This is a genomic window from Candidatus Zixiibacteriota bacterium (assembly GCA_019038695.1).
Lineage (GTDB): Bacteria > Zixibacteria > MSB-5A5 > GN15 > FEB-12 > B120-G9.
Genome location: JAHOYZ010000001.1, coordinates 1 through 57,671, shown reverse-complemented (window position 1 = coordinate 57,671; position 57,671 = coordinate 1). Strand labels below are relative to the sequence as shown.

General features: G+C 49.9%; 50 protein-coding genes and 1 riboswitch (1 of these 51 running past the window's edge). Of the genes, 37 read left to right on the top strand and 13 right to left on the bottom strand.

Annotated features, from left to right (window positions below; translation table 11 throughout):
• From dnaK to KOO62_00110, 29 genes are all read left to right on the top strand, one after another.
• Positions 1 to 251: the 3' end of a molecular chaperone DnaK gene (gene dnaK, locus KOO62_00250; GenBank protein ID MBU8932413.1), read on the top strand. Its footprint begins 1,693 nt before the window's first position; the window shows 251 of its 1,944 coding nt (coding positions 1,694-1,944); its start codon lies beyond the left edge, outside the window; the stop codon is at positions 249 to 251.
• Positions 252 to 258: 7 nt separating this feature from the next.
• Complete coding sequence (dnaJ, locus tag KOO62_00245) at positions 259 to 1,425, top strand: molecular chaperone DnaJ (GenBank protein ID MBU8932412.1); 1,167 nt, start codon at positions 259 to 261, stop codon at positions 1,423 to 1,425.
• Between the two features lie 49 nt (positions 1,426 to 1,474).
• A complete protein-coding gene (locus KOO62_00240; protein MBU8932411.1) occupies positions 1,475 to 2,380 on the top strand; it encodes a 50S ribosomal protein L11 methyltransferase in 906 nt (301 codons plus the stop codon).
• A gap of 1 nt (position 2,381) precedes the next feature.
• On the top strand, positions 2,382 to 3,131 hold the full coding sequence (locus tag KOO62_00235) for a 16S rRNA (uracil(1498)-N(3))-methyltransferase (GenBank protein MBU8932410.1): 750 nt from the start codon (positions 2,382 to 2,384) through the stop codon (positions 3,129 to 3,131).
• Positions 3,132 to 3,158: 27 nt separating this feature from the next.
• Positions 3,159 to 3,947: a prepilin peptidase gene (locus KOO62_00230; GenBank protein MBU8932409.1), complete on the top strand. Its 789-nt coding sequence runs from the start codon at positions 3,159 to 3,161 to the stop codon at positions 3,945 to 3,947.
• A 53-nt stretch (positions 3,948 to 4,000) separates the two neighbouring features.
• Positions 4,001 to 5,836, top strand: coding sequence for a PAS domain S-box protein (locus tag KOO62_00225; protein ID MBU8932408.1), 1,836 nt, complete (start codon positions 4,001 to 4,003; stop codon positions 5,834 to 5,836).
• A gap of 97 nt (positions 5,837 to 5,933) precedes the next feature.
• On the top strand, positions 5,934 to 6,494 hold the full coding sequence (gene efp / locus KOO62_00220; protein ID MBU8932407.1) for an elongation factor P: 561 nt from the start codon (positions 5,934 to 5,936) through the stop codon (positions 6,492 to 6,494).
• A 3-nt stretch (positions 6,495 to 6,497) separates the two neighbouring features.
• A complete protein-coding gene (gene rnhC, locus KOO62_00215; protein MBU8932406.1) occupies positions 6,498 to 7,151 on the top strand; it encodes a ribonuclease HIII in 654 nt (217 codons plus the stop codon).
• A gap of 191 nt (positions 7,152 to 7,342) precedes the next feature.
• Entirely contained in the window at positions 7,343 to 9,301 is a 1,959-nt protein-coding gene (locus tag KOO62_00210; GenBank protein MBU8932405.1) for a GAF domain-containing protein, read from the top strand.
• Positions 9,302 to 9,362: 61 nt separating this feature from the next.
• A complete protein-coding gene (locus KOO62_00205) occupies positions 9,363 to 11,534 on the top strand; it encodes a response regulator (GenBank protein MBU8932404.1) in 2,172 nt (723 codons plus the stop codon).
• A gap of 35 nt (positions 11,535 to 11,569) precedes the next feature.
• Positions 11,570 to 11,693: riboswitch (FMN riboswitch) on the top strand.
• A gap of 82 nt (positions 11,694 to 11,775) precedes the next feature.
• Positions 11,776 to 12,879, top strand: coding sequence for a bifunctional diaminohydroxyphosphoribosylaminopyrimidine deaminase/5-amino-6-(5-phosphoribosylamino)uracil reductase RibD (ribD, locus tag KOO62_00200; protein ID MBU8932403.1), 1,104 nt, complete (start codon positions 11,776 to 11,778; stop codon positions 12,877 to 12,879).
• A 14-nt stretch (positions 12,880 to 12,893) separates the two neighbouring features.
• The gene (locus KOO62_00195) at positions 12,894 to 13,517 is read left to right on the top strand and encodes a riboflavin synthase (protein ID MBU8932402.1); all 624 of its coding nucleotides are present in this window, start codon (positions 12,894 to 12,896) and stop codon (positions 13,515 to 13,517) included.
• A 17-nt stretch (positions 13,518 to 13,534) separates the two neighbouring features.
• Positions 13,535 to 14,746: a bifunctional 3,4-dihydroxy-2-butanone-4-phosphate synthase/GTP cyclohydrolase II gene (locus KOO62_00190; protein ID MBU8932401.1), complete on the top strand. Its 1,212-nt coding sequence runs from the start codon at positions 13,535 to 13,537 to the stop codon at positions 14,744 to 14,746.
• 3 nt (positions 14,747 to 14,749) lie between these two features.
• Entirely contained in the window at positions 14,750 to 15,220 is a 471-nt protein-coding gene (gene ribE / locus KOO62_00185; GenBank protein ID MBU8932400.1) for a 6,7-dimethyl-8-ribityllumazine synthase, read from the top strand.
• Between the two features lie 2 nt (positions 15,221 to 15,222).
• The gene (gene nusB, locus KOO62_00180) at positions 15,223 to 15,651 is read left to right on the top strand and encodes a transcription antitermination factor NusB (protein ID MBU8932399.1); all 429 of its coding nucleotides are present in this window, start codon (positions 15,223 to 15,225) and stop codon (positions 15,649 to 15,651) included.
• Positions 15,652 to 16,095: 444 nt separating this feature from the next.
• Positions 16,096 to 18,369, top strand: a complete 2,274-nt coding sequence (locus KOO62_00175; GenBank protein ID MBU8932398.1) for a hypothetical protein — start codon at positions 16,096 to 16,098, stop codon at positions 18,367 to 18,369.
• 143 nt (positions 18,370 to 18,512) lie between these two features.
• On the top strand, positions 18,513 to 19,379 hold the full coding sequence (locus tag KOO62_00170; protein MBU8932397.1) for a hypothetical protein: 867 nt from the start codon (positions 18,513 to 18,515) through the stop codon (positions 19,377 to 19,379).
• Between the two features lie 612 nt (positions 19,380 to 19,991).
• Positions 19,992 to 23,000 (top strand): DUF2723 domain-containing protein, encoded by a 3,009-nt coding sequence (locus tag KOO62_00165; protein MBU8932396.1) that lies wholly within the window; start codon positions 19,992 to 19,994, stop codon positions 22,998 to 23,000.
• On the top strand, positions 22,997 to 24,112 hold the full coding sequence (locus KOO62_00160) for a glycosyltransferase family 4 protein (GenBank protein ID MBU8932395.1): 1,116 nt from the start codon (positions 22,997 to 22,999) through the stop codon (positions 24,110 to 24,112). Before KOO62_00165 ends, KOO62_00160 begins: the two co-directional genes overlap by 4 nt.
• Positions 24,004 to 25,128, top strand: coding sequence for a flippase-like domain-containing protein (locus KOO62_00155; GenBank protein ID MBU8932394.1), 1,125 nt, complete (start codon positions 24,004 to 24,006; stop codon positions 25,126 to 25,128). The genes KOO62_00160 and KOO62_00155 overlap by 109 nt, the downstream gene beginning before the upstream one ends.
• A gap of 37 nt (positions 25,129 to 25,165) precedes the next feature.
• The gene (locus tag KOO62_00150) at positions 25,166 to 27,388 is read left to right on the top strand and encodes a glycosyltransferase family 39 protein (GenBank protein MBU8932393.1); all 2,223 of its coding nucleotides are present in this window, start codon (positions 25,166 to 25,168) and stop codon (positions 27,386 to 27,388) included.
• Between the two features lie 23 nt (positions 27,389 to 27,411).
• Positions 27,412 to 28,425, top strand: coding sequence for a Gfo/Idh/MocA family oxidoreductase (locus tag KOO62_00145; protein ID MBU8932392.1), 1,014 nt, complete (start codon positions 27,412 to 27,414; stop codon positions 28,423 to 28,425).
• A 1-nt stretch (position 28,426) separates the two neighbouring features.
• Positions 28,427 to 29,023, top strand: a complete 597-nt coding sequence (locus tag KOO62_00140; protein ID MBU8932391.1) for an N-acetyltransferase — start codon at positions 28,427 to 28,429, stop codon at positions 29,021 to 29,023.
• Positions 29,020 to 29,748: a glycosyltransferase family 2 protein gene (locus tag KOO62_00135; GenBank protein MBU8932390.1), complete on the top strand. Its 729-nt coding sequence runs from the start codon at positions 29,020 to 29,022 to the stop codon at positions 29,746 to 29,748. The genes KOO62_00140 and KOO62_00135 overlap by 4 nt, the downstream gene beginning before the upstream one ends.
• Positions 29,749 to 29,883: 135 nt before the next feature.
• Positions 29,884 to 30,432, top strand: a complete 549-nt coding sequence (locus tag KOO62_00130) for a hypothetical protein (GenBank protein ID MBU8932389.1) — start codon at positions 29,884 to 29,886, stop codon at positions 30,430 to 30,432.
• A 14-nt stretch (positions 30,433 to 30,446) separates the two neighbouring features.
• The gene (locus tag KOO62_00125; protein MBU8932388.1) at positions 30,447 to 30,761 is read left to right on the top strand and encodes a LuxR C-terminal-related transcriptional regulator; all 315 of its coding nucleotides are present in this window, start codon (positions 30,447 to 30,449) and stop codon (positions 30,759 to 30,761) included.
• A gap of 225 nt (positions 30,762 to 30,986) precedes the next feature.
• Entirely contained in the window at positions 30,987 to 31,166 is a 180-nt protein-coding gene (locus KOO62_00120; GenBank protein ID MBU8932387.1) for a hypothetical protein, read from the top strand.
• Between the two features lie 277 nt (positions 31,167 to 31,443).
• A complete protein-coding gene (locus KOO62_00115) occupies positions 31,444 to 31,962 on the top strand; it encodes a rhodanese-like domain-containing protein (GenBank protein ID MBU8932386.1) in 519 nt (172 codons plus the stop codon).
• Complete coding sequence (locus KOO62_00110) at positions 31,950 to 32,390, top strand: DoxX family membrane protein (protein ID MBU8932385.1); 441 nt, start codon at positions 31,950 to 31,952, stop codon at positions 32,388 to 32,390. The genes KOO62_00115 and KOO62_00110 overlap by 13 nt, the downstream gene beginning before the upstream one ends.
• An 8-nt stretch (positions 32,391 to 32,398) precedes the next feature.
• Here the strand turns inward: KOO62_00110 and KOO62_00105 are convergent, their stop codons facing one another.
• From KOO62_00105 to tadA, 8 genes are all read right to left on the bottom strand, one after another.
• Positions 32,399 to 33,661: a type II and III secretion system protein gene (locus KOO62_00105; GenBank protein MBU8932384.1), complete on the bottom strand. Its 1,263-nt coding sequence runs from the start codon at positions 33,659 to 33,661 to the stop codon at positions 32,399 to 32,401.
• Positions 33,662 to 34,102: a general secretion pathway protein GspB gene (locus KOO62_00100; GenBank protein MBU8932383.1), complete on the bottom strand. Its 441-nt coding sequence runs from the start codon at positions 34,100 to 34,102 to the stop codon at positions 33,662 to 33,664.
• The gene (locus tag KOO62_00095; protein MBU8932382.1) at positions 34,099 to 34,665 is read right to left on the bottom strand and encodes a hypothetical protein; all 567 of its coding nucleotides are present in this window, start codon (positions 34,663 to 34,665) and stop codon (positions 34,099 to 34,101) included. The genes KOO62_00100 and KOO62_00095 overlap by 4 nt, the downstream gene beginning before the upstream one ends.
• A complete protein-coding gene (gene pilM, locus KOO62_00090; protein MBU8932381.1) occupies positions 34,662 to 36,278 on the bottom strand; it encodes a pilus assembly protein PilM in 1,617 nt (538 codons plus the stop codon). Before pilM ends, KOO62_00095 begins: the two co-directional genes overlap by 4 nt.
• 12 nt (positions 36,279 to 36,290) lie before the next feature.
• Positions 36,291 to 36,779 (bottom strand): type II secretion system GspH family protein, encoded by a 489-nt coding sequence (locus KOO62_00085; GenBank protein MBU8932380.1) that lies wholly within the window; start codon positions 36,777 to 36,779, stop codon positions 36,291 to 36,293.
• On the bottom strand, positions 36,763 to 37,191 hold the full coding sequence (locus KOO62_00080; GenBank protein MBU8932379.1) for a prepilin-type N-terminal cleavage/methylation domain-containing protein: 429 nt from the start codon (positions 37,189 to 37,191) through the stop codon (positions 36,763 to 36,765). Before KOO62_00080 ends, KOO62_00085 begins: the two co-directional genes overlap by 17 nt.
• 78 nt (positions 37,192 to 37,269) lie before the next feature.
• The gene (locus KOO62_00075; protein MBU8932378.1) at positions 37,270 to 38,484 is read right to left on the bottom strand and encodes a type II secretion system F family protein; all 1,215 of its coding nucleotides are present in this window, start codon (positions 38,482 to 38,484) and stop codon (positions 37,270 to 37,272) included.
• Positions 38,468 to 40,216, bottom strand: coding sequence for a Flp pilus assembly complex ATPase component TadA (gene tadA / locus KOO62_00070; protein MBU8932377.1), 1,749 nt, complete (start codon positions 40,214 to 40,216; stop codon positions 38,468 to 38,470). Before tadA ends, KOO62_00075 begins: the two co-directional genes overlap by 17 nt.
• Before the next feature lie 143 nt (positions 40,217 to 40,359).
• Between tadA and KOO62_00065 the strand changes: the two genes are divergently transcribed.
• From KOO62_00065 to KOO62_00055, 3 genes are all read left to right on the top strand, one after another.
• Positions 40,360 to 42,048 (top strand): hypothetical protein, encoded by a 1,689-nt coding sequence (locus KOO62_00065; protein ID MBU8932376.1) that lies wholly within the window; start codon positions 40,360 to 40,362, stop codon positions 42,046 to 42,048.
• 270 nt (positions 42,049 to 42,318) lie between these two features.
• Positions 42,319 to 44,358, top strand: coding sequence for a hypothetical protein (locus tag KOO62_00060; protein MBU8932375.1), 2,040 nt, complete (start codon positions 42,319 to 42,321; stop codon positions 44,356 to 44,358).
• 138 nt (positions 44,359 to 44,496) lie between these two features.
• Positions 44,497 to 44,712, top strand: a complete 216-nt coding sequence (locus KOO62_00055; GenBank protein ID MBU8932374.1) for a zinc-ribbon domain-containing protein — start codon at positions 44,497 to 44,499, stop codon at positions 44,710 to 44,712.
• A 91-nt stretch (positions 44,713 to 44,803) separates the two neighbouring features.
• On the opposite strand, the gene KOO62_00050 is transcribed toward KOO62_00055, so the two are convergent.
• The 3 genes from KOO62_00050 to KOO62_00040 form a co-directional block, all read right to left on the bottom strand.
• Positions 44,804 to 46,543, bottom strand: a complete 1,740-nt coding sequence (locus KOO62_00050; GenBank protein ID MBU8932373.1) for a M6 family metalloprotease domain-containing protein — start codon at positions 46,541 to 46,543, stop codon at positions 44,804 to 44,806.
• Between the two features lie 224 nt (positions 46,544 to 46,767).
• Positions 46,768 to 48,051: a hypothetical protein gene (locus KOO62_00045; protein MBU8932372.1), complete on the bottom strand. Its 1,284-nt coding sequence runs from the start codon at positions 48,049 to 48,051 to the stop codon at positions 46,768 to 46,770.
• Between the two features lie 11 nt (positions 48,052 to 48,062).
• Positions 48,063 to 50,132 carry a hypothetical protein gene (locus KOO62_00040; GenBank protein ID MBU8932371.1) on the bottom strand — a complete coding sequence of 690 codons (2,070 nt, stop codon included), beginning with the start codon at positions 50,130 to 50,132 and terminating at the stop codon, positions 48,063 to 48,065.
• 227 nt (positions 50,133 to 50,359) lie between these two features.
• On the opposite strand from KOO62_00040, the gene KOO62_00035 reads away from it, so the two are divergent.
• The 5 genes from KOO62_00035 (at position 50,360) to KOO62_00015 (ending at position 55,557) form a co-directional block, all read left to right on the top strand.
• The gene (locus KOO62_00035; GenBank protein MBU8932370.1) at positions 50,360 to 51,325 is read left to right on the top strand and encodes a YafY family transcriptional regulator; all 966 of its coding nucleotides are present in this window, start codon (positions 50,360 to 50,362) and stop codon (positions 51,323 to 51,325) included.
• Positions 51,326 to 51,466: 141 nt separating this feature from the next.
• On the top strand, positions 51,467 to 51,721 hold the full coding sequence (locus tag KOO62_00030; protein MBU8932369.1) for a bacteriophage holin: 255 nt from the start codon (positions 51,467 to 51,469) through the stop codon (positions 51,719 to 51,721).
• Between the two features lie 368 nt (positions 51,722 to 52,089).
• Positions 52,090 to 53,022 carry a respiratory nitrate reductase subunit gamma gene (locus tag KOO62_00025; protein MBU8932368.1) on the top strand — a complete coding sequence of 311 codons (933 nt, stop codon included), beginning with the start codon at positions 52,090 to 52,092 and terminating at the stop codon, positions 53,020 to 53,022.
• A complete protein-coding gene (locus KOO62_00020; GenBank protein ID MBU8932367.1) occupies positions 53,015 to 54,628 on the top strand; it encodes a (Fe-S)-binding protein in 1,614 nt (537 codons plus the stop codon). Before KOO62_00025 ends, KOO62_00020 begins: the two co-directional genes overlap by 8 nt.
• Before the next feature lie 236 nt (positions 54,629 to 54,864).
• The gene (locus KOO62_00015; protein ID MBU8932366.1) at positions 54,865 to 55,557 is read left to right on the top strand and encodes a hypothetical protein; all 693 of its coding nucleotides are present in this window, start codon (positions 54,865 to 54,867) and stop codon (positions 55,555 to 55,557) included.
• Between the two features lie 236 nt (positions 55,558 to 55,793).
• Here the strand turns inward: KOO62_00015 and KOO62_00010 are convergent, their stop codons facing one another.
• Positions 55,794 to 56,144, bottom strand: a complete 351-nt coding sequence (locus tag KOO62_00010) for a hypothetical protein (protein ID MBU8932365.1) — start codon at positions 56,142 to 56,144, stop codon at positions 55,794 to 55,796.
• A 101-nt stretch (positions 56,145 to 56,245) separates the two neighbouring features.
• Positions 56,246 to 57,397, bottom strand: coding sequence for a hypothetical protein (locus KOO62_00005; protein ID MBU8932364.1), 1,152 nt, complete (start codon positions 57,395 to 57,397; stop codon positions 56,246 to 56,248).
• Between the last annotated feature and the right edge of the window lie 274 nt (positions 57,398 to 57,671).

Sequence of the window (57,671 nt, the reverse complement as noted above, 5' to 3'; positions counted from 1 at the left end):
AGGCGTTGAAGGACTCTCTTGCCAGTGAATCAGTTGAAGTCATCAACACTGCCAAAGAAGCTCTCACGACTGCGTCACACAAGTTGGCCGAGGAGATGTACAAGCAGGCGCAGGCCGAGCAACAGGCCGCTGCCGGCGAACAACCGGGTGCCGAACCTGAGCCATCAGGCGAAGAAACTCCCGGCGAGGAACCCAAACCCGAAGGTGCCGTCGATGCTGAGTTTGAGGTTGTCGACGACGACAAGAAATAGCTGATCAATGACACAACGCGACTACTATGAAGTCCTCGGACTTGACCGAGGCGCAGCTGAGGATGAGATCAAGGCGGCTTATCGTAAGCTGGCCATGAAGAATCATCCTGACCGCAATCCGGGAGATGCTTCCGCTGAGGAGCGATTCAAAGAAGCTACAGAGGCCTACGAAGTTCTCAAGGATGACCAGAAGCGGCAGCAATATGACCAGTTTGGTCATGCCGGCCTTGGTCAGGGGGGAGGTTTTGGTGGATTCGAGGGTGGCTTTGATATTGGTGACGCTCTGCGCGCTTTTATGAACAACTTCGGTGGGGCCGGAGGTGGAGCCGGGGGATCAATCTTCGACGATTTGTTCGGTATGGGTGGCGGTGGACGACGGCAACGCAACCGTGGTGAAGATCTTCGGGTGCGTATCGAGTTGACGTTGGAGGAGATTGCAACCGGTATTGAGAAATCTCTGCGCGTGAAACGTCTTGTCAAGTGTGATGACTGTGGTGGCAGTGGAGTGGCGACCGGATCGAGCAAAAAGACCTGCCCTCAGTGTAAAGGGGCTGGTCGCGTACGTACACTTTCCCGAACGATCCTGGGAACGGTCCAACAGGTTACAGCCTGCAACATGTGTCGCGGAGTTGGTGAGGTAATCTCTGACCCCTGTCGCACCTGTGGTGGCGAAGGTCGTGTGCGCGGTACCAGTATGATCAAGATCAAGATTCCGCCGGGTGTGTCCAGCGGCAATTACATGACTGTAGACAGCATGGGTAACGTTGCTCCCGGCAACGGTGAACCGGGAGATGTTATAGCCGTGTTCGAAGAAAGTGAACATGAGTTCTTTACCCGTCGCGGTGGCAACATCGTTTGCGAGTTACCCATTTCTTTCACCACGGCCGCTCTGGGCGGAGTCGTTTCGGTTCCCTCTTTGTGGGGTGATGTGCAATTGCGGATACCGGCCGGTACTCAACCGGGCAAAGTACTCAAGATGCGTGGTAAGGGTATCCCACATCTGCATCGTAACGGCAGCGGTGATCAGTTGGTACAGATCACAGTGTGGGTGCCGACCAAGTTGCGGACAGAGGACAAGAACATGCTTGAGAAGCTGTCCTCCTCGGAGTCGTTTACGGCTCCAACCGGCGGTAAGTCGTTCTTTTCCAAATTGAGGGAGACGTTGGGAGTTTGAATCAGTTCTTACAGCAGCAGCCTATTGATTGAGACAAGCCCCGACCACTATGGTTTTGCCTAAGCCCCACGACAAAGATGAGAGCAGGCTGACCGAACTACGAGTAGAATTGCCACCATGCCATGTAGATGCCGTGTGCGATTTTATTATATCCGAAGAAATATCTAATGGGCTTGTCCTTGAGGACGAGGAAGACTGCGATGTCACGACGGTGATATTCTATGTTAACCCCGACGAGACTGACCAGCAACGAGCACAGTTGGCATCCTATGTTAATGGTCTGGTTGGGGATAATATGCCCATCGCCCCGGAGATCACGAGCCGGACGATTGTCCACCGGATGTGGGAAGAAGAATACCGAAAGTCGGTGTTGCCGGTGATCGTTGCCGATGACATCACAATTGTTCCGCCCTGGATTACCGATGTACCCCAAACGCGCTATCAGATTATAATTGAACCCAGGATGGCTTTTGGTTCTGGTACGCATGAGACGACCCGATCCTGTATGATCGTTCTGCGGAAATACTTCAAACCGGACGCACGGTTTCTCGATATGGGATGTGGCTCCGGGATTCTCTCCATTCTGGCTGACAAGATGGGGGCGTCGTATATTAAAGCGATTGATTACGATGTGGTGGCGATAGAGAATTGCCGTGAGAATGTTATCGCCAACAGGATTACTGCTCCCAATAACATCCTGTTTGGATCCATCGAAAAATGTCGAGGCGACGAGCCATATGATTTCGTCTGTGCCAACATCATCAAAGTGACTGTTCTCGAAATGCTCGATGATCTGGTCTCACTGACGTCTTCACCAGGAATGCTCGTCTTGTCAGGCCTGTTGGAGCAGGATGTCAATGAAGTATCCTCTGCTCTGAAGGCACACGATTTTTCCGAAGTCGATATCTATCCGGACAACGAGTGGCGAACCATTATCGTACAGAAGGAGTGCTAATTTGTTGCCACCGCTTTTCTATGCGCCGCCCCAGAATCGAACCGGGGACATCATTGAGTTATCGGCCGCAGAAGGCAGGCACGCCCAGTCGGTTTTGCGCCTCAGTAAGGGAACACCGGTGATCGTCGTGGATGGAATTGGTACTGCTTTTCGAGGTGAACTAACTGGTGGTCCACGTTCGAAAAAGGTCACGGTTGGCATCCATTCTGAAACGCGACATTATGGGGAGCCGTCGATCCATCTTACTCTGGCGGTTGGACTTTCTGTCGGGAGTAAGTTTGACGAGATTATTGATAAGGGAACACAGTTGGGAGTCAGACGCTTTGTGCCTTTGGTCACCAACAAGACAAAGATGAGATTTGATGATCCCAAGCGTCTTGCGTCGCGCCTGAAGCGTTGGGAGAAAGTTGCCCTGGCGGCGCTAAAGCAATGTCGCCGGTCATATCTACCCAATATCTCGACGCCTACATCGGTGGTGGATTTCCTCCCACAGGTCGAGCCGGGAAGCCTGAGCTTGATTTTTCATCCCGACCCGAGCGTGTCATCTTTCGATAATTTGAGTATAAACTCTGACTATCAGCGGGCGTACCTGCTCGTTGGTCCTGAGTCCGGATTTTCAGACGATGAATACCAGTTTGCGATACGTGCCGGATTCACCCCCACCAGACTGGGTACGCGTATCCTGCGCACGGAGACTGCCGGACCAGCTGTCTGTGCCCTGGTGATGAATGCTGTGGGTGAGTTGAGATAATCCCGCCTGTTTCCGATACTTAAAGCTATGGAACTACTACTACCGATTTGGATCGGCCTGTTCGGGCTGGTGATAGGATCGTTTCTTAATGTGCTGATCTATCGCCTTCCGCTCGGCAAGAAATTCGTGTCTGGTCGTTCGGCCTGCACCGCCTGTGGTCAACAACTCAAGTGGTACCACAATATCCCCGTTCTGAGCTATCTTTGCCTGCGAGGGAAATGTGCGTTCTGTCAGGAATCAATCTCAATGCGATATCCTATAGTAGAGTTGCTCAATGCAGCGCTCTATTTGTATTTCTTCCGACAAGAGGGGATGTCGTTAGATTTTCTGATATTGGCAGTCCTGGCCTCCGCGTTGGTCGTCATTTTTTTCATTGACCTGGATCACCGGATCATTCCTGATTCCATAACTCTTCCCGGTATGATTGTCGGGCTGGCTGTGTCGATGCGGCCGGACGGAATCGGGATTCTCAGCGCCATCATCGGGTTGGTGGCGGGAGGAGGGTCGCTGTACCTGGTGGCGCTTTTGGGTGATTGGTTGTTCAAGAAAGAGTCGATGGGCGGGGGCGACATCAAAATGGCCGGTATGCTGGGAGCGTTTCTTGGGTGGCAGAAAGTCATCTTTGTGTTTTTCGGATCCGCTGCGATCGGGCTGGTGGTATCGTTGGCGGTAATGTGTTTTTCATCTCGACTGCGCGAAACGCGAATGATTCCGTTTGGTCCGTTTCTGGCTTCGGCGGCGGTGGTGGCTATCATATTTGGCGATCGTATCATCCATTGGTATCTAGTAACGGTCGTTGGTGTTACTCCGTGGTGATGTCGCGACGACATTAACCGCAACGATTTGATGGGGTTGATATGGGCGGCACAATGAAACGGTACGAATCGGAAGTACACCTGGGCTTGCTGGCAATCATTCTCGCCCTGGTGTTCCTGAGTTTCCTATCCAACCTGGTCATCTATCGAACTCGTGAAGCCAAACGCGAATCGCTTACCTCCAGCATGGAATCTGCCGCAGTAGTTATCGGACGCGCCTTACCCAGTATGGCAGAGCCACACCTGAACGCTGAACAGGAAGCGCAACTCAAACGGACCTTTCAACTCAGCAGGATTTGTATCTTCCCTACCAGACCAGCTGACGGGACCAGAGAAGCAAGACTCAAGTGGTTCCGTGTTGTTGCTCAGAAGTTGCCTGTTGCAGATATGCACGACCTGGCTGAGAAGCTCTTCACATCGGAATATCAAAGTTTGACGCGAGGGAGTAATGACCAATATTTCCTTGTCAGCCCTATTCCCGGTAATCGCTACAATTTATTGATCCTGTCCCGGGAGGATGTCGAACTGGCCTATCTTGATGATAGTCAGCGATTGGTGGCTACGATGGGAGTAGTAGTAGTAATTGTCCTGATCGGAATTTACCTGCTATTATCAAAAATCATATTCTCCCCACTTCGCAAACTAAAGCTTGAGGCGAAACATGCGGGTCGGTCGCTTGATGCCGGTGAGGACGACGCCGATGCAGTTGTCGAGGAATATCGCCGGGTTATTCATGAACTCAGGAAACAGGAACAGCAACTTCTGCGTCTGAATGAGATCATCAGGCAGAAGGCAGACTCACTTGAGCAGTTCAACAAGTACCTGCTGCAATCGATACGCTCCGGCATTGTCACGTTTGATCTTGAAGGCAACATTGTAACTGTCAATGATGCGGCCGAGAGTATGCTGGGGGTGACAATCGAAGGTTGTATTGGAAAGGCCTATGGGACGGTAATCCCTGACGGATCGGTGATATCGTCAGCGGTTTCGATGAGTCTGAAAGATCTGACGGCGACTGATTACCAGGAAACGGATATGACCGGCCCGGACGGACGTCATCTTACAGTTGGAGTATCCACATCGGTTATCTGTGGAGGAAACGACCAGCCGCTGGGAGTGTCACTGTTGCTAAATAACCTGAGTGAGGTTACGCAGTTGCGCACTGAACTTGAGGTAAAAGAACGAATGGCCGCGTTGGGAGAGCTGGCTGGAGGTCTGGCTCATCAACTGCGGAATTCGATGGGAGCCATATCAGGCTACCTGACGCTTCTAAAAAAGCGACTTGACCAAAAAGACACCGTTGAGGACAGCGTCGCGGCTCTCATTGCTGAAGCTGCTGAGGCACAGGATCTGCTCGAGTGTTTCCTGCAATATGCCCGTCCATTGCAAATAAACGGTTTCCCTGAGGTGTTGGCTGATCTCGTATTCGATGTAGTTAGTTCGTTTCAAGTGCGTCAGGATTTAACGGCTATCCGGTTCCGCATAGAAGCTGATATGCAGTTGACAGTAATACTTGATGCTCTTCTGTTCAAACAAGTACTGGGGAACCTGATTGAAAACGCTGCGCTGGCGTATGGTCCTGATGGGGGAGAGGTGCTTATTGAGGTCAGCGAAGCGGATGGGAATGTAATCATTGAGGTTTCTGACAACGGCTGTGGCATCCCGATTGAGAACCTGGACAAAATATTCACTCCCTTTTTCTCATCAAGAGCGGCTGGTACAGGCCTGGGGCTGTCGCTGGCTAGCAAGATTGTCGATCTGCACGGGGGAAGACTAACGGTCACATCGGAGGCGAATCAGCGGACGGTGTTTTCTGTCATTCTACCCATGATTCCAACACCAGACCAAGACAATACTAATTCAGGAGTTTCAGCCCAGGTTGTGACCTAACCGCCAGAAGTTTCTTGTCCGATGCACGAGGATAAAAAATGCTTTGGCAATCGAGTGAATGTATTATATTCACGGCTGATTTATTCAGGAGGACCATATGTTTTCACCGTCGGATTTTCGTAAAGGCTTGCGTATTGTCGTTGATGATCAGCCGTACTATGTAGTCAGCTACCAGCACTTCAAGATGGGGCGAGGCAAGGCTAATATTCGCACTAAGCTTAAGCACATTAAGACCGGTGCAGTCGTCGAAAAGGTGTTTGGCTCGAACGATTCTTTCAAAGCCCCCGATGTGGAAGAACGCAAGATGCAGTATCTATACGAGAACAGCGGAGCTTACACTTTTATGGATTCGGAGACGTTCGATCAAATCGAAATCCCCGTGGAGAATCTTGGTGATGCCCGGTGGTTTCTGCTGGAGAACTCCGATTACAAGGTGCTGTTCCTCGATGGTCAGGCGCTCTCGGTGGATCTGCCAGCGTCTGTTATCATGGAAGTTGTCACTACCGAACCGGCCGCTCGGGGTGACACTGTGTCGAATATTACCAAGCCGGCCACAGTTATGACCGGCCTTGAGGTAAAAGTACCGCCCTTCATCAAAGAAGGGGATATGATTAAGATAGATACTCGCACGAGTGAATACATAGAACGAGCCAATTAGAATATGTCCGGGCGGCGAGTAGTCGGTGTTGACGAGTCCGGTAAGGGTGATTTTTTTGGCCCGTTGGTTGTGGCCGCGTTTCTTGCCCCAGATGATGCCTGTCCTATGCTGGTCAAGGCTGGTGTGCGCGACGGAAAAAAGCTCTCTGACAACCGCGTTCTTGATCTCGACGAGTTCCTGAGGAAGGACTTTGCTCATCAATTGGTGGTGATCGACCCCGAGCAATATAACGCCCGCTACAAGAATATTCGAAACCTCAACAAACTATTGGCTCATGGCCACGGCGAGGCCATTTCCGGTGTTCTGGAGCAACAGACGGCTGATCTGATTGTAGTGGACCAGTTTGGCAAAACAGAATTGGTCGAGAGTGTCTTAAGAAAGGCTGGAGTGTCGGTAGAAGTCAACCAGCGCTTTCGCGGTGAAGAAATAGTTCAGGTGGCAGCCGCATCAATCCTCGCGAGGGCGGCCTTTATTAGGGAAATCAAGCGATTATCCGGTGAGTACCATGTTGATATCCCCAAAGGAGCCTCAGCTCAAGTAGATCGAGTTGGTCGAGAATTGGTCCATCTCTATGGCGTTGATGTCCTGACCAAACTCTCCAAGACGCACTTCAAGAACTTTAGTCGAGCCTCAAGTCTTACTTTGTTTTCTAAATAGACGCCGATAACATATGTATGGTAACGACATTATGCGTATTACATAAACTAATACATTATATGTTGTGTTAATGTAGATGTCGTTAAAGTGATGTTTGCCGTTCTCTCATAATTGCCTCCCTTCCTTAATAGCTCTCCGGTTAGTGCCGATAACTCAAGAAATAGAACGGTTTCGGACCTTTAGGAGGTTTCGTGGAAGGTCAGACAGTGAATTTAGGGGCAGGGTTGATCTCTCTCTCCGCTCTTGTAGTGGTGTTGCGGTTCAGACCCATGATATTAGCTTTGAGTGGTGAAGTGTACCGACACATTTCGTCCGGGTTGGTGATAATGGCATTAGTGGCGACAGCCCGATTGGGTAACGACGCAGGGTTCTTTGTTTCTGTACCGTTTTTCTCCGAGCCGTTGTTTTTCAAGCTGACTTCCTGGATTGCTACGATAACCGCTACTGTGCTTCTGGCCAGTGGTATCTCCGGGTGGCTGGAACGTGGTCGCTCTCCACAAGCCCAGTCAGATAAGAAAGATAATCGGTACGATCTATTGAAGCAGATTGAGCAGCTCGTCGCGGGTGAGAGCCGAACCACATTGATACTGGAAAGAGTTCTGGAGCTAATTGTTGGGGGACTGAGGATTTCCAAAGGGGCCATATTTGTCCGTCAACAACGAACCGGAACCATAAGCTTTCTAAGTGCTGCGGGTGGTCTGGAGAAAGATGTCGATCTGTTGAGATCAATCTCAACCTCAGCTAGCAGTACTGACGAGAGTGATGATATTGCTGTGGAAGTTCCGCCTGGAAGTGAATCTCCGCGAGTAGTAATGCCATTGCGTGTCAAGGGTAAGCTGGTAGCCGTGTTCCTGCTGTGGACCGACAAGATTGGTCTCTCAATCGAAGATCAGGATGTAGTAAGACTCGTAATGGACATTCTTGGTCGCTCCATGACCAGCCGGAAGCTCCAACTTGAGGTCGAGTATGGCCGGCAACAGAACAGAGAGACGGAAAATCTCCAGGAAATTATCGACAGTGGTGGTAACTTTGATGACCGAGTGGTTCGAGTTGCCCGATTGCTACGGGGTGTGACAGGGGCAGAATATCTTTCTTTTACGATGGCCTATACGGGACGTGATAGCCGTCGGTACACGGTGGGACGAAACGGGACTCTGCTCAGTGAGAAGGGACTTGATCCAATTTGGCTGGAGGATCTATCTTCGACGATGACGGATGGGACGCATCCTTTCATGGCTACTACTGACATGGAGCAGATGCCGCCTTTTGTGGGTGATATCATGAAGGCCACGGGTGTGAAGGACCTACTCGTAGTTCCGTTGCAGGACACTAATTGCACTAAGGCGGTATTGTTGTTAGGACCGGTGCATGCTCGCGGACGTACCCTTCATACGTTGCGAGCAATGATACCAGTTCTTGCAAGGATGTTGTCCGCCGAGATTGGTCGCTACGAAGAAGAGCAGTTCCGTCGCAGGCACACATTGGTCAATTGTATTTTAAGTGAACTCGCCTCAGAGTCGGAGTCGCAGCAAGTCTACCAGAAAGCTGCCAACGTACTTCTCAGAGAACTGCGGACATCCTCAGTGAGGATATCGACTTTTGAGGAGAACGGGACATTTCTGAGATCGCGGGCGTTGGCACTAACCCATTCCCAGGATGACATGGTTCCGGCCGACGGACATATGATCATGTCTCTGATGCCCTATCATCGTCTGGTGCGTGACCATGGACGACTGATGGTGATCAACCAGGAGAATGCTGAGGGCACAATGTCACAGGCCGAGACGAGGCAGATGTACCGTCCGGATCTGAAATCAGCCTTGTTGGTACCGATCACGCTGGGACAACAGGTATGTGGCGTTATCTCATTGGCTGACCGACGGCGTAGTGATCGCTACCATTACACACCCTGTGATGTGCTTTTCGTTTCCTCGGTAGCTGCTGCGGTGGCTCTTGTTATCCGGTCAGCATTTGATTCAACCCTGACTGAGGCTACGAGACTTCAGTTCGAAACAGTGGGTATGTCGACAGGTAGCTTCCCAAGAGGAAGCATATGTTCGCCTCCTGTCGGTCCGAGCGATCCGGTGGGAAACGTCGACTCAAGAATTGTGGCGCCAGAATCGACGGACACTGAGAAGATCATTGGCTAAGTATCCGATACCCGGTTGATGGAAATCATGAACGTGGTCTGGTACAGGAAATAGACTCATTATGCAGACCTATGTCTCAACCAAGTTAATACAGAAATACTTCCAGGCGAGGGCCGGTAAGAAGTTTGCTGGCATCGTCACTCAGGTCGATACAGCAGCTCAAATGATGGCGCGAATCCTTGGGGCTGATTTCGTAGCTGTTTTCTATTGCGGTCAGGGGGAACTGATACCGGTTTCCTATCAACACGGACATCATCTTTCCATACGCAATCTTGGTGCGCTGGAGTCATATTGGGCTAACAAAAGATCCGACCTGTTGCCTCACGAATCGATCATGATTGACCTTGAGGAGGACGATTCTGCATCTACTCTTCCGCCGGATCAATTCGGTCGGGACAACAGCTTTGCATGCAATTACCAGTTCCGTTACGACTTTGATGGAGATCTTGATCTAATCTGTTCCGCCTATTGGTATGAGTCCCAACCAGCAGTATCGCTGGAGTCTATACACATGCTTGATCTGGCCTGCCAGTCGGCCTCGATTGCCATGAATGCCGCCGACGATCTGGCTCAGGTCGAGAACTACTCGCAAGGGCTATCGCGACTGTTGCCTTTGTTCGAATTACCCCTGAGAACTCTTGCATACGACGAACTTGTCGACCAGGTGCTGCAACGCGTGAATGACATTATCCCAGGCGCGATTGTACTGGCATTACAACGGGACAACGATACCGGTTCTTTCACGCTGAAAGAACATATCAACTGTGACCGTCCCACTGACGAAGATCTCAAGCTGATGCTGGAGCAAGTAGAACCTCTCATTCGACTAGATCTTCAAGAAGATACGCTCAAGTATCGTTGCCAGAATCTTGGTCGTGATAGTGATACCTACTGGAGCCATGCGGTGATGCTTGAGATCAGCCCGGATTCCGATATTCACCTGGTTCTGGTGGTGAAGGCGGCTGGTAATATTGAGCTCAGCGCCAATGATCGTGAGTTGTTGTCTGTTTTGGCTGTCTTTGTACAAACTGTTCTGCGCAACGCTCTCCTGGTAAAACAACTACGGGAAGCCAACCAGCTTTTGGACGAAGCTTCACAACGGTTGGCGAATACCGAGACTGTTGCTGCTCTGGCCGACATGACTTCCGGTTTGGCTCACGACTTTAATAACGTCTTTGGTGGTCTCATCGGGCGCGTGCAATTGATGAAGCGCAAGACTGAAGATGGCGCCAATCTGGAAGGGCTGAACCAACTCGAACACCTGGCTCTTGTTGGAGCCGAGTCGGTTCGACGTCTTCAGGAGTTCAGTACCAGCGTCACGCAACGGAAGTTGTATCCGGTCGAGCTGGGTCAATTGCTCAAGGATTTGATGGCGGTTGGCCGGATTACCTGGCAGGAGATTGCAGCCGGAAAGAAGATACAGGTATGTGCCAGGTGTCTGCTTGATAAGGTCGTGGTTAGTGGTGATCGGGTAGACCTAATGACAGTTATCGACAAGCTGGTTGATAACGCTGTGAAGTTTTCGCCGAACGGCAGTAAGGTGGATATTATTGTAGCTGCCGAGGAAAACCTTATCACCATAACCGTTAGCGATGAAGGTCCGGGTATTCCGGAGCAATTACGGACGAAAATATTCTATCCATTCTTTACGACAACTCTGGAGCGTGGAGCCGGGTTGGGATTGGCGATAGTTCGCGGTATAGTGGGACGTCTCAACGGTAACGTCGCGGTTCATTCTAACGAATCAGGCGGATCGAGTTTTGTAGTGACCCTTGAAGGCATAGAGGAGTCACCCCGGAAAGTGGTGCGGGAAACGACGCTATCCAAGAACAAACCGGAACGTCTGCGAATTCTCGTTGTCGATGATGATAGCGATGTACGTGAAGTACTAATGGACACGTTGGCTATAGATGGGCACAATCCGGTCGGTTGTCCCGACGGATATGTAGCGTTGGAGGAAATTGACAAGCGAGATTTCAACATGATGATCACCGATCTTGGTATGCCCGGCATGTCTGGTCTCGAACTGGCGGGAATAGTACACGAACGATTTCCGGCCATGCCAATTGCCATGATAACCGGTTGGGGGACACAGCTTGATGAGAGTGAATTAGCTCTTAGCGGGATCAGGACGATTATGTCGAAGCCATTCCATCTGAAAGACGTCCGGGCGCTGGTGAGTGATCTGAGTGCCGAGGCTCAAAGCAGCGATCAAATTTTCCCAAGAAACTGATTGCCTTTTTCTTAATTACCAATATATTTGATTCAAACGATCTTCGGGGTGAGGCGAAAATCCTCGACCGGCGGTGAAAGCCCGCGAGCTGGAGGTTTCTCCGGCAGAGTCTGTGTAATTCAGACGCCGACGGTATAGTCCGGATGAGAGAAGATTGCATTAGAGTTGATGAAAGCCCGTATGGGTAGGGCTGTCATCTGCTGTTGTGTTTTACCCCGAAGTGTACTTTGGGGATTTTTTTATGCCCGAGCGGACAGACCGCGAGTTCATGGCGCTGGCTCTTGAATTGGCCTCACGGGGCCGGTATCACACTGCGCCCAACCCTATGGTTGGGGCGGTCATCGTCAAGAAGGGCCGCATAATTGGTCAGGGCTATCACCGCCGCGTTGGGGGTGATCACGCCGAAGTGGCTGCCCTGAAGAACGTCGCCCGTTCGGTGCGCGGGGCTACCATCTATGTCACCCTCGAACCATGTTGTCATACCGGCCATACTGGCCCATGCACCAAGGCTATCATAGAGGCTGGTATCAAGCGCGTCGTTGTGGCCGTTAAAGACCCCAATCCTCAGGTAAACGGTAAAGGTCTTCGAGCGCTTCGGAAAGCCGGTCTTACCGTCGAAACCGGACTCATGAGAACTGAGGCGATCCGCCTCAACGAAATCTACTTCAACTGGCATCGACATGGTCGGCCGTTTGTAGTTCTCAAAATGGCGCAATCGCTTGATGGTCGGATAGCAACCCGGACCGGCTCGTCGCAATGGATCTCGTGCCCGGCCACACTCAAGCTTGCCCATCAACTTCGAGCCGAATTCGACGGTGTCGTGGTGGGGATGAACACCGTTGCGGTTGACAATCCATCTCTTACTGTTCGCCGCGTCAAGGGTGCCAATCCGTATCGTATTGTCCTGACCTCGTCATTGAAGTTCCCACGCAGGTGTCACCTGCTATTGGATAATGATGACTACAAGACAGTAGTTGCGGGACCGGCGGCGGCGAACGAACGATTTGCCAAAACAAAACGCGGACAGAACCTCATCTACTGGAACCTGGCCGAGAAGCCCAACGGCCAGCTTGACGTGGCCGACCTCGTGAAACAGGCAGGCAGCTTCGGTCTGAGATCGCTGTTGATTGAGGGTGGTCAAAACGTGGCGACCGAATTCCTGAAACTGAACCTGGTCGATAAGTGTGTGATCGTAATAGCCCCGAAAATAGTAGGGGAGGGGATCAATGCTATCGGGGATTTGAAGACGCAGGTTATGGCAGATGCATTACAATTAGAGAAACACGAATTCCAACAACTGGGAAAAGACTGCGTGGTGATCGGCTATCCAAGGAAGAGAGCTTAGTTGTGTTCACGGGTTTGATTGAAGATATAGGCACGATCGTGGATCTCCCTGCGCGGGGAAACTATCGTTTGCTGACAATAAAGTCGCCTTTGGTCGATTCTGATCTGTCCATCGGTGATTCCATAGCCTGTGACGGAGTCTGTCTGACGGTTACCGAGCTTGGGGCTGGTTCGTTCACAGTGGAAGCTTCCCAGGAAACGGCGGAGAGGTCGATTCTACATATCTATCGACGCGGTTCGTTGCTTAATCTCGAAAGAGCACTTCAGGTCGGTTCGCGCGTGGGCGGCCATTTCGTGACCGGTCATGTAGACTGCACAGCAAGTGTTGCCAAGGTAGTCAGAGTTGGAGAGTCACTTGAGATAGTAGTACAGTACGATCCAAAGTTTGACCGGCTGGTGATCGAGAAAGGATCTGTCGCTATCAACGGTATCTCACTGACCGTCAATCGTGTTGATTCCGGTCGCCTCAGTGTCAATTTGATCCCCCATTCGGCGACGGCCACAACGGTCTCACAGTGGAAGACGGGTGATGAGGTCAATATTGAGTTCGATATGTTGGGAAAGTATCTGCTAAAAATAAATCAATATTCTGAAAACAACGGTTTAACTAAGAATAAGCTCTTTGAGAGCGGATGGTGATTATGGCTGACAAAAGAATATTCAACACTGTGTCGGAAGCAATTGAAGATATCAAAGCCGGCAAGTGTATCATTGTTGCCGATGATGAAGATCGCGAAAACGAAGGCGATCTTATTATGGCGGCAGAGAAAGTAACGCCCGCAATGGTGAACTTTTTTGCCACCCACGGACGCGGTCTTATCTGTGTTTGCATGCCCGAGGAACGCATGTCAAAACTCCAGTTGCATCCGATGGTGGACCACAATACCGCGCTTCAAGGGACTCGTTTCGCTGTCTCGGTTGATGCTGTCAATGACACTACCACCGGTATTTCTGCGTCTGATCGCGCAGTTACAATTAGGGTTCTGGCGGATGACAATGCTCGGCCGGAGGATCTGGCGCGGCCGGGACATGTTTTCCCAATCCAATCGGTTCCCGGAGGAGTACTCAGGCGAGCAGGTCATACGGAGACTTCCGTGGACCTGGCCCGGATGGCGGGACTCTCCCCGGTGGGATTGTTGTGCGAGATTTTGGATGACGATGGTTCAATGGCACGGGTACCGAAACTGCATGAGATCGCGAAGAAACATGATCTGAAGTTCATCACTGTTCGTGACCTGATTGCGTACCGTCATAGAACTGAAAAGCTGGTGCGGGAGATTGAATCCGTTATGTTGCCAACTCATTTCGGTGATTTCAAATTACACATGTACTCATCCGAAACTGATGACGAAACTCACATTGCTCTGACCAAAGGTGATATCTCCGGCAAGAAAGACGTTTTGGTTCGAGTTCACTCTAGTTGTTTCACCGGGGATGTGCTTGGCTCTTGTCGTTGCGACTGTGGCGATCAACTCCACGCCGCTATGCGTCAGGTCGACCGGGAAGGCAGCGGGGTGGTTCTTTATATGTGTCAGGAAGGCCGCGGTATCGGGCTGGTCAACAAGATCAGAGCTTACAAACTGCAGGAGAATGGTCGTGATACGGTCGAGGCCAATGAAGACCTGGGTTTCAAGGCGGACCTGCGCGACTATGGTACAGGGGCGCAAATCCTGGCCGATCTCGGTTTGACATCAATTCGACTTCTGACTAATAATCCTAAAAAGGTTGTTGGTCTTAAAGGATATGGTCTTGAGATCACAGAGCGAGTACCGCTCGAAGTGGAGCCGACACGGTTCAACCGGACTTATCTTGAGACGAAACGGGATAAAATGGGACATATTCTCCACCTCAAGAAGATGAGGGCTTAGATGATGGGTTACAAAACATTCGAAGGTAAGTTACAGGCTGAAGGATTCAAATTCGGCCTTGTTGTCAGTCGGTTCAACAACTTCCTGACCGAGAAACTTATGGAAGGCGCGGTCGATTGCCTTGTAAGGCATGGAGCCTCTGAAGAGGACCTTACGGTAGCCTGGTGTCCGGGGGCGTTTGAGGTGCCGTATGTTGCCGCTCGGATGGCCAAGTCCGGCAAGTATGATGCGGTCATTTGCCTCGGAGCGGTAATCCGGGGCGCTACTCCTCATTTTGACTACATTGCCAACGAAGCGACCAAAGGTATTGCCAAGCTGGCACTCGATTCCAACCTGCCGATTATCTACGGCATGGTCACCGCCGACACTCTGGAGCAAGCTATCGAACGCTCCGGCACCAAGGCCGGCAACAAAGGTTGGCATGCGGCTGAGGCGGCAGTGGAACTGGTCAATCTCTACCGAGTGATGGACTGACGATGGGGGAATCACCTCGTCGTCACGCACGAGAGCTTGTTTTGCAAGCTCTTTATGCCAGCGAATGTTCGGACGAAGATCCGGGCATCAAGCTTCAACGGTTGCTGGAGAAAGAAACCATCAGCGAGAACAATGCGCTTTTCGCTCGTGAGTTCTTTGCCGCCGTTCACAGGAACAGCGACAAAGCCGATGAGCAGATCACAGCGCTGGCGGCCAATTGGGATATTAACCGGATGGCTGCAATTGATCTCATCGTTCTCCGAATGGCGATCGTGGAATTGATGGAGTTCAAAAGTGTTCCGGTGAAAGTTGTTCTCAACGAGTCCATTGAGCTGGTCAAGAAATACTCCACCGCCAAATCCTCTCGATTCATAAACGGTGTCCTGGACCAGTTCGCAAAAAACCTGAGCAGTATTAGCGACGAGGGGTAGACAAAGTATCGGGTAGGATCTGGGTGCCCCACAGCTTCGGGCTTGTTGAAAAAGTTAGATATGTCGTTCATGACCCTTCGACTCCGCTCAGGGTGACTTGAAAGACAACATGTTGCAGTTTGTCATGCTGAGCGGAGTCGAAGCATGTTTCAATTATCTGGGTTTATCAACAGGTTCAGTTCGTCAGTAGGGCAGAACCCCTCTTGGTGGTTCTGCCAATTCGGTCGGGTGGCCGGCTCAAACTTGTTTGGGCCGGATGATGAGTGTTCGGTTTTTGGAAACAGTAGGTCAGGCCGCCTGTCGGCCTGACATTGAGCATAACCATCAAGCGGCAAGCCGCTTGACCTACCAGACTTTGTAGCCAGATCCGCGCCATCCCCTTGCCATTTTGGACGTCATTCGCTATATTGATCCAGAAGGGTAATTACACAGCGGGATATTCCAATGCGATGCGTTCTGATAGTTTTCATGGTAATCTTCTGGGTCAACACTTCTGGGATGGCACTTGATCTGCAATTGGAGCATGCCAACGCAGTGCATGCGGATGACTACTCGCTTTTTCCTGCATTCTACAACGGTTGGGATGATGAGGACAGTCTGGTGTGTGTTGGAGAATCGCACGCCGTGCACCCATCGGTGCTTCATTTTCCAAACAGCTTGTGGGGGTTCAGATACTGGATTGCTTATACACCCTTCTGCATATCGGAGAACGACGAGAACCCACATATAGCGGTTAGCAATGATGGCATGAACTGGGAGGAATTCACCTCATCTGGCGATACTTTGCGCAATCCGATCATCGATGCATCCGCAATGAACTGTACACACCTATCCGACCCAGACCTTGTTATCGAAGGGGGCGAGCGGCTCTGGCTATTGTTCAGAGTATCAATAGAACAGGCTGGTTTTGACGACCATTCGATTTGGGCGATTCACACATCAAACGGATTGGACTGGAGCGAGCCAATTGAACTGCTGTCGGATAGTATCCTGGGTATGGGGACAATATCGGCATTCGTCTCTCCTTCAGCGATAATTGATACAAGCGGTACCTGCAAAATGTTCGTGGTAGAACCACTGGCTAGTGGCACCACTCCTCTGGACACGTCTCGAGTGGTGATGTATACGTCACCAACCATGGGTGGGCCGTGGCAGTTTGTTGATACGTGTGATTTCTTACCCTCCAGTAATACAATGAAAATCTGGCATCTGGAAGTGATATCGAGTGACTCCATGAATCTTCTTGCGCTGGTGACAGAATCCCCAAACGGGAGGTTGAATTTTGGCGATTCCGCTGAGTTGTTCCTGGCGTACAGCGAAGACAAAGGCTCAACATGGGATGCACAAGAGGAACCTCTTCTGTCATGGTCCAATGATACCACCGCATGGTATGGAGCTTATGTGTATCGTAGTAGCGGATGTTGGATCGACTGTGGCGGGAATCAACTGTTGCGTTTGTTCTATTCAGCCCATGCGCGTTCGGTGAGTTATGGTGGTTCAGGTACCGGTTGGCAAACAGGACATACATTTGTCACATTCGATACAAGTATGAAACCGATTGTCATTGAAATGAATATCGACGGCATAGTATCTTCACAATACGTCATCAATCACACACCACTTATTGAGTGGAGCTACTTTGATCCTCTCGATGCCAAGGCACAAACTCAAGTCGAGGTCGCGGTCGGAACTGATGATGATTGGGAATATTCTGAGATGTGGAATCCGGCTCCATTCGTGGCCTCGGATACTTTCCTGACCTACTCCGGTCTGGCGCTCGAAGATGGCGTGACTTACTACCTGCGGTTGAGAGTGGACAACGGTACCGCATGGTCTGACTGGTATAACACCTTCTTCCGTATGAACTCGGTGCCGTCGATTCCCGTGCCGTTATATCTGCTCGAAGACGACGTGGTCAATAATACTCCCATACTCTGGATTGCTAACTCAATTGATGATGAGAATGATCTTCTCACATATGACTTCTCAGGATTTCATGATACCGATTGTGTCACTCCCAATATTGATCTTCTGGGAATCGTAGAAGGATCAGATTCAACAGGCGGGCAGGTCGTTGATCCCCTGGGTGAGGGTTGCATCTACTGGTGGAGTGCAAGGGCATATGACGGTTATGAATACTCTAATTGGTCAGTGTCACAGAGGATCTACATTGACGGTACACCGGAGGCTCCTACATCACCACAGGCCAACTTCCCACCCGATACTGGCGGGATGCCAGTGTTTGAAATGCTGACTAACTTCATGTGGAGTAAATCGTATGATGGTGATCCGTTTGATACAGTGCGCTACAAGCTTGAGATTGCAGTTGACCCGGCGTTCAGTTTCGTCAACACAACAGACTCGATATTGACTACGGAGTACTCGGTAGAGGATTCCCTGACCTTTGGCACCCACTATTGGTGGCGTGTGACAGCCTGGGATACGGACGGTTTGTCAACAGTTTCATGGAACACGCCTGACTTCTGGACGTGGGAACTTGGCGACCTTGATCATTCACACGAGGTCAACGTAGGTGATCTGACCTTTCTGGTTGCGTACTTGTTTACTGGTGGCACTGCACCGTACCCGTTGTTTATCACAGATATCGATGGCAACTGTACGGTGAACATCGCCGATTTGACATACTTGGTGGCTTACCTGTTCACCGGTGGCCCTGACCCCGCCATCGGGTGTGAACCAGAGTTGCCGCCGGAGTGATGGTATCTCAGATTACCAGACTACTTGTCCTGATTGTCTGAAGACATTCAATAGCGGTTTGTGGTATTGTCTCAGAGACCGCTACTTAAGTCGATTCGAAATAGGAGAGAATATAGACAACATCTATTTCTGGAGGTAGTACTATGAAGCGCGCTCTGTTTCTCTGTGTGGTATTCGTTCTTCCATCATTATGTTTTGGTCAAACTTGTGGTGACCTCAATGATGATGCGAACATCGATCTCGACGATTATAGCTGGTTGACCGACTACATGTTCCACGGCGGCCCCTTGCCTATCGGTGATGCTGATATGGATGAATGTGGTTCGGTGAACATAGGTGATGCATGGTATTTGATCCAACACCTTTGGGTGGCGGGTGACCCTCCTTGTGAGGGTTCTGTAACCTGCGTGTCGCCAACAGGCGGCAATAGCATAGACCTTGGATGTCCGATCGTAGTCCAAGAGCTTACCGGTGATTCAATCCCCATTCCGGTCTATATGACAAATACCGATACAATCCGCTCTGCGTCCCTTGGCTTCACTCACAACTCGGCGGATATCGAGATCACATCGGTCAGCTTTATTGGTTCTATGACCAGTACGGAAGTGGGTCGTGGTTTCAGCGTTGATCCGTCTAAGAATGAAGTCGTAATCTACTGGAATTCCGCCTATGACCAGATTCGGCCCCAAACAGGGGGGCTTTTTGCTACCATGTGGGCTCAGGTACCCATGGACACGCCGGATCATTTAGTGGATTTTGATACGACTTTTGTGGGACCGGCTTGTGAGTTCCTGTTGTGTCCGGTAAATGGCGGTGTGTTAACGCCGGCTTACAACGATTGTGGAGAAATTGATTTGGTGATTATGACCTCTCATCCAAAGTGCGGCGATCTGGATTGCGGCGGCGACATCAACATTGCCGACCTGACCTATCTGGTTTCGTATTTATTCACGGGAGGCAACCCGCCGTGTGATCCTGATGGCGATGGCTCGCCCGAGTGCCTCAAATAGCAGTAGCCACTTACAGGAGATCAATCTTACAGACAATTACAAGGGTTGTCGTTATCTTGATCTCAGAATGAGCAGGCTTACACGAGCCCAGGGACGCCTACGTATATATTCACGGGACGTCAACGTAGCTGATCTGACTTATTTGGTGGGTTATCTGTTCACCGGCGGTCCTGACCCCGCCATTGGGTGTAGCCCGGAAGTTCAGTAGTTGTAGGGAAGAATCCCCTGTTGTTCTGCTATTAGTTCGGGTGGCAGGCTCAAACTTGTTTGGGCCGGATGATGAGTGTTCGTAGGGCAAAACCCTGCGCTCCTGCCAGAAAACAGGCGATGCCTGGCGGAACCGCTAAGAAGGGTTCCACCCTACGAGTATTATGCCCAAACGAGTTTGAGCATGCCACCCTGCCTGAATGATAGGCCACCCAGCATAATTGATTAGGATTATATCCAGAACACTTGTAAAAAAACGATTCGCGTGGGAGGAAGCAGCGTGATTATTTGCTGGACAGAAGCCTGACATGTTGGTATATTCGACGTCTTTGGTGCTCAACGACTTAGCTTTTTAAGTTGGAAGGCAATAATAAGCATCCGCCGGAGGAATGTAGCAGTAATATCATGCGGCTCCGTGTGTCACAACAATTCGATTATACCAATGCCGTTGTTGCCGGATTGGTTTGGGTTTCATCGCTGGCAATCTATTGCCTGACCGTAGCCCCCACCCTTTCTTTCTGGGACTGCGGCGAGTTCATCGCTGCTTCTCATATTCTTGGCATACCTCACCCTCCGGGAACGCCGCTCTATATTTTGTTTGGCCGTCTGTTTACTCTTCTGCCTTTTTGGGACGATGTCTCGCTGCGGGTCAACATGCTGTCCGCCGTCTGTTCCTCGATCACGGCCGTGTTTGGTTACCTTATTGTTGTGCGATTTCTTCGGATTTGGTTCGGATCCGAGACTGGCTCTTTTGCACGGATGCTGATTTATGCCGGGGGTGCATCAGGAGCTTTGCTGGCGGCCTTTGGGTTGACCAATTGGACTAACTCGGTTGAGGCTGAAGTTTACGGTATGGCGATGATGCTGATGCTGGCCGTGATATGGTTGACCCTGATCTACCGGGAACAGTCCGGAACGGCTCCGGGATACAGAGTGATGGCTCTTACTGTTTTTCTTGGTATCCTCGGGATAGGTGTGCACATGACAGTTTTTGTGGCTGTTTTGTTTGCCGGTCTGTTTTTTGTCATAAAGAAATCAGCGCCGGTCGAAACCTGGTATCTGATAGCTGTGTTTGTCCTGTTTGAGCTATATCTGATCTTCGCGCTGTCATCGCGGGTAAATGAGATTCCATATTTTGTGCCGGTTATAGTCGTTGGCATTTTGTATTTCTTCTACATATTCTCCTTCGAACGGGTGCCGAGAGTACAGCTTCTGGTCGGCTTCGGATTTCTTGTGGCGGCAATGCCACTCTTTTCGATGGCAGCCGCCAATCTCGGAAGCAGTTCCGATGGTGTGGCAGACCTTTCAAGGGGGAGTAGCATGACGACTTATATAGGAGTCGGAGTACTGGCGCTGATGACCATCTGGGCAATTGTAGTCGTTCTCCGATGGGTCAATCGTCGCACAAAGGTCGGTGGCTCATTCCCGGCGTTGGCCCCCGCCGGCTTCGTGATAGCAGCATCGATTGCAGTTGTCTTGTTACACATTCCCAAGGGTCTGATACCATTTCTAATTTTGTCTTCGTTAGTGGTTTGTGGGCTGTTGTTTGTATTGCGAAGGCAACTGCATTGGTCATTCTTGATCGCACTATTGGGAATCTCGCTGATTGTTGTAGGTTTGAAGCTATTCTTCATCGGCGTATTAACGGCTATGATAGTGATCATCGGATTTGGCTTGACGGGCAGACTGTCCGGATGGAAACCGGCGGTGGCGCTTCTTGTCTGTGCTGTTATTGGATTCTCGGTTCATCTGTTTGTGCCGATCCGTTCCGCCCAGCAACCGAACATCAATGAGAACAACCCCTCCGAGAGCTTAACCGCGACTATCGGATTCCTCGAACGAAAACAATATGGGGCACAAAACATGCTGGCCCGGATGTTCCAGCGACGGGCAGAGTGGATCAATCAATTTGGTGACTATCGGCGTATGGGTTTTTGGCGATTTTTCAAACAGCAATATGGAATGCCGGGTCCGGCTTCGTTGATGTTGGTTTTCGTGGGTGTGTTTGGGATCTGGGAGATAGTGCGCCGCCGTCCCAGGATAGGTCTTCCATTCGTGGTGTTGCTGTTGATTGTCTCGGTTGGTTTGATTCTGTATATGAACTTTGCCGATGGAACCCGTCAACATCCACGAACGGGAATGGACTACCTCGAAGTTCGCGACCGTGACTATTTTTTCACTCCAGCTTTCATTCTGTTTGGGATGGCGGTCGGAATTGGCCTGACCGCATTTGTTCAGACCATTCGGCGTAGCACCGTGAAATTTACGACGATATCGCGCCAGGCTATCCCGGGGATGGCGATGATGTTATTCCTGGTCCCGACGATCACGGTGGCCAACAATTATCACTACTGTGATCGATCCGGAAATGTCATACCGTACGACTATGGTTGTAATCTTCTGGAATCGATGCCACCCAACGGCATACTACTCACTCATGGTGACAACGACACTTTTCCTTTATGGTGTCTTCAGGAAGTATATGGATTGCGACCTGACGTGTCGGTGGTCAACCTGTCTCTGTCCAACACGCGGTGGTATATTAAACAGCTACAGATGAATATGGGGCTGGACCTCGGATGGACCGACGCGGAAATAGACCAACTCAGATCAATTCGCACGGCTGACGGACGGGTGTTCCGTTTGCAGGATCTGGTGATTGATGCCCTTGTCGATCGGTATGCTCAGGAGAGGCCGGTATGTTTCTCGGTGACTGTTGGTTCCGGCACTCGTCGTTACCGTGGTCGCAAGGCTGATTCAATACTTAGCCTTAAGGGTTTGGTGTGGCAGGTTTCTCAGACCCAACAGCCGCTTGAAGTTGATGTTGATGCCAGTGTTTCGTTCTTCCTCGACCCGGACCGATTTCGTGCTCGTGGAGTCAATGATCCGAGCATTCACCAGGATGAAGCCACTCTTCGTCTGACCCGCAACTATGGCAATGCTTTTTTAGTAGTGGCCGATACTATACGCAAGGCGGGCGATCTGGAGAAAGCAGCCGAGTTGGCACGGATGGCCGTCGAGAAGATTCCTCATGCTGGAGACCCGGTGACATTCCTGGCTTCTATCTATGAGTCCCAGGGAAAGGTAGATGAAATCCTCTCGCTGATTGATGAGACCTGGGCAGGTGATCGAAGGTTGTTGGAAACGACATTGGCTCGGGCCTATCGAGGACAGGAGAACGACACCGCTGCGGAGGAAACGCTGAATTCATTGCTGGCAAGCGATCCGACCTATCGTCCGGCGTTCGAAGAATTGATGCGTCTGTATTTCGAGAATCAACGCATGGCGAATATGCGTCAACTCATGCAATCGTGGCTTCAATTCAATCCGGCTGATAAGAGGGTGAGAGAAATGCTGAAGGAACTTCAGGGCAAAGTTCAGTCCGGGATACCAGCCGATGAGGTGCGCCAATGAAGATATTGGCTCTCAATTGGAACGATTTGGCGAATCCATACGCTGGAGGAGCCGAAGTGCATCTTGAGGAACTTCTGCAGCGTCTTGTTGTGTACGGACACGAGGTCACGCTGTTTTGTTCCGGATTTACTGGTTGTCGAGCAGAGGAGATGATTGAAGGAATCAGGGTGATCAGGCGCGGTAATCGTTTTAATTTCAATTTGGTGGCACCTTTTCATCTACGTCGTCTGGCCCGCGAGAATGATTTCGATTTGCTGATAGAAGACATAAACAAGATCCCGTTCTATACTCCTTTTTACCTTGATCTGAAAACGCTCGTAGTAGTACCTCATCTCTTTGCGACCACGGTGTTTCAGGAGATTAATTTCGTGCTGGGGACATATATTTATCTGGCTGAACGTCCCCTCGTTTCGGTTTATCGTGGACGACCTTTTAACGTTATTTCCGAGTCAACCGCCAATGATCTCGTGGCTCGCGGTATTCCTCGTGAGGATGTTTCGGTAATTCACTGCGGCATTGATAGTGATCTGTTTGCCCATGATCCGTCGATTCCCAAGTACGAGCGTCCGACCGTTCTGTATCTCGGACGCATCAAAAAATACAAATGCATACAGGACCTGGTGCAAGCATTCGACCTCGTCAAGAAACGAGTCTCAAACGCCCGTCTGATGATTGTGGGAGCAGGTGATTACCTTGATCCTCTGCGTGAACAGGTACGAGAATTGGGTCTGGCAGAAGATGTTGAGTTTCCAGGCTTTGTCTCGGTTGAGAACAAAGTTGAGCGCATGAGGCGTGCCCATGTAGCCGTGCTTCCGTCACTTAAAGAAGGATGGGGACTCACTAACATAGAATCCAATTCTGTTGGAACTCCGGTTATTGCCGCCGATGTCCCCGGACTGCGAGATTCGGTGCGTGATGGCGTGACCGGTTATCTATATGAGCACGGCAATATCAATGAATTGGCGCACAAGATTGAGAGTATCCTAACCAACGAATCCCTGCAATGTACGTTGCAAAAGGGCGCACTGGAGTGGGCGGCAAGATTCAGTTGGGACACTGCGGCCAGGGATTTCGAGCGGTTAATCTTGAACCTTTCCAGGGACAAAACATGACCCTGCAAGCTAAGAAGCTTCTGTATCTTGTTATTGGCCTTGGCATCTCGGCTGTGTTGCTATGGGTGCTATTTAGGAATATCAACTTCAGTGAGCTGGGAACGGCCCTCAAGGATGCCAACTACCTTTGGCTGATTCCGAACGTTGCCTTTATTTTTCTGACCATGTACCAGCGAGCTTATCGCTGGCGGGCCATGGTGAAGCCGATCACTCATGTCACTTTCCAGCGTTTACTGGCAGCGACCTGCATCGGATTTATGGCCAACAATGTTCTACCTCTCAGGCTTGGGGAGTTCGTGCGGGCATATTCACTGGCTTCTCGCGAAAAGCATATTACCAAGTCGGCTTCACTGGCAACGATCTTCGTGGAGCGGATGGTATTCGATTTAGTAGCATTGCTATTGATATTTGGGTGCATTCTGTATTTCTCCGATTTATCGTTGGATCCTGGGATGGTGCAGGGACTCACCATTGCTGTCGGGATCGCCCTTGTAGGGATCATGTTCATTCTGAGTCTTGCGCTCAAGCCAGTTCAGGCTGGACATCTGATGACGCGCTACCTGTTCTTTGTGCCTGACTCGGTGAAAGAGTCGCTTGAAGGCATAGTGATGAAGTTCTCTCGTGGACTGGAATTTCTCACGGATTTTCGCAGTGTCGCCTCAGTCGGTGTTCAGACTCTAATGATCTGGCTATTGATGGGATTCGCGAACATATTCGTTTTCAAGGCCTTTGGTCTTGATTTACCGCTCGATGCTGCCTATGTCGTCCTGGTCATTGTTTCTATTTCGATTCTGGTACCATCTTCTCCGGGATTTGTTGGCGTTTATCATGCCGGAGCGGTCTGGTCAATGATGCGTTACGGCGTATCCCAAGCCGATGCTCTTTCCTGTGCGTTGGTGCTTCATGCAACGCAGTACATTGTGGTAACGCTGCTGGGTTTCTATTTCCTCAAGAAAGAACATCTCTCCCTCAAGCACCTTGAGGAAGAAGCCTCTGAAGGCGGGGAAGTGACATGAGCGCATCGAAATCTATCTCTCCACGGGAGTAGGGAAAATGCAGAGCCGTACTTTCAGACGTACGATCTATTTGATCCTGATTCTGTCAGTGGTATTGAGAGTCGGCTTCCTGGCGTCCGGGGATGTCCTGCCTGTGATGTGGGATGCCCGCCGATACGCGGCTGCCGCGCTGGGGTTGATTTCACTGATTGATCAACCAGCTGTTGAAACCGTAGCCGATGAACGCGAAGATCGTTATCGTTTCAAGCATTATTACGACAAGTACATTCAGGGTGAGAAAATCGAATGGCTTTCATACAGCCCGCATACTCTGACCCAGGCGCGTGAAGAATTATTCATTAGCGGTCCGCTGTATCCTTCGTTGCTGGCCTCCATATTTGTTATGACTCCATCGGCGGATTTTACATTCGTTCGGATACTCGGTATTTTGTTTGACCTGGCGGCGAATCTGCTTCTAATAATGGTGGGCGTGCGACTGGTGGGCCGTTTACCGGCCCTGCTGGCAGGAATTGGATATGCCATTTATTTCCCATTCGTTCTGTCATCCTCGATGATACTGTTGGATACTTCTACAAATTTCTGGATATTGCTTGCATTGTATCTCCTGTTAAGAGCTTTCGAGAGTAACAGCCGCGCCTGTCTGTTCTGGGCTGGAGCCGTAACAGGGCTACTCATTCTAAACAAACCGACTGCCATGTTGCTGGCCGGTCCATTGTTGGCCGGAATGTATTTCTATGTGCGTCCAACCTGGCCGACAGTTGTCATTCTCAAGCGTATCCTCTGGTATGCCGCACCGCTGGGTGCTATCGCTGCCATCTGGGTTAGCATTGCCTCTGTCCATTATGGACAGTTGGCAGTGCGCGATCCCGGATATGCTGCAGCCAATCTGAGGCAGTCGTCTTCCATCGAATTCGAGGGATATGATCTGGACAAAGTAGGTGACGATTTCTGGTCCCGTTCGGTGACAGAGGGAATGATAGCTGATCCAATGGGTCTGGCCGGGTTGGTTGTAAAGAAGTTTGATCGCCTGTGGCGACGACCATACAACGACTTCCGACGTACACTGGTTGTACCCTACCAGGTCGGTGAGATTATGCATCTTGCCATTGTTGTGCTGGGTCTGGCCGGGTTGCTGTTATTGTTGCGGCTGGAGTTCAGACTGGCGGCATGGTTGCTTTTTATAATCGGCTATTATACTCTTATTCATGTCGTTTTTCATTCCAACTCACGATACAATCTGAACGCCATGCCAATGGTGCTACTGGCAGCCGGCCACTTCGTGGCTCTCCTTGGGGCTAGCTGGCGGACCAATCCGGTTAGCAGTAGCTGGCGTCTGGTCGGGGTGGCAGTGCTGTTACTGGCGACCTGGCAGTTTGGTCCGGGCTGGATCAACACTCTATTTGGTTCAAGTGTTAGTCGTGAACTGGTCATTGGCTGCTTGATTTTGAAAGCGTTATTGCTGGCATCGGGATTTTGGATTATCGGTCGGTTGCTTATCTACGACGGACACCCTAGGGGAACGCTCCTGATGACCGTTGGCACGGTCGTTATCATTAGCGTAACCGGCTGGACTATGACTCTCGACCGGGATCGCTGGTCTGAGTTTGAATGTCGCCTGACAGATCCCCACATGGTGGCTGGAACCCGTATCTATATTAGCCACCCTCCGGAGCTTGGGGAGGGGGATATGTTGAGCGTTGTGGTGGATATCAATACTGATAGCGATCCTGAGACGGAGTTAGCGATTACCCTGGGCGACTGGACACAGCAATTGAGTTGGAAGGACAATCGATTAAGAAGCCTCTTCTATCCCAAACCGACTTATAGGTATTACTCGGAGTTGCTGCCACTTGGGGCGGAAGCTTTTCGTCAGTACCTGTTTATACATTCGTTACCGCTTAGCGTGTTGGATCGAAAGGGCTTTATCGATATCCAGGTGTCCGCCGTACAGAATGAAGATAAGGCCTGTATCTCGCTCTGGGGTAATTTCCAGCATTCGGATGACAAGCACTATATTCCGGCGGTCCGATTTACCAAATCCAGCTTTACCAGTATTGAACGATTTGTTCATGAGGATGATCCTCGTATTCAGGTGCCCGTGAAATACCTGTCAGATTCCGCTGTATCCTATTATATTCCACATGACGAGATGAATCTGGCGGGGGGAAGTGATCTTTCGCCAGAACCCGGGATTCAATCCGGGCGTTACAATATATTCCTGTTGTGTATCAGAGCCGACAGTAGTTTTGAGGTTTACTAAACAGAGTGGCATAAGGACAAGCGATGATAAATATTGGCGTGATCGGTTACGGTTACTGGGGTCCTAACCTGGTTAGGAACTTTAATGCTCTCGATGATACGACGGTCACAGCTGTTTGTGATTTGCGACCGGAACGATTGGAAGTAGTACGCAGACAGTATCCCGCAATGAAGCTCCTCACCTCGGATGCCAATGAAATTCTCCACGCAAATGACATTGATGCTGTGGCGGTTGTAACGCCAGTGTCTACGCATTTTGCCCTGGGACAAGAGGCGCTCAACAACGGTAAACATTTGTTCATGGAGAAACCGTTCACAGCTACCGTTGAGCAAGCCGAGCAGTTGATCGAACTGGCATCGAAAAAGAATCTGCGTCTTATGGTGGACCATACTTTTCTCTACACCGGCGCGGTCGAAACCATCAAACGCTACATCGATACCGGCGAACTGGGCGAGTTATACTACTTTGACTCGGTTCGTGTTAACCTGGGGTTGTTCCAGCATGATGTCAATGTCATTTGGGACCTCGCTCCGCACGATGTTTCGATTATGGATTACCTGCTGGACCGTTCTCCGCGAGCTGTGGCCGCAACCGGAGTGGCTCATTTTGATTCCGGCATTGAGAATATTGCCTACCTGTCAACCTTCTACGATAACAACCTGCTGGGGCATATACATGTCAACTGGCTGGCGCCGGTCAAGGTGCGCAAGACGATCCTTTCCGGGTCAAAGAAAATGGTTATCTATGACGACATGGAACCGCACGAGAAGGTCAAGGTTTATGACAATGGCGTTGATATGTTTCCTGACAAAGACCAGATATATAACTACCAGATTCAGTACCGAACGGGCGATATGCTGGCACCGAAGGTCGATCTTACCGAAGCGTTGCAGAGAGTGACGAGTGAGTTTCGCAACGCCATCGAAGAGAATCGTAACCCCCGTACCGATGGCGCGGCGGGTCTCAGGGTTGTGCGCATCCTTGACGCCGCTACGAAATCGATCCGCTCCGACGGCAGCCTGATTGAGTTGGAATAATATGACCGGTAACAAGCATTTCATACACGAGACCGCCATCGTTGAGACCCATAATATTGGTGACGGTACGCGCATCTGGGCATTTTGTAACATCCAGAAGGGGGGCACTATTGGCGCCGATTGTAATATCTGCGACCATTGTTTCGTAGAGGCCAATGTTGTTGTTGGCGATCGTGTGACGATCAAGAACGGTGTGTCGCTGTGGGATGGGGTAGTAATCGAGGATGATGTATTTGTTGGCCCGAGTGTTGTTTTCACCAATGATATTCGCCCTCGCAGTAAGGCGCATCGCACCGAGTATGATCGAACCCTCGTTCGTCAGGGAGCGACCATTGGAGCTGGAGTGACGATCGTCGCTGGCAATACGATTGGTCGCTATGCCTTCGTCGGGGCTGGCGCAGTAGTTACTCATGATGTGCCGGACTTTACTCTCTGCTATGGCAATCCGGCTCGCCTAAAAGGGTATGTTTGCAGGTGCGGGGAGAGGCTGGACTTCAATTCTGATTATCTCGATCAGAATACCACAGGAACACGAAGTGTTTGTGCTTGCGGTCTTCATTTTCGACTGGATGCTGACCAGGTGATCTGCGAGTCATGACGGATCGGGCAACATCAAAAAAAACTCTGGTTGTTGTTGTTACCTACAATGAAGGGGATAAACTTCGGGCGCTCGTGAATCGCTTCCCCACGGATCGAGAGTATGATCTTGTCTTCATCGACGATGGTTCCACCGATGGCTCGACGCAGTTTCTTGAGGTGGAGGGGCATGCCGTCATTCGACACAACCAAAACTGTGGTGTCGGAGTAGGTATTCGGTCGGCTGTAGGATACTGTCGCGAGCATGGGTATGAAGTGATTGTAATAATGGCCGGTAACGGCAAGATGCTTCCTGAGGAAATCCCACGATTACTGGAACCAATCGTTACCGAACAAGCTGACTACGTTCAGGGGTCTCGTTATCTGGAAGGTGGACGTAGTCCCAATTTGCCACGATTTCGTCACTTTGCCATTCGGTTACTCACGGGCGTGATCGGTCGTTTGATCGGATTCCGCGGAACCGATCTTACCTGTGGATTTCGCGCCTACCGCTTGAATCTTCTCGACGATTCCGAGGTGGATATAAGTCAGGATTGGCTTGGTCGTTACGAAATGGAATACTATATCCACTTCAAGGCTATCACGCTTGGGTATCGGGTGACAGAAGTACCGGTCTCGATGATCTATCCGGAGCATCGGAAGGACTATTCGAAAATCAAACCTTTGACCGGTTGGTGGTCAATGCTCCGACCCTGGGTGTTTCTACTCCTGAGAATCAAAAAGTAGATTAGATCCTCGCTGTCAATTGTGTCACAGCACTTTATTCCCATCGCTGGCAGCTGTATCCCAACTGGTTGATGTTCAAACTTGACTCCCCGATTCTGCAGGAATATCGTATTCCTAAGAAAGGAGTAACTCTGTGTGAAGCGGATTCTAATTGCAGCAGTACTGCTGGTGGTGCTCATCAGCATAGCCTATCTCAAGACTAATCGGCAGTACGACCAGTCGCAGGATGCCTATGATGAGGGTCGAATCGTGGGCATGAAAGGGCTTGATCAGAAGCGTCAGGAAGCTGATTCGCTTCGCTACAAAGCTATCCAGCAGGAAATTGCATTCGCGGATTCGATGTTGGCGCTAAGTCGTGATCACCGCCAAGAAACAGATTCACTGATTGATCGCATTAGCTTTTTGAAATCGGAGATGGCCAGCCTTCAGAGTAAGCTCCAGGATGCCAGGAATTCGACAAGGGATTCTCAATCGATGGCTAAGAAAAGCGAACCGAAAAAGCCGTCCCGGCATACACAGATATTGACCGCCTACAAGAAGAGATATAGAGCATTACCGTCTGACCTGTCAACTTACGAAAAGCGAGTTGCTCTCGGGGAGATCAGACAGGAGACAGCAGACGAATTCAAGATTACATTGGCCGAGCTAAGCAAAATCCGAACGGCAGGGAAGCTAAACTACTGAGGAGCAGGCGAGAGATGGGTTTGCGAGAGTCTGATTTTGCCGAAATAATGGTTGATAAGCTGATTCTGGAATCGTTTGCCAACGAACGATCACCCTACCATGTCGATGAAGCTGACAAGCCATCTCAGGCGAACCTTGATAGGTTTCGACATAAGCTCAGGTGGCATATTGGTCATTCACTCTCCAAGCGCCAGAAACAGGTAATTGGACGATATCTCAAGGGGCGAACAGAGCGTGAAATTGCCGCAACACTTGGCATCACTCAACAAGTAGTACACATCTATAAACATCGTGCGATCAAGAAGTTACGTAAGGTTGTCGCCTCTTAGGTGTATGTCAAATAACTTATTAGTGAGGGGCGTTATTGAGCCCGATGCGTCCGTCAGCACCTTTGTGTAATTATGAAGGTAGTTTGAACTTGAATGTTTTGTGACCTTGAGGAGGTGATATCTTTCTTTAGGACATTCCCTATTTAACCTCACACCGCCTTTTATTGCTATGTTTTGTTTAACCTTGCGGTTGAGGGGGACCGGAAAGACATAGGGAGTTGTACCATGCCAAAGAGAATAACTGATAGGAAATATGCATCTCTGGGTGAAAAAGACTGCTGGCACCCGTATAGTCTACAGATGCTTCGACCGTCCAGATTCACGACTGTGGTCGGAAAGATTCTAAGTGGGCGGTACCTGATGGTTTCGGCGCGCATTAGTAGAGGATTACAGAATCCCCAGTAGCTCAGGGAGAATCCGGGATGCGCATTCTCCTCGACGATTTTGGTATCAGACTACCAAGTTTGGCAGGATCTGTGTTTGGCACAGGTCCTGTTTTTTTGCCTGTTTTCAGCAGTGAATTCTAAGATGAGGACATTTGACTTGACTCCCTGCAAAGGGAATTGTTCTATTGTGCCGAAAGAAGTGTCAATAGCCGTATGACAAATGATGCGTCAGTTCATGGACCGGAACAGGAACTACGGCGTATAATAGGGCAGACATTGAGACACAAACGGACAACATGGCCATTAGACAGCTAACAATTCTATTGATTATCTCGGTGGTTCTCGGCCTTGGAGTGAACCTGGTTTCCCCCAACAGCATTGCGGTTATTGGTAAATACCGGTCGCTATCCAGTGGCACTGAACCGATTATCCCCCCCAATGCTGATGTCGATGACCCTCCCTTCATAGCCCTTGATCTGGCCGAATTAGAGTTCAACAGCGGGAATGTCGTGTTCATTGATTGCCGGGAGCCGGAAGAGTTCGAATGCGGTACGATTCCCGGAGCGATCAATATTCCTTTTGACTATCTTCCAGAGGACAATCTGGAGGCACACATCGATTCAGCTCTGGGCCACTGTGCTCGGGATACCAAACTGATTACATTCTGCTCTGGGGAGGAGTGTGATTTATCGTTGCACATGGCACGCAATTTACAGGCTTTTGGCTACACGAACTTAGGGATCTTTTTTGGTGGTTCTCGCGAATGGGTTGCCTTCGACCTGAAGCTTGAGCGGAGGCGCAATTGCGAAGAATAGTCGACAACGATTATCTGACCATGCTCTTTCGACTGGCCGTGGGAGGTGTCTTCATCGGGGCTTCGGTGTACAAGATTATTGAGCCGGGCGACTTCGCTAGATCTATCTGGTACTACCACATGGTTCCGGGCAATCTGATCAACTTGATGGCGCTGATTTTGCCCTGGCTGGAACTTGTGGCCGGTCTGTGTCTCGTTATTGGCGTGCTCTACCGGGGGGCAGTCATTGCGGTCAATGGGATGACCGTGATCTTCATTATAGCTTTGTCAGTTGCCATTCAACGTGGCATTGACATTGATTGCGGCTGTTTCAAAGCGGCCCAGGCTTCGGGAGAAGCGGCCTGGGAGGCGTTAATATTTGACCTGGTGCTGATTGTCCTGACGATCCAATTGGCCTTGAGCCAATCTACCAAGTGGCGTCTGAAGTAGTGTTACTGCTACTGGACGTGGGGTGTAATCATTATTATCAAATCAGTGGTAGCAGTTTCCTTAGTAGTGCGGGTGAATAATAGCTTGCCCAGAAATGGGATATGTCCCAGTAGCGGCACCCGGTAGGCTTTTTCGATCTCATCTTCCTTCAGTAATCCACCCAATACGGCCGTCTCACCATCATCGACAGTGATCGTAGTTTTGATGGAGCGAGAGGTTGTGATCGGCTTTTGACTATCCGCCGGACCGGTGTAGCCAATTATGTCCTCAATCTTAGGAAGAACATCCAGAGTAATACGACCATCTTCGTTTATCCTTGGGGTGACGGTGAGGGAGATGCCTATTTCCTCATCCTGAAAAGTAACTACATCCGAGGTGGCGGCTCCTTCGGTGAAACGGCTGACCGTGGCAATGGGGATGATAGTCTCAATTTTTATAATGGCCTCATGGTTTTCCAGCGTCGTGATGCGCGGATCGGAGACCAATCGGCTGTTGCCATCCTCGTTGAGAAGGTCGAGAGCTACTTGAACCTGCCCCATGGTCAGGGTGGCCCAGGTAAAATCTCCTGTGTTCAGATCGTGAGAGGCGGCTCCGGTGGTACCACTGCCCGATTCCCCACCGGCGCTTTCGCCCATGACGGCGGAGAATGATGTTGGCCACGAGAATCCAAGCTGGGACTTGTTATCAATTTTTGTCTCGATAATTCTGACTTCGATTGACACGACCCGTTCCGGCTGATCGAGCTCGGTCAAAAGGGCAATCATCTCTTTGACTACAATGGGAAAATCAACAAGCAGAATCCTGTTAGGGGTGTATTTCGAACCGTCCTTGCTTCCCTTGTCCAGTATAATGGCTTTGCCTTTCCCGGACAGAAGGGGCTCAAGCGACTTCTGGGCAGTGATGGGAGTCAGATATTTTAGCGTTACTACCTCTGAAGCCAACTCCCCCGATGCAAAGGCGTCATACGCCTTGACAACGATCACGTCGTCATTAGTATAGTAGTTGTATCCCATTGGTCCCAGGATAGCCTCCATCCCGGTTGCCAGGTCAACGTCATCAAGTCGCAGACTGACTTCCCCGGAAACATCGCCGGAAATGACAATGTTCAAATCGTGTTGCTGGGCAATCATATTCAGAACCATCGCCAATGATACTTCCTTGAGATCGAGTGACAGCTTGGGACCGTCTTGACCAGAGGTGCCAATTGCTGGTTGGGCCAGTACAGACACTATGATAATTAATAAGAAAACCCGAGCAGTACGCATCATCATTTATCCTTTGGCTACCATCAGAGTTATTTGCGAGCCACGGTAGTTCAGAGTGACCCTTTTGCGTTCGATTGCGATGACTTTGGCTTGATCGACCATGTCACCGATTCCGACGGTGGTATTGTTTATTATTGCCATGGGCTGGTCTGGATTGAAGACAATACCGGACAGCACCCAGTTTCTGACTTGTTCCACTTGCTTCGCTTCAGTTTTGACCGGTGTCCGGAATGGATCTGAACCCCACTCAAGGTTCTCGTATCGCTTAATGTCTACCAGTTTCTCAGGAACATGAGTAACTGCGGACCCGGTAATTGGTTGTTCTAAAGACGGTTGTATGTCTGTTTGAACGCTCTTGCTGTCTTTGTCGGGGATGTTAGTTACTGCCCAAAGTACAGCCACTACTGAAACTCCGTAGACAATCTTCTTGCGGGTGGCATCTGTCATGATGTAGTCCCCAGATGGCCCAGCATGGCTCGGAAACTGACTTCGAGACTCAGAGCATGTCTGTTATCACTCGTTCCTTTGATCATCCGGCAATAGTTGATGCCGCGAAAGTACGGAGTTTGTTCCAACGTCTGGATGAACCGACCGCAGTCTGTATAGCCCCCACTCAGGCGCATGTCAATATTGACAAACAAAGGTTGAGCGGTAGTTGTGATGAGTGTATTCATATACAGCAGTTCCCGGATAGACGGACTGATCTCGAGAGGTTTTAAATTACCCTTGTAAGCTATCTGCTCCAGATGGTCAAACAGTTCGATAATATCCGTCTTGGCGTACAGGTGTGAAACCACATCCAGCCGAGTCGCTTCAAGATCCTCCGAAACCGACAGGAAGGATGGTAGACCTGACATGATGTTATCGAAATCGGTCAACTGACGCAGTGCATTATCGTTAGAGGATAACTGCCGTTCCTTGTCCTGGCAGTAGGGCGCATAAATCATGAAGAACCATATGGCTATCAAGGCCAATCCGGCTCCGATGTATGCCATTGAGCGCCGACTCATATTATCCCTCGCAATCCGAAACTGAACTCGATCTGAAATCCGTCACCGGTTGATGTCTTCTGATGTCTCTTGATGGTTACCTCGCTGTAAAACGGACTCGCATTGAGTGCCTCAAGGTATTCTGCGACCATAATCTCAGGTGGGATCGTGTTCGAAATAGCTCGACCAGTGATAGTGAGGTTTTCATTCTGGTCTTTGTGCTCGAACTTGAATTGGTCGAGATAAATGCCCTCGGGGGTTAGCAGTGATAGTTCCTTCAAGCTCAGAGCCAGATAACTGGGGTCGCGTTGGGCTTCAGACAAATAGGTTCGAGTGCTCGCGATCTGCCCCTTGAGTATGTTATAATGGTGGTATGCATCGGAACCGCGAAAACTCTCCACCTGTCGAGTGGCGTCAAGCGCCGCGTCGCGAATTGTGTTCAAGTCCTCCCGCACTATCCACCAACCCACTGCCAGCAGGAAAGTGATGAGCCCGAGCGAGAGTCGCCCCCAGTAATCCTGTCTCTGTCTGGCGTGCTGTGCTTTATCTTCAGGAGGCAGCAAGTTAGCCAGGCGTACGTTGCACATAGCCGCACTCAACGATGACAGGCATACCGCGGCAGTGTCATAGTCTGAGAATGCATCCCTACCTGAAGAACGGAATCGTTCGGTGGGGAAGTGGAGGAACTCGTATCCAAGGCGTGTTTTCAGTGGGGCGACTATTTCCTTACAGTAGGTCAGGTCGCCATAGATGTATATTTTGGAAAACGCCGGAGTTCGATACTGTCCCGAATAATAATCTAGCGAGGTCCGGATTTCTGAAGCCAGGGTCTCACCCAGATACTCAAATTGGAGGTCAGTTCCCTTGCCAGCCATTGAGGTCCCGATCTTAGAGACATGGATGAACTCCAGCGATGTACCCCTGTAAAATGCTATCTCAGTATGCTGTTGGCCAACGTTTAGAAGAACGTAGGATGCATCGGAATCGAAGTCGGGCAAGTACTCCAGCAACTGTCCGATAACATCATGGGAATTATATACTTGATGGATCTTGATACCGCGAGTATGGAAAGGAGCCAGGCTACTTTCAATCCTGTTCTTTGTAGACGCTTGCAGAGCGATCCGATACCGCGTGCGTCCGCCAGCAGCTATCTTACTGACGCGGCGATAGTCGACGATAGACTCATCGATCGGGAATGGGATCTGCTTCTCGGTCTCTAACTTTATTGCTGAATCCAGTTCCGTCTTCCTAAGAATAGGCATATGGAAGGTGCGAAAGGCTGTGTCGCTGGCTCCCAATACTACTGCTATGCGTGGTTTGCCTTTCCCGTGGTCAGTCAGGAATTCATCAATAGCTTGACCAATGAAGTTCTGTCTCGCTGTTGCTTCGGTCAATTCAGAAGGTATGTAGACCTTGCGCAGTTCAATGATGCGTCGGCTATTGGCAGAATGATGGCAAGCTGCCATCTGTATCGAATCTGTTTCCAGGTGGAAGGCCAGACATTTCCCGAAATACCAATTCCGCCAGGGACTAATCTGTGTCTCTGTTACTGTAACAGCAATCGGTTCGATCCCTGCCGTTGGATCGCTCTCGACATTGTCGGCCTTCCTCTTAAACAGCGTACCAATAGACATGACTAGCTCTTATCAAAAAGTCACGGTGATTGTATCGCTCCCGCCCACCGATCTGATTAAGCGGCTGGCTGGTGTATATACATAAGTAGTTCCCCAAGCATCGGTCAGATACTCTCCGTTGCTACTGTCAACATAGGGACCGTTCCAACCCAACCGTGTGAGGCGATTGTACAGTGCGATTGAGTCGGGCTTGGCGACCAAGTCAGCCAATAGCGATGGCGCATAGCCAATATCACCCTCGAATCCGCGATCAATGTATGCACCACCTGCCACCGCTGCGGGATTGCCGACGATGGCAAGTTGTAACGTCTGCATTTCGTTTCTGGTAGCAACTACCTTCGAGCTCTCGGAGATGTCACCGAACTTAGGCACGGCTACGACGGCCAGAATTCCCAGCACAACGATTATGATCACAAGTTCAACGAGGGTGAAGCCTGCCTGTTTTGGCGAGCTCACGCGCTCGAGGAAAATCACAATCTTATCCTCAAAATTTGTGCTCATCGGCAACGAATGTGGCAGGCCACAACTCGCCCGTTGCTGGCTTATATACCCATCCCGCGTTGGAAGTGATCGAGTCACCTTTGTTCAGAGAACTACCGTCAAAAATATCATCCGCGGAGTCTGAGATGGACGCATACGGATTTTTTGGGATTCCATGAGCCATGACATCCGATCCTCTTATTTCTGCCAGCGATGGCCATGCGGCTGTGCCGGTCGTGACGGCCTCGTTGGCGTAGAAGATAGTGATGCCCGAACGCAGGCCGCCCAGTGAGCTACGGCAGGCCGCTTCCCTGGCCTCGGATGACAGATCCTGGTACTTCGGTATCGCGACGGCAGCCAAAATGCCGAGAACGACAATGATAATCACCAACTCAATGAGGGTGAAACCACTTTGGTTGAATTTGTTAAACATCGGGGGACCTCCTAAAAACATGTTTCTTATGTACTCACTATGTTATCGGTAGCTTTAGTTCTGACCATTAGTGTATTGTCAAGAGTTGAAAACCTTAATTAAGTTCCACATCGGCAGGAAGATAGCTAAAGCCATTATTAGAACGAATACACTCATGACCAGAGTTAGAATCGGTTCCAGGATAGCAGTCATCTGGCTGGTAGTATACTTCACTTCCTTGGAATAATGGCTGGCTACCTGTTTGAGCATTTTTGTCAGGGAGCCTGATTCGAGTCCGATCATTATCATCTGCAGGGCCAATTCCGGAATGAACTCAAAGTGCTTTGGTGTAAGTTCGTTGTCTCGGCCGGATTTTAAGAAATCCTGCAATCTCGCGATCTCGGCAGAAATAGCTGAATTTTTAACCGAATCGACCAACAGATCAAGAGCCTTCACAATTGGCAAGCCAGATTGGAAGAGAATGCCGAACATCATGGCAAACCGTGCCACATTGCCCTTAATAATCAAGTTACCGAAAATGGGTATCTGTACGAATTTTCGGTCAATCCATTGGCGGCTGACAGGGGTCATCATGGCTTTGCGCAAACCAATGAACATTACGATCACTCCCCCAAGCATGATCGGCCAGTAGTTTGATAATATCTGGCTGGCTCCGATCAGTAGTCTCGTGGGAAGGGGCAGGTCCGCTCCGAAAGCATCATAGAAACTGACAAACCGAGGAACTACAAACGTGATTAGCACCAGGAAGGCAACCGCGATAGCTCCCATGACTATAAGTGGATAGCGAATGCCGCCCTTGAGCGCTCGGGTCAGTTCCATCTCTTGCTCAAGGGTTATGTTCATCTCTTCAAGTATCAGATCGAGCTTACCTGACTCTTCACCGGCCTCTACTCCGGCCACAAAGACTTTGGAAAACAACTCTTCGTGCTCACCCAGGGCTTGTGACAAGGATAGCCCACCCTGGATTCGGAGCCTAATCTGCTCCACAGCCCGACGGAAAGGGCTGTTTTCACGTCCTACCTTGATGAGTGAAAGTGCCCGCAAGAGGGGTATGCCGGCCTGGTAGAGGGTAAGAAGATTACTGGTAAACTGGATTAGTTGTTCATAGTGAGCACCTTTGGAAAACCCCCACACTGAGAGACTCTTGACCTCTCGTGTTTTCTCTACTGAAATTGGTGTGAGATTTCGCTCGACGAGATCATCGAGGACTTGCTGATCCCGCTCGGCGGCGACCACTCCTGTGTGTCGCTGGCCGTCATCAGAAATTGCCTGATATTTATACCTGGTTGGCATCTAGTACCCTCACGGGTGGGGAGGTAGGCGGATCGATGGGACACTCGCCACACGACGTTTCTTTGAGCAATTCCTCAAGGCAAACTGTTCCCAACTGTATTTTCTCGAGTCCGGAATCAAAGAGCGGAAGGTAGCCGTTGTGTCGGGCGCTTTCAGTAAGTTGTCCCAATGAAGCGCCGTTCATTATCATCTCCGCCAGGGAGGGGTTTATTTCGACGAACTCGTAGATGCCGGTTAGCCCGCGATAACCGCTTCTCTTGCACTTTGGGCATCCCGTCCCATGCTGGAAATTGAAACTATCAACTTTTCCAAGAAGTCCGGCCCGTTGTAGTACGGTATCTGAAGGGATATACGGCTCGGCACAATCCGGACAATTGGTGCGAACCAGGCGCTGAGCTAAAACCCCTTTGAGGGCTGAGGCTACGAGATAGGGTTCAATCCCCATATCAATTAGTCGCATAATGGTTGCGGGAGCGTCGTTGGTGTGGATAGTTGAAAACACCACATGGCCCGTTAGGGCCGAGCGAATTGCCATACGTGCGGTCTCGCTGTCGCGTATCTCGCCGATCATTATCGTGTCCGGGTTTTGGCGCAAGATGGATCGCAATGTCGAGGGAAATGTCAATCCAGCCTTCTCATTAATCTGCACCTGAATAATTAGCGGTAGGGAGTACTCAACCGGGTCCTCGACCGTAATCATGTTTTTCTCTATGCTGTTGATCTTTTGGAGAGTGGCGTACAGGGTTGATGTCTTACCGCTGGAAGTAGGTCCGGATATGAGGACCAACCCTTCCGGCTTATTAATAATTCGATCCCAGCTTTCTTCAATCACTTCATTGAAACCAAGTTGATTGAACTTAAGGAGTAAGTTCCGGCGGTCAAGGAGCCGGATGACCACTTTCTCGCCATGAATGGTAGGCAGGGTAGAGACTCGTAGATCAACACGGTTGCCGTCAACCAGCACCATGAACCGACCATCCTGCGGCAGTCGTTTTTCTGATACATCAAGATTGGCCGACACCTTGATACGCGAGATAAGTTCATTCTGCATTGACTTCGGTGGTGATGCTTCCTCTCGCATCACACCATCGACGCGATACCTGATCCGTAGCTTTGTTTCCTCTGGTTCTACGTGAATATCAGATGCGCGGTCTTTAACGGCCCGGGAGATCATTACATCAACCAACTGGGATACGGCACTCTCGACGGCGTTATTATCATTAATGTTGTCGAGTGTCGGCTCTTCCTCGCTGTCTTTTATTTCATGACCAATGAACTGGTTGAGAGAGTCAGCTACCGAGTAGAACTCGTCAATTGCGGCTTTGATATCGCTATCCGAAGCTATTGCACGCTTGATACTGAATCCAGTGAGATATTGTATTTCATCGATGGCGATGATGTTCAGCGGGTCGGCCATGGCCAGTGTAAGAGTGGTGCCGATCTTGAAGATCGGAATCAAAGTGTATCGCCTGGCCACATCTACCGGAATCTGCTGGATGACAGTCGGATCGATGACCATCGATGACAATGTTAGCTTGGGAATGTTGAGCCGCTCCGAGACAGTATCAAGGAGCTGGTCTTCAGTGATGGCCCCCAGACCTACCAGAATCTCCCCCAGGCGTCGTCCGGTTACTGCCTGCTCGCTTAATCCGGCGTTCAACTGCTCTGAGGTCAGATAACCTTTTTCGAGGAGAAGATCTCCAATTTTTTTATGTCCAGCATGTTCCGACATAATTGATCCGTTGAGGTCGAAAGAAAATGGTATTTTTTGCATTATCGGCGCTTGGATCAGAATCCTGAGTGAGATGATCCTCCAATATTAACTTGCCCATAGACGCTCCGCTTCTTATCCATAAGAATCGATTGGAGATAGTCTTGCATAGGTTTGTCAGCAGCGTATCAATATTTATTCTGTCCCTTATTATCTTTCCAATAGCAGTATTTGGGCAGACCATTTTCAATGGAGAAGGGGAAACGAAGATCAGTTTCGATCTGCCCACATACATGAATGACCGGCTGGTGGATAGTATCGAGATCGACAACAGGAATATCTTTGATACAGACTCAGCGGGATTTAATCATTTTGTTTTTAGATTAGCCAATCGGTTGCACATCATAACGCGAGATGCGGTTATCCGACGTGAACTTCTGTTTCGCGTGGGTGAGTCGTGCTCAATATTGCGGGTTGAGGAAACGGCCAGAAATCTTCGGAACCGACTTCAGTTATACGATGCGTGGATTGAGGTTGATACTTTGAACAATGGGCATCTGCTCATGAAAGTAGTCACTATTGATGAGTGGACGCTGGCGGCGGGACCCTCTTTTTCACGTGATGGAAACGAGAATATAGTCAGCCTTTCAATTTCTGATCGCAACATACTTGGACGCAACGAATTCCTATCTCTGGGCTATGTGATTCAGGACATTGATGACGATTATTTCGACGGACGGTTTATCGATCAGCGCTTTTGGCGGGGACAGGTAGTTCTGGATGCTATGTATTCAGACAATCCGGTCGAAAAGCTCAGGTTGCTGAAAATCTATCGACCGTATTACGATCTTGAACAGAGTTTGACCTGGGAAGTCATTTGGGGGGCAGCGCGGAGCCGGATTGATATTTATCATGATACGGAGCCGATCGGCCAATCACGAGCCGAGTCTGACCTTTTGGGTCTTAGTGTCGGTTGGCGAACAGGGTCGTATTTCGATCAACTCTTGTTTGACCTACGCTATGCTTATCTGTTTGAACGAGTGATTGGGGCCGACACACTCAGCAATGATCCTCTTGATGCTGAATTGGTGGCAGCCGCTCTGCCACGGGATTCAATCTATCATTTGGCCAGTGCCGGGGTAACGGCAACGCATCTTGATTTTACTAAGCTAAGCCGGATCGATGGTATCGGGAATACTGAGGATTTCGCGCTGGGACAGACAGTAGCTTTTTCAGTTTCCAGAGCATTTCAGCCGAGGCTCCGCACCCATATTTGGGACAAGCTGACCGGCTGTTTGTCCCTCGGGTATCAGTTCGGTAATAGTCTCACATACCTGTCATATTCTCGTGAAATGTGGTTTGATGGGGGTGGATATCTTCGACGACTCACGAACCTATCAGTGTATGGTTTCAGCTACCCAGTTAGGTTCATCACTTTCGCTTTCCATGGCCAGTACCTTTCCGATTGGAGGAACGATAATGCCGAACCCCTGACACTAGGTGGTATTAGTGGTATCAGGGGTTATGACAAGTATTTCAGGACCGGCAATCGGAGAGCTGTCTTCAATGCCGAGATTCGTTGTTTTCCCGACTTTGATTTCCTCTCATTGGTATTTTCACCAGCGCTCTTCATGGATGCCGGTCGTACTTGGAAAGTGAGAGAAGAAATCGGTTTGCGGGATTTTTATTTCAGTGGAGGGATTGGACTTAGATTTGCGATCGGACACTCCAGTCGGGATCGTGTAATCAGATTGGATTTGGCTCATTCAGGGCGTCTTGGTTGGCAGATATCGGTGGGCACTGAACACTATTTCATGGCGAGCGATGCCAGTTTACTATTGACAACTCATTGAGATACAATAAATTATATTATAGAAGTGATTGTTGTGGGAACATGACCGCTTTCGTTTTTGTACAAACTAATGTACCTGTCTTAACCAGAGTTCCGGATCGGTTACCAAAGGCGAAATTAGAATCTGTTCCTTTGTATCGAAGAGAATACACTCTGGTTGTGTCGCTACAGTTTTGGTTTCGGTGATGAAGTCTGGTTGCCTGAGATATAGATCGGTAGTCTTGAGCCGATACTGTTACCAATTGGAGCGACTGACATAATGGGAAACAACATGATACGCCTTGTGATTTTGATCATTCTGTTGACTGGTTTACTGCCGGTGACATCAATTGCAACTGAGTGGGCTGGAGTTACAGGTTATGGACAGCAGGCGAATGCGCTATTCTTGATCGACCAGGAGTTCGAGACCGGTAGTTTATCATTGGATGAGAAGGTTTGTTTGCAGATCACTGCGATCAAGAATCCTGATAGCCTTCCCAGCCGGTTCATTTCACTTTCTATTTCGACCAACGTTGTGCCGATCCGATGTGGTACTCCAGTCCTTGACGATATACGCCGCGATTGGGATTATCTGTCAGCCGCGACAAGGGAGTACTTCGAAACCGCTTTTGCTCGCAAAGACACTGAGTTTAAATTTCAGTCGCCAAGCGGTTTTTTTTGGATGCATTACGATACAATCGGGACCGACTCAGTACCGCCCGCAGATAATGATTTCAGCGGTGTACCGGACTTCGTGGAGTGGTGTGCCGCCTACTGCGATTCCACTTACGATATGCATGTTGATCTTGGTTACTTGTTGCCGCCGAGTGATGGCACGCTTGGGGGAGACTCGCTCTATGATGTATATTTCGAGGAGACCGGTCTCTACGGTTATGCGATGCCCGAAGGTAATGGCCCTGAACCGTGGAACGACTTTTACAGCTATATGGTGCTCAATAACGATTTTCTCGATCCTAATTTCCCGGCCAACAATGATCCTGAAGGAAATCAGGCCGGAGCGGCCAAGGTGACCTGTGCCCATGAGTTTCATCATGCATGTCAGTATGCTTATGATGCGTCGGAGCCGAGTTGGATCAAAGAATGTGATGCGGTCTACTTTGAAGACATCGTTTTCGATGCTGTCGATGATAATTACCAGTACCTCGCGTCATTCTTCGCCGAACCTGAAAAGTCTATTCTGGATAATGGCAATCACGCCTACGGGAGTTTTGTCTGGCCGATGTTCCTGGCTGAGATGTTTGATACTTCTCTAATGGTGGCTATGTGGGAAGGGGCTATTTGGGATGACGCCTTTGTGGCTCTATCGGATACGCTTGAGGGCAGATATGGTTGGACAATTGACTCAGCTTTTACCGAATTTACGACCTGGAATTTCATGACCGCTACGAGAGATGACGGTTTGCATTATGAAGAGGGTTCTCAGTATCCGGCTGTCAATTTTGCCCGCAGCCACATTAGTTACCCCGTTTTGCTACAGACATCACCGAGAAATCCGGTTGGGTATGGTTCATGTTATGTTGAATTACTCCCCGGCAGCAGTACTGGTATTCTGGATATTTCTTTCAATGGTGATGATGGGCGGGAATGGTCAACAGTTGTTGTCAAATCTTCTGCTGAGAATGTGCATGATATTGAGAGGATTGTTCTTGATCCCGTATCCAAGCATGGAACCATCGAGATTCCATTGTTTGAGACATATACCCGTGTAGTATTGATAGGAGCCAACTTGTCTGAGTATTCGGAGGGAGCGTTTTTCAGTTATTCAGCCAGTATTCGTCAGCCCTATGAAGTTGTCTCTGAGATACTGACTACCGATTCCGCAGTATATTCTGGTGATACCCGGGAGTTTGAGTATCGGATTACGAACCCTTCGACAGTAAACGATTTCTATGGAGTTACAGGTTGGGATGCCTGTGGATGGATCGAATCTGATACGTTTAACATCCACCTGACATCGGGGCAAGATTCTGTCATTATGATTTCGGTACATCCGGAGCTGGGAACACCGCTGGACAGTCTTTCCTCTGTGATATTTAAGGTCTGGTCGCAGAATGATACATCTGTAGCGGATTCGCAGTTCACTGGGGCACGCACGGTTCTTTATCACGGCGATCTTAATTTCGATGGTCAGATAATTATTGGGGACTTGACTTACCTGGTAGCTTATCTATTCACTGGAGGACCCGAACCGCTGCCACATTATGACGCTGGTGACTTTGACTGTGTTAATAACCTCAATGTGGCTGATCTGACAGCTTTGGTCTCCCACCTTTTTCAGGGAGGAAGCGCTCCGCCCTGCAATCCATACTGAACACGACCATTTCTCTATTTCTTTCAACGTTTTTGTTGACAGTAATTCAATCAGCTGCTATCATAAATAGCTCATTAATACCTAACCTTTGTTTTGGATGTCACGGAAGACATTTGGGATAAAGGAGAGGGGGATATTATGAACGGTGGTTTTGAACCTAAGATACTGTTGTGTTGCGAGTGTAACGAAGAGTTTGCTTTCACAGCAGCAGCGCAACAGTATTTTGCTGAACGTGGCTACAAGGAAGACCCAAAACGGTGTAAGACCTGCCACATGCAGCACAAGAAGTTACAGCGGGATAACCGACGTTTCGGTGATCGGGAACAGCAAGCTCTGGTCCATCCTGCAGAATAGTGATGAAAGATAAAACCCCGGTGTGAAACACCGGGGTTTTTCATTTGAGCAACCAGGGAGGAAGTTGCCCATTGAGGTTGAGTTGCTATCCCTATCGGACCAGAGTCATTGTTTTAGTCTTACTGAACTCACCTGAGACCATACGATAAAAGTAGACCCCGGAAGCAATTTCCTGTCCGTGGTCATTAGTGCCGTTCCATACCACGGAATGGGTACCTTTAGATTTGGTTTCGTCCAGGAGCGTTGTTACCTTTTGGCCAAGCAGGTTGTATATATCGATTCTAACCTCGCTTGTGGCATCAAGGGCGAAATCGATTGTTGTGGAGGGGTTGAACGGATTAGGGTAGTTCTGTCCTAACGGGGCATTAGTCGGTAACTGGACAGGGTCATCGTCGTCAATATCCGCCGCGAAGCCCACTGTGAAATCAGCGGTCATTGTATCTGCTGATACGGATATATTATCAAGCTTGACGTAAGAAACACCGTCTTCGTATGAATCTGAACTGGGAGTGGTCAGGGCATCAAAAGTGCGCCGGTTCAGACCACCGGGGAAGGGATCACGGTCATCACCATGGTCTAGAGAAAGTTCGAGTTCCCATAGTCCGTCTGATTGCTCCAGGGCCACCTTGTAATGATTGGCCGCGTCCTGGCTTTCGCCATTATACCACTCTTGTGTGTTGTTGGATTTGGCATCATCAATGTGCCAGATGAGTAGTCCAGGTTCGGGCAGATAGCTGTCGAATCCGGTTTTCTGACGATTTTCTACCAGGAAATACTCATCACCTGATCCGCCGCCTGTCCAGAGACGATAAATATCACCAGTTGTCTCGACCAATCTCACGGGGTGGTCATTACTATTGGCCGAGATAACCGTTGCTGTCGCGAAACCCATTTGGATACGAGTCCAGGCACACGGATGTGCTGGTGAACCGCCCAGGCCGTTCGGTCCCAGCCAGCTTCCGTAGGACATAATACCCCATTTGCCAATGCCGCGGGAGGATCCGTCGATATCGTATAGGTCTGGCAATCCGAAGAAACCATGCCCGAGTTCGTGAGCGTAGACCCCGATAGTCATATCATCGGGGTTGGCCCAATATTCCGGCTGTACCGTGTAGCTTGAGATGTAGACGCCGTCTTTCAGGCGCGGATTAATGCCCCACTTGTGGGACCAGATGTCAGTGTCTTGGCCAGTGTACTCGGCCCCGGAACCAGTATGAACGATAACCACAAGATCAACGAAGTCGTCACCATCATTGTCGTAATTGCTGAAATCCACGACTCCGTCCACAGCATCGACGATGTCCTCACAAAGCTTTTGAGTATTGTTCGGATAGGCACCGGTACCGTTCTCGTTGTTAACGTAGTATTCATAAGTCTGTGGTGCTTCGGTCCAGCCAATGGTCGAAGGTAGATCGACCGTAACCATGTCCAATTGGCCAAAGGATATCTCGTCATAGTATGTTCTGACGGTGGAGCCAACGGAGTCGAACATGAGAGAATCAAAGAAGTCGGCCGATACCGAACTCACTTGATCGCTGAATTTGACCAGCAAACATAAGGCGCGGACTTCGCCGGTTAGGGTCGGTGTTCCGTCAGAAGCTGATTTCGACAGTGACCGCTCATTGGGTTTGTGGCGATCAGGCGAATCAACGCCACGCGCACGAATCTCATCGGCGTGTGTTACGAAGTAAGGTGCTACCACCTTTCCGGCTGCAATATCATCCCGCAATTGCGGATGAGGAGGGGAAGCATCTACCGTTGCTATGGCGACGATCCAACTCAATATGAGTACCGCCGTGATGATTTTTGATGGTGCGAGTATCTGTTTCATTTCAACCTCCCTGAGGAAGAGTGCTCCTGATCTTCAACAGATCAGGGCAGTGTTTCAATTTCTCTATAGGGATCATCGCAAACGTGGTGCCGGTAGCCCACGGTTGTCGTAAGTAGCTGTTGTGTTTGCACATAAGAGAAGCCGCCGGACGATGAACGTCCGGCGGCCATTGGGTAAAAGGGTATGACAATGGGGAGGTTCCCATAGTCTGATGGTACGCTAAGCTAGAAGAATACGCCTGTCGAAACGGACACGTTAAGACCGTTGCTTGAAGACGCAGAAAACGATTTGCCGGTTACAGCAGCGGCATCAATATAAAATCCTCCTAAGTTTAATCCGGCACCGAAGGAGAAGGCTGTGGTTTTGCTGCCGCCGGTGGCGAATCCGGTTCTGAGGGGTAGGTTACTCAACAAACCAGAATACTCCAGTCCGGCTGCAAGGCGCGGTTTCTTTGATGCACCAGCTGCTCGGCGAAAGCCTTGTTCCCAATCAACCGCCCACACCAATTTACCCGAAGTATTGGCTATGCCAACATTCATTACTGCCGGCAGGCTGGTAGAGAACCCTGTAATATCATTGCTGTAGTCATCGGAGACAACGTAGTCCTCATCCATGTTGTCTGCTGTCATGGTGTCGAAGCTGAACATATATCCATGCTCCTCGGTACCCGAGTTCCACGATATGGTGCTGAGAACATTCTTCGTCCGAACTCCAATAGTGTAGCTGTCGCTGAGCTGCATGGCTGCCCCGAGATCGAGTGCATAACCGGAGCCTCCTGTGGCAGTGCGAGCGATAAGGTGTCCTTCGCCGGCGAATCCGGTCTCATGGGTAGCCATCAGACCCTCGATCTCGACTACTTCCTCCATGCCCAGGCCACGAATGTACTTGGCGGTGGCTCCTACAGTCAGTTGCCGTGAGCCCCAGGTGTAGATCGGTAGTCCATAGGAAACACCTGCGGCAACATAGCCGACGGCATCGGAGTAGGATCCGGCAACATCGATGGTATCCCCAAATGTGTTACCGTTGAGCATCAGGTCGATGATATCCTTACCGAGACTGACATCAGCCTGACCGACGCCCGATAACGAAAAGGCAAACGAGCCAAACGATAGAGAAACAGCAGAGGCTTCAATATCAGCCGAGATCGTTAGACCTTCATCCGGGATGCGATCCAACAGGTAATCCTTGTCATCGTTTGTTAGAACCGCGCCGGTGTAGTTATTGTAATCATCAAGACTGAATGAATTGTTACTGACATTGGCACCCAGGCCAACTATTTCCAGACTCCGTCTCTGATTACCATCGAACCCGAGGTTGGCCGGATTGTAGCGATAGGCGTCAACGCCCGCTGCCAGGGATGTAAATGCTCCGCCCATTGCTACCGAGCGAGCCGAGGATTGGCTGGCCGCCAGCAGAGGCGCGTTCACTGTCGGTAGTATCAGAAATGCCAGAGCAAGACAAACGGCGTACCGACGAATCGAGTGTTGTTTCTTCATATATTCAATCATGACGGCCTCCTTTAGAATTCACCGTCGAACAGGTATTCGACTTCAATGCGGCCGATCACGGTGATGTAATCATCCTCCATGAGTTTGACCGCCTGCCCGTCAGAGCCGTGCAGAACTATCTCAGAACCGATATACAGGGTATCGTTTTCGAGGACTTTGATCTGATCGCTATCCAGTGATATTATTTGTTCCGGCGTTGAGGCGACATCAATTACGATACCATCAAGGTTGGTTGCGGCGGCATCAACATAGAGCGAGTCGATAGTGAGCTGGGCATTCTCTGCATTGAGGTTAAGAGAATCACCATCGAGGTAAATATTCACATGAGCGCCGATTGGCAGATGGTTTATCAGTCGATAAACCAGACGACCCTCGACGAAGTGATCGGTAATAGCGTCGATATCACTTTGATCAATGGTCTCGGACTCGACGTCGATGTCGATCGTCGACTCATTGATTATCATTTCCAGGGGAGCTTCGATCCTGACACTGGCAAATACATAGTCGTCGCTGGAAATAGTCCCCGTGTAAGCTTCATCCCCAAACGTTACTGTTCCAGAAGCCTCGATGTGGGTAGGAAGGGGAGAGAGGAAGTCGGCTATCTCGCTATTGGTTACCTCGGTCGTGACACTGGTTGCCAACCCGCGAGGGCTAATATCACCGCCCATAACCAGAATCTTGTCGTTGTTCCCGGTGAGCTGGATGCTAACTTGGCCGGGGAGATCAATACCGTTCTCAATTATAAGCGTCACAGTGGCATTGACGAGCTCTATATTTTCAAATCCGGTTGGGACGTCGATATCTTCGGAGATACCGTCAAATGTTGCCGAGACTGCCTCGAATCGGCCTGTAACTGAGCCGAAGACCAGGTTAGTCAAGTTCGCAGTGACTGCAATGGAATCGTATTGAGATACTGTACGCTGCTCCATTCCTGAACCCTCTATGGCTAAGTCAACTTCAAGACTCAGTTCCTGAGGCACGGTACTTGATTGAGGTACCAATTGATATCCAGCTAGATTCTGATTTACGATCACAGTCTGGGAAGCCGGTACTGCTACCGGACCGACCGTCAGTAGGACACCAGCGCCGCTGAGAATGTCGGGCACAGAAACAGTTAGGTTGGCGTCCAATGGCGTTTCATTGGTCAGACTTAGCGACAGAGTCCCGGATGCCAGACTGGCAGTGTCTATCCGATCATCCTCAGCCAAAGCAACGCTTGTTGACTGGAAAAGACTCAAACCAGGAATCTGAGCCGTGGCCGACGTCACCTGCAATGTATCGCTGAAGGTAATTTCGGTGCTCAAATAACGCGTTGAAACAGCTGTGACTGTTCCCTCGAAAGTGTTGAAGGACGAAACGATAATTACATCACTGGGAACCGTCTTCCCTGCCAGGTCCAGCGGAATCACGACACTATTGCCGCTTGACACAGTTGGATTATGGGTTCCGGAAGTGATGAGGGCGTCAGTGGTGCCGTCAACCAACTCAATGGTAATTGAGTTAAAGGCTGTACCCAGGCCGTTTTCGATAGTCACATCCATTCGACCAGTAGAGAAAACCGCCGCAGTAAAGGTACTGATAGCCGGCATGTCGAATGTCACTTCAAAAGTAGCCTCTGGTACTACACCTGTGTCTCCGGGGGGATTTGCGGGCAAACCCGTGATTTCGCTAAGGCTGATAGAGACCGGTGCCACAGAAGGTGGGTCAATATCTATTGGTCCCAGTTGTTTGCCCAGATTGTATGACAGGTCGTCGGTTGACAAGTTATCCTGATCAAGAGATACCGTGTCCAACTCTTCTGTAATACTGAACGTCACCACACCCGAATCACCGATAGCAAGATTGTCCTCGCCGATTTTTTCGACGATCTCATCCATCTGGTATGTGCGGTTGATCAAGGGGACTACAACCTGGGTTTGCCAGGATGGAGCCTCAGGTTTGTTCACTGTACACTGAGTCAGAGTCAGCAGTACGACGAATACGATGCCGCTGAGTAAGGTTTTGGCGGTTGCCTTAAATAGAAACGTCTGATAGAAGGGATCAGAACTATCGCGTCCCGAACGTCTTCGATTTGGTGTCATTATACACCCCCACGGCTTTGGGTTTCATTTTGTCTCACAGGCTCGGAGTGCAAAGGAAGTGCCGCCTTCAAGTCGTCGGGTTAAGCTTGTGTGGGAGTACTGGTTAATGTGTCGTGGTGGGTATTCGCGAAGCAGGAATAGACGAGTCGATGTGTATCGAGTGAGGGGTAGATCCCATATTGTGTTGTTTGCTGTATTTCAGTATATTGTCTCCAAGGAGAACTGATATGGGAATGCCAAAATATGACCGCCTGCTGCATATCCTCAACCTGTTGCGGTCCCGGAAGAATCTCAATGCCACCAGCCTGGCCAAAGAGTGCGGTGTAACCGAACGATCTATTTACCGCGATATCTTGGCTCTGTCAGAAGCCAATGTCCCAATTTACTATGACAACGGATACAAGCTGGCTTCCAGTAATTTTCTTCCCCCTCTGAATTTTGATCTGGATGAATACCAATGCCTCCGTCTGGCTCTTGAATCAAGTCCCTTGAAGCAGACCGACAAGTACTCCAAGCTGATTAACCTGATAGCGGCCAAGGTCGAGGCCGGGCTTCCTGAGGCTGTGCGCATGGAGAAGAAGTTCTCGCCCCCGACGACTCACGTTTCAATTGCAACTTCAGTAGCTCAGGATCAGGAAGAGGCGTTTTTTGAGACCATTGAGGGGGCCATAAGTCGATACCGCTGTCTTGATATGAATTATGAGGGTATCAGTTCCGGAACGACACACCGTATTGTCGAACCATATTTCATGATTTTCCGTGGGCGCGCCTTTTACTTTGTTGCTTATTGTCGTCTTCGCGATGACTTCCGTACTTTTCGTGTTGATAGAATTACGGATTTGACCGTGACCGACGATGAATTCAAACTGCGAACAAATGTTAACGCTGAGACCTATTTCGATGGCAGTTGGGAGCTTTACAGTGGGGAGCCGGTCGAAGTAGTAGCTCGCCTTACCGGTGCCGCTGCCAGAGTTGTTCTTACCAGTACACATCACCCGGATGAGATCGTCGAGAAAACCGACGAAGGGAAGGTTATCTATCGTGTTGTGACACGGGGGATAGAGGAGATTCAGCGCTGGTTGCTTGGTTTTGGAAGTGAAGTGGAGGTGTTGGAGCCACAGGAATTACGAGACTCGATGCGCCAGGTGGGGGAGGAGTTGGTCAAGTCATACGCCGCTGACCGGCAACGTTGATTCCGATCAGCACTGCCTGCTTCTACAGGTCTGTGTATATCTATGCTTCTGTCGCCACAACGCCAGCAACTCATCTAAATCCTTGACAACCTGTATTCCCTTCTTGCTATAATAAAAGTAACCCTTATCGGGAGGCAAATAATGAAACTCAATGTCAAAGCATTCGCACTGACGTGTGGGCTGGTCTGGGGATGTGGTCTGCTATGTATTACTTGGTGGATCATGCTCTTTGAAGGGGTAAGCTGTGACCAGACTCTCATCGGCCAGGTTTACCGCGGGTATGACATCAGTCCCGTTGGAAGTCTTGTCGGATTGCTATGGGGGTTGGTTGATGGGTTCATCGGTGGCGCCATATTCGCCTGGCTCTATAACAGGTTGGCCGGAAAGATGGTTTGATCGCAAGCTAGTTAAGGGGGTGTTTCACGTGTATATGAAAATGTGTTATGTAATGGTCTTTCCCTGATAATTCCTTGACAATCTTCGCAGGAAAACGATATTATTAGCCAAGTTTGTGATAATTTTCTCAAGCCTGGGACCTCATGGGTCTTGGATCAGGCTTGGTGTAAGCATACTGGAAGCGTTAAGTGAAGACTACTAAGGCTGACATGAGTGTGAATAATCTTGACGTGGCCACTTTCGCTGAGCTGTCTTTCCCCTTTTCTGCATTGGTTTGTTCAAATGCACTTTGATCGAAATGGGGTTATTTTTGTCCGGGTATCTGTTGGAACATGAAATAATGTAGTCTACTTGATATGGAGGAAACGATGGGTGTACTGCAAATTCTGAGCTACCTATCAGTCTTCTTTTTTGTTACCGCGCTGGCCGCGAAAATGCGTAAAATCGCCAAGATGCCGGTCCATCTTCGCTGGGACCTGTATCCCATACCCCATGAAAAGGGCAAGGGCCATTATGGCGGGTCATATTTCGAAGAAGTAGACTGGTGGAAGAAACCGAAGAATTTCTCCATGCTCAGTGAATTGATAGAGATGGGCAAAGAGATAATATTCGTTCACTCGGTATTTAAAAACAACCGATCATTGTGGTATTTCTCGTTTCCATTCCATCTGGGTATGTATAGTTTGTGTGCGTTTGCCGGCCTGCTGATTTTCGGGGCTATCCTTGGAGCAGTAGGTATCGAAGTTTCTGCGACGTCACCAGGCTTCCTGGCGCTCCTGGTTCATTTCGCCACGTTTCTTGTCGGCACAACCGGTTTGATGCTCTCTGCGTTGGGTGCAATTGGTTTGCTTTTTCAGCGCCTGACCAATTATGAGCTACACGCCGCCTCGGTAAGGAGCGACTACGTCAACTTGCTGTTCATTTTGGCGGTGGTTGTGGCGGGATTGGTCTCCTGGGCCACGGTCGATCCGACGTACGCTATCTTGCGCGGCTACATTCAAGACTTGATCACATTCAGTGCGGCCGCACCATTACCGGGTGCAATTACCGTCTTTCTCTGGCTCTTTGTGGGGCTGATGTTCTATTTCCCGTTTACCCACATGACTCACATGGTCGGCAAATACTTCACGTATCACATGGTACGCTGGGAGGACGAGCCGAATTCGCCGGGTAGTGAGATTGAGAAATCCGTAACTGACTGCCTCCAACACCATGTTACCTGGTCCGCCCCCCACATCAAGACTGGCGGCACCTGGGCTGAAGCCGCGACTGCCACCGAGGAGGATCTCAAGAATGAGTAAGAAGAAGGTTTCTCTCAAGGACTTCAGCCATAAACCAGGGCGCCTGGTTGACATTGATGGGTCGGGGTTTCTTCCTTTACCTCCGCCATATGACAAACTGGATTTGGAGCCAAAGATAAAGGAACTCTCGGAGGAAGCGCAGAAAAAATATGAGTGCGACCTGGATGGTTTCACCGGATATAAGCTCCCACGTCCTGAGACCGAAGAGGAGAAGCGCAAGCTTATAGAAAAATTCCTGAAGGGTTTAAAGAAGCTCTTTGATAGCGAGAACAACTGGACATTCCAGCAGATACTTTTTCTCACTATGGAGTTCTGTGCGAAATGCCAGACTTGTTCGGCGGCTTGTCCTATCTACAACGAGTCCGGTAAGGAGGACATCTATAGGCCAACGTTCCGCTCTGATATCCTGCGCCGCCTTTACAAGAAATATGTCAAGACGGGTGGGAAGTTCTTTGCCAAAGTATCGGGTAACGATATTGACGTTACCTGGACGATGCTCGCACGGCTGATGGAGCTGTCCTATCGCTGTACGATCTGTCGTCGATGTGCTCAGACCTGTCCGATCGGAGTCGATAACGCTTTGGTGACGCGCGAGATTCGCAAGATATTCAGTCAGGAGTTGGGTATTACCGTCGCACCGCTACACGAGAAGGGATCGGTACAGCAACTTCGGGTGGGATCATCCACCGGCATGTCGGCCGAACCATTCCTGGATAATATTGAGTTCCTTGAAGAGGAAGTTGAAGAGCGGACCGGGATGAAATTCAAGTGGCCGATGGACGTGGCAGGGGCTGATATTCTCCTGATGCACAATGCCGGCGAGTTCCTGGCCTGGCCAGAAAACCCCGAAGCTTTTGCTATCATTATGGAGGTCGCCGGTCTAAGCTGGACTCTGTCGAGTGAAGCGCTCGGTTATGACAGTGTCAACTACGGTGTCTGGTACGATGATGTCCAGTTCGCCAAGGTGGCCCTGAAACATGCCCAGGCGGCCAAAAAGCTGGGTGTCAAAAAGATCGTTCTCGGTGAATGCGGCCATGCTCACAAGGCGTTGACCGTCATTGCCGATCGCGTTCTGGTTGGAGATCTCAACATTCCGCGCGAGAGTTCGATGACTTTGCTGCGAGAACTCATTCAAAGCGGTCGCATAAAGGTCGACCCTTCGCGCAACGACGACATCATGACGACTATGCACGACCCCTGCAATCTTGTCCGCTTGATGGGTGTTGTAAAACCCCAAAGAGATGTTCTGAAGGCGGTGTGTAATAACTTCCGTGAGATGGCCCCGTATGGCGTTGAGAACTACTGCTGTGGCGGTGGCAGCGGGTTTGCCATCACCCAGGACCTCAACTTCCCCAGTTTCAGGGAGAACCTCTCGGGACGGGCCAAGATGCGACAGATATTGGATGTCTTTCAGGATGTTATCGGACCGGAGCAGAAGAAATATGTCTGCGCTCCTTGTTCCAACTGTAAGGGAGCAATTCGTGACATGTTTGCTTCTTATGATGTATTTGACAAGTGCAATATCCTGTATGGCGGCCTGGTGGAGTTGGTGGTCAATGCGATGGTCGATATCGACAAACCATTCCTCGAGTGGGAATGGCATTAGGCGCAGCTGCCTGAGTTCTACAGGAACCAGACTACGAAAGCCGAGGGTGGACACGCCGCCCTCGGCTTATTTATTAATATCCTCTCCGGAATAACCTACTGCCTTTCGTTCACACGTTTTCATCTGAAACGGCCTAAAAATGGATTGACGTACAAGCGGTCATATCATATACTAGTATAGAACACCTCTGCACCTGCCAACGTTGATACAATCCATGTTCTGCAAGGTAGAGTAAAATGAAGAAAAGATATCTACTGCTGCTGGCCTTGACCCTTCTGCTTTCCGGCACCGCTACGATTTGGGCAGAGCCCCCTGGTATTACCGAGGCTGATACCTGCTATGCCAGTTTTGACCTCAACGGTGATGGTTATGCACCGACAATCGGTGATATGGTTATGTTGATCAGATACTGGAATGAAGGGATTCCAGCTATCGAGCCTCTTTATCAGGCCGACCTCACCGGCGATTGCGTGATTGATGGTAACGATCTCGAAGCGCTTAACTGCTTTTTCATACACGGTATCGTACCCTGTTTTCCAATCTGGCCTGTACCTACCTGCTGTGAACCGGACACGGTTGTTGGTGCTTGTTGCCTTGGAGACTCTTGCTCAATCCGTTCCTCAGAACACTGTGCTGATATTGGCGGGGAGTACTTGGGTGATTTCACGTCGTGTTACCCGGAGAATCTGTGTCTCTGCTGTAAGGGTATTCGCGGTAATGTTGATGCCGATCCTGAGGATCTGATCAATGTTGCCGACCTGACGTACCTTGTTGCTTTCTTATTCGTATGCGGATTCCCCGACTGTGAAGATGAAGAGAATGTCAATGGTCTGCTCGGCCCTGGAGGTAATCCGACTGATATCGCAGATTTGACGTATCTGGTTGCTTACTTGTTCAACGGCGGTCCCTCGCCACCGTTATGCCCATAAATTTGGATTCAGTAGGTCAGGACCCTTTGCGGTCCTAACAATTCGAGAAGGGGGATTCGCTAAGAGGGTTCCGCCCTACAAGATTGACAATCTGGATGGCGGAACACCTAAGACGGTATCTACAAGACTGATGTATACAGATTATAATATTGGGGATGCCCAAACCTGACGGTATACACGGGATCAAAAAGCCCCGAACCCTGGCATGTTTGACAAGAGGACGCCGCCGATGACGGTCAGGAAGCGTGCTCGTCGAACTTCGTCCAGTAGGGTTCGGACAGTTTGTAGGGAATGAAATCCCCGGTCGCATCCGCAGGCACAATGATACCCATCTCTTCAGCGAAGTCGAAAATCTGTGTGATGTCGACGCGTGAACCGAGTTTCAGTTCTGCATACTCCTCATCACCAGGTGCCCATTTTCCATCCTTCTTGCCCACAGCGCCGATGTGCTCCTTGCACACAGTGTACAGGAATTGCTGGATGGAATGCTGATTGTACGGATACCAATCAATTTTTGGCTGCGGCATTTCCATAGTGGCGCCGAGCGTGATCTCGTACTTGAAATACTTGTAGCTGGCTGTATCCATATTGGATATGTCGGAAACTATATTCTTTTTCGCAACATAAACTTACGAATTACAATCACCTCAATTGTGCCCCGAAAACCAGCCAGTCAGGCCACAATGCCTCACTGGCAGTCCTGTAGGGGAGCACCTCCGAGGAACATATAGGCTACCAGCACAGTAATGTCTGTGATGTTCACCTCTCCGTCGCAATTGAGGTCACCCGGTGGATATGTCACGCCCTCGGTGAGAACCAACGTTATCGCGATCTGGTCCGCATCAAGAACGGTCCCTGGGGTAACATCGACAATATCCACATATCCCTGGTATGTTCCGGCAGGCAAAGTGTCGGCATACACGACAAACACGATATCGGTGGGGGTAGTAAAGCCTACCGTGAACGGACTGTCGATGACGATGAATGACTCGGTCGGCGTAAGGTCAAAATTAATCGGGTCGCCGCTTGACGAGAAGTGGACTGTGAATGTACCTGCTGGGATCTGACCGAGAGGGGCTTCTACAACCTTCGAAGTGGGCGAGGCAAACAAGGTGTCGGGAAGCTGAGTGTCGTAGTACTCGACCACAGGACGAAAGAGCCTACCACCTTTCACAATGGCAATCTGCCACAACCCCGGACGATTGACAAACTGTGGTACAATATCTCCGGTCCCAAATCCATCACGATAGTATGTCAAGTTGAAGTACTCGTGGCGACCTGGGAAATGGGTGGTTCCATTGAGATCAATGCCCATGAGAAGGCTTGTGTCGGGAGTCAGGTCGTCAGCCATGAGTACGCTAAAGTCGGTGCTATAAGTGGCACCACCCCACTCGAATACCGAGTTCGATCCGGCACCATAATGAATAAAGGGCAAGTACACTCCTTCTACATCTTCCATAAACACCGTGACCACAGGCATGATGACAGTTGTCACTCCCTCGGGAATGCCGAGCATCCTGGGCATGAAGACAGTATCTTCCCAAGACTGAGGATAAGGATATGAACCTGTGTCATCACAATTGAGTGGTGGTCCACCCCCGAAGTAGAAATTACTAAACCATGCGGCATCACCGATTGTGACACCTGTAATGCCGTCACAATCGGCGTTTTCGAGGTTGATTGGCGGATCCATCGCATTGCCCCGCAGATATTCAAACTGATAAATCCAGTCCAGGATATTAACTGTAGTATCGTCGTTGGCATTTCCGCACAATTGACCGAATGAGGGAGAGGCCAACACGAGGCACATAAGTAACGCAATAATTCCTGACTTGTACATGTGAACTCCTTCCACTGGACGTACGCAGACGGATGATATCACCGAATGTGCACAGCTAAGTGAATATTATAGATACGATGTTATCACTAAATAATACAAAAAAGGGAACAATCTGTCAATAGCTGATCGCGAATGCAGCTTGTCCGTATCCACATGTACAAGAAGGTAATATCTTTAGAAGTGTGTAAAAGACAAAAGGTGTATCCTAGAGTTTTCAATGACCCACAAAGGAGACACCTAATGCCTTATCGAGAATTGAATTTCGACAGTCACA

Bases quoted from the DNA above. Each gene is read 5' to 3' on its own strand.
- KOO62_00160 (MBU8932395.1), top strand. From the start codon at position 22,997: ATGAAGATATTGGCTCTCAATTGGAACGATTTGGCGAATCCATACGCT.
- ribE (MBU8932400.1), top strand. From the start codon at position 14,750: ATGGGTTACAAAACATTCGAAGGTAAGTTACAGGCTGAAGGATTCAAA.
- KOO62_00125 (MBU8932388.1), top strand. From the start codon at position 30,447: ATGGGTTTGCGAGAGTCTGATTTTGCCGAAATAATGGTTGATAAGCTG.
- KOO62_00080 (MBU8932379.1), bottom strand. From the start codon at position 37,191: ATGTTTAACAAATTCAACCAAAGTGGTTTCACCCTCATTGAGTTGGTG.
- KOO62_00165 (MBU8932396.1), top strand. From the start codon at position 19,992: ATGCGGCTCCGTGTGTCACAACAATTCGATTATACCAATGCCGTTGTT.
- KOO62_00100 (MBU8932383.1), bottom strand. From the start codon at position 34,102: ATGACAGATGCCACCCGCAAGAAGATTGTCTACGGAGTTTCAGTAGTG.
- nusB (MBU8932399.1), top strand. From the start codon at position 15,223: ATGGGGGAATCACCTCGTCGTCACGCACGAGAGCTTGTTTTGCAAGCT.
- dnaJ (MBU8932412.1), top strand. From the start codon at position 259: ATGACACAACGCGACTACTATGAAGTCCTCGGACTTGACCGAGGCGCA.
- KOO62_00085 (MBU8932380.1), bottom strand. From the start codon at position 36,779: ATGAGCACAAATTTTGAGGATAAGATTGTGATTTTCCTCGAGCGCGTG.
- KOO62_00205 (MBU8932404.1), top strand. From the start codon at position 9,363: ATGCAGACCTATGTCTCAACCAAGTTAATACAGAAATACTTCCAGGCG.
- KOO62_00095 (MBU8932382.1), bottom strand. From the start codon at position 34,665: ATGAGTCGGCGCTCAATGGCATACATCGGAGCCGGATTGGCCTTGATA.
- KOO62_00060 (MBU8932375.1), top strand. From the start codon at position 42,319: ATGATACGCCTTGTGATTTTGATCATTCTGTTGACTGGTTTACTGCCG.
- KOO62_00145 (MBU8932392.1), top strand. From the start codon at position 27,412: ATGATAAATATTGGCGTGATCGGTTACGGTTACTGGGGTCCTAACCTG.
- KOO62_00055 (MBU8932374.1), top strand. From the start codon at position 44,497: ATGAACGGTGGTTTTGAACCTAAGATACTGTTGTGTTGCGAGTGTAAC.
- KOO62_00225 (MBU8932408.1), top strand. From the start codon at position 4,001: ATGAAACGGTACGAATCGGAAGTACACCTGGGCTTGCTGGCAATCATT.
- KOO62_00140 (MBU8932391.1), top strand. From the start codon at position 28,427: ATGACCGGTAACAAGCATTTCATACACGAGACCGCCATCGTTGAGACC.
- KOO62_00175 (MBU8932398.1), top strand. From the start codon at position 16,096: ATGCGATGCGTTCTGATAGTTTTCATGGTAATCTTCTGGGTCAACACT.
- KOO62_00050 (MBU8932373.1), bottom strand. From the start codon at position 46,543: ATGAAACAGATACTCGCACCATCAAAAATCATCACGGCGGTACTCATA.
- KOO62_00120 (MBU8932387.1), top strand. From the start codon at position 30,987: ATGCCAAAGAGAATAACTGATAGGAAATATGCATCTCTGGGTGAAAAA.
- efp (MBU8932407.1), top strand. From the start codon at position 5,934: ATGTTTTCACCGTCGGATTTTCGTAAAGGCTTGCGTATTGTCGTTGAT.
- KOO62_00045 (MBU8932372.1), bottom strand. From the start codon at position 48,051: ATGATTGAATATATGAAGAAACAACACTCGATTCGTCGGTACGCCGTT.
- ribD (MBU8932403.1), top strand. From the start codon at position 11,776: ATGCCCGAGCGGACAGACCGCGAGTTCATGGCGCTGGCTCTTGAATTG.
- pilM (MBU8932381.1), bottom strand. From the start codon at position 36,278: ATGTCTATTGGTACGCTGTTTAAGAGGAAGGCCGACAATGTCGAGAGC.
- tadA (MBU8932377.1), bottom strand. From the start codon at position 40,216: ATGTCGGAACATGCTGGACATAAAAAAATTGGAGATCTTCTCCTCGAA.
- KOO62_00155 (MBU8932394.1), top strand. From the start codon at position 24,004: ATGTACGTTGCAAAAGGGCGCACTGGAGTGGGCGGCAAGATTCAGTTG.
- rnhC (MBU8932406.1), top strand. From the start codon at position 6,498: ATGTCCGGGCGGCGAGTAGTCGGTGTTGACGAGTCCGGTAAGGGTGAT.
- KOO62_00020 (MBU8932367.1), top strand. From the start codon at position 53,015: ATGAGTAAGAAGAAGGTTTCTCTCAAGGACTTCAGCCATAAACCAGGG.
- KOO62_00075 (MBU8932378.1), bottom strand. From the start codon at position 38,484: ATGCCAACCAGGTATAAATATCAGGCAATTTCTGATGACGGCCAGCGA.
- KOO62_00115 (MBU8932386.1), top strand. From the start codon at position 31,444: ATGGCCATTAGACAGCTAACAATTCTATTGATTATCTCGGTGGTTCTC.
- KOO62_00135 (MBU8932390.1), top strand. From the start codon at position 29,020: ATGACGGATCGGGCAACATCAAAAAAAACTCTGGTTGTTGTTGTTACC.
- KOO62_00040 (MBU8932371.1), bottom strand. From the start codon at position 50,132: ATGACACCAAATCGAAGACGTTCGGGACGCGATAGTTCTGATCCCTTC.
- KOO62_00035 (MBU8932370.1), top strand. From the start codon at position 50,360: ATGGGAATGCCAAAATATGACCGCCTGCTGCATATCCTCAACCTGTTG.
- KOO62_00105 (MBU8932384.1), bottom strand. From the start codon at position 33,661: ATGATGATGCGTACTGCTCGGGTTTTCTTATTAATTATCATAGTGTCT.
- KOO62_00240 (MBU8932411.1), top strand. From the start codon at position 1,475: ATGGTTTTGCCTAAGCCCCACGACAAAGATGAGAGCAGGCTGACCGAA.
- KOO62_00230 (MBU8932409.1), top strand. From the start codon at position 3,159: ATGGAACTACTACTACCGATTTGGATCGGCCTGTTCGGGCTGGTGATA.
- KOO62_00015 (MBU8932366.1), top strand. From the start codon at position 54,865: ATGAAGAAAAGATATCTACTGCTGCTGGCCTTGACCCTTCTGCTTTCC.
- KOO62_00010 (MBU8932365.1), bottom strand. From the start codon at position 56,144: ATGGATACAGCCAGCTACAAGTATTTCAAGTACGAGATCACGCTCGGC.
- KOO62_00025 (MBU8932368.1), top strand. From the start codon at position 52,090: ATGGGTGTACTGCAAATTCTGAGCTACCTATCAGTCTTCTTTTTTGTT.
- KOO62_00170 (MBU8932397.1), top strand. From the start codon at position 18,513: ATGAAGCGCGCTCTGTTTCTCTGTGTGGTATTCGTTCTTCCATCATTA.
- KOO62_00030 (MBU8932369.1), top strand. From the start codon at position 51,467: ATGAAACTCAATGTCAAAGCATTCGCACTGACGTGTGGGCTGGTCTGG.
- KOO62_00005 (MBU8932364.1), bottom strand. From the start codon at position 57,397: ATGTACAAGTCAGGAATTATTGCGTTACTTATGTGCCTCGTGTTGGCC.
- KOO62_00150 (MBU8932393.1), top strand. From the start codon at position 25,166: ATGCAGAGCCGTACTTTCAGACGTACGATCTATTTGATCCTGATTCTG.